Source organism: Kitasatospora sp. NPDC048298 (assembly GCF_043201465.1).
In the GTDB taxonomy this organism is placed as follows: Bacteria; Actinomycetota; Actinomycetes; order Streptomycetales; family Streptomycetaceae; genus Kitasatospora.
Genome location: NZ_JBICYZ010000073.1, coordinates 1 through 49,557, shown reverse-complemented (window position 1 = coordinate 49,557; position 49,557 = coordinate 1). Strand labels below are relative to the sequence as shown.

The 49,557-nt window shown below is 70.0% G+C and carries 43 protein-coding genes and 2 pseudogenes; 18 read left to right on the top strand and 27 right to left on the bottom strand.

The window, feature by feature from the left end; all coding sequences use genetic code 11:
• Positions 1–151 precede the first annotated feature (151 nt).
• Positions 152–1,243 carry an ATP-binding protein gene (locus ACGF0D_RS36350; RefSeq protein ID WP_392923742.1) on the top strand — a complete coding sequence of 364 codons (1,092 nt, stop codon included), beginning with the start codon at positions 152–154 and terminating at the stop codon, positions 1,241–1,243.
• Between the two features lie 354 nt (positions 1,244–1,597).
• Here the strand turns inward: ACGF0D_RS36350 and ACGF0D_RS36345 are convergent, their stop codons facing one another.
• Positions 1,598–2,608, bottom strand: a complete 1,011-nt coding sequence (locus ACGF0D_RS36345; RefSeq protein WP_392923739.1) for a DUF4365 domain-containing protein — start codon at positions 2,606–2,608, stop codon at positions 1,598–1,600.
• 479 nt (positions 2,609–3,087) lie between these two features.
• Here ACGF0D_RS36345 and ACGF0D_RS36340 point away from each other — a divergent pair, with 479 nt between their 5' ends.
• Positions 3,088–4,302: an ankyrin repeat domain-containing protein gene (locus tag ACGF0D_RS36340; protein ID WP_392923736.1), complete on the top strand. Its 1,215-nt coding sequence runs from the start codon at positions 3,088–3,090 to the stop codon at positions 4,300–4,302.
• 138 nt (positions 4,303–4,440) lie between these two features.
• On the opposite strand, the gene ACGF0D_RS36335 is transcribed toward ACGF0D_RS36340, so the two are convergent.
• The 9 genes from ACGF0D_RS36335 to ACGF0D_RS36295 form a co-directional block, all read right to left on the bottom strand.
• Positions 4,441–4,839, bottom strand: a complete 399-nt coding sequence (locus ACGF0D_RS36335) for a hypothetical protein (RefSeq protein WP_392923733.1) — start codon at positions 4,837–4,839, stop codon at positions 4,441–4,443.
• A gap of 115 nt (positions 4,840–4,954) precedes the next feature.
• Entirely contained in the window at positions 4,955–6,682 is a 1,728-nt protein-coding gene (locus ACGF0D_RS36330) for a relaxase/mobilization nuclease domain-containing protein (protein WP_392923730.1), read from the bottom strand.
• A complete protein-coding gene (locus ACGF0D_RS36325; protein WP_392923728.1) occupies positions 6,679–7,113 on the bottom strand; it encodes a MobC family plasmid mobilization relaxosome protein in 435 nt (144 codons plus the stop codon). The genes ACGF0D_RS36330 and ACGF0D_RS36325 overlap by 4 nt, the downstream gene beginning before the upstream one ends.
• Before the next feature lie 179 nt (positions 7,114–7,292).
• Positions 7,293–7,517 carry a hypothetical protein gene (locus tag ACGF0D_RS36320; protein WP_392923725.1) on the bottom strand — a complete coding sequence of 75 codons (225 nt, stop codon included), beginning with the start codon at positions 7,515–7,517 and terminating at the stop codon, positions 7,293–7,295.
• An 84-nt stretch (positions 7,518–7,601) separates the two neighbouring features.
• On the bottom strand, positions 7,602–8,645 hold the full coding sequence (locus ACGF0D_RS36315; protein WP_392923722.1) for a DUF2637 domain-containing protein: 1,044 nt from the start codon (positions 8,643–8,645) through the stop codon (positions 7,602–7,604).
• Positions 8,642–9,214, bottom strand: coding sequence for a WhiB family transcriptional regulator (locus ACGF0D_RS36310; RefSeq protein WP_392923719.1), 573 nt, complete (start codon positions 9,212–9,214; stop codon positions 8,642–8,644). Before ACGF0D_RS36310 ends, ACGF0D_RS36315 begins: the two co-directional genes overlap by 4 nt.
• Before the next feature lie 110 nt (positions 9,215–9,324).
• Positions 9,325–10,032: an ATP-binding protein gene (locus ACGF0D_RS36305; RefSeq protein ID WP_392923716.1), complete on the bottom strand. Its 708-nt coding sequence runs from the start codon at positions 10,030–10,032 to the stop codon at positions 9,325–9,327.
• Positions 10,032–11,081: a hypothetical protein gene (locus ACGF0D_RS36300; RefSeq protein WP_392923713.1), complete on the bottom strand. Its 1,050-nt coding sequence runs from the start codon at positions 11,079–11,081 to the stop codon at positions 10,032–10,034. Before ACGF0D_RS36300 ends, ACGF0D_RS36305 begins: the two co-directional genes overlap by 1 nt.
• 1 nt (position 11,082) lies before the next feature.
• Complete coding sequence (locus ACGF0D_RS36295; RefSeq protein ID WP_392923711.1) at positions 11,083–11,406, bottom strand: transcriptional regulator; 324 nt, start codon at positions 11,404–11,406, stop codon at positions 11,083–11,085.
• Between the two features lie 855 nt (positions 11,407–12,261).
• On the opposite strand from ACGF0D_RS36295, the gene ACGF0D_RS36290 reads away from it, so the two are divergent.
• The 3 genes from ACGF0D_RS36290 (at position 12,262) to ACGF0D_RS36280 (ending at position 15,408) form a co-directional block, all read left to right on the top strand.
• A complete protein-coding gene (locus ACGF0D_RS36290; protein WP_392923709.1) occupies positions 12,262–13,209 on the top strand; it encodes a zinc-binding alcohol dehydrogenase family protein in 948 nt (315 codons plus the stop codon).
• A gap of 106 nt (positions 13,210–13,315) precedes the next feature.
• The gene (locus tag ACGF0D_RS36285) at positions 13,316–14,170 is read left to right on the top strand and encodes an IclR family transcriptional regulator C-terminal domain-containing protein (protein ID WP_392923706.1); all 855 of its coding nucleotides are present in this window, start codon (positions 13,316–13,318) and stop codon (positions 14,168–14,170) included.
• Positions 14,171–14,550: 380 nt separating this feature from the next.
• Positions 14,551–15,408 (top strand): methyltransferase domain-containing protein, encoded by an 858-nt coding sequence (locus ACGF0D_RS36280; RefSeq protein ID WP_392923704.1) that lies wholly within the window; start codon positions 14,551–14,553, stop codon positions 15,406–15,408.
• A 10-nt stretch (positions 15,409–15,418) separates the two neighbouring features.
• Here the strand turns inward: ACGF0D_RS36280 and ACGF0D_RS36275 are convergent, their stop codons facing one another.
• The 8 genes from ACGF0D_RS36275 to ACGF0D_RS36240 are packed head-to-tail and all read right to left on the bottom strand — an operon-like array spanning position 15,419 to position 25,234.
• The gene (locus tag ACGF0D_RS36275; protein WP_392923701.1) at positions 15,419–15,946 is read right to left on the bottom strand and encodes an adenylyl-sulfate kinase; all 528 of its coding nucleotides are present in this window, start codon (positions 15,944–15,946) and stop codon (positions 15,419–15,421) included.
• Complete coding sequence (locus ACGF0D_RS36270; RefSeq protein ID WP_392923698.1) at positions 15,943–16,677, bottom strand: sulfotransferase family protein; 735 nt, start codon at positions 16,675–16,677, stop codon at positions 15,943–15,945. The genes ACGF0D_RS36275 and ACGF0D_RS36270 overlap by 4 nt, the downstream gene beginning before the upstream one ends.
• Positions 16,670–17,467 (bottom strand): hypothetical protein, encoded by a 798-nt coding sequence (locus ACGF0D_RS36265; RefSeq protein WP_392923695.1) that lies wholly within the window; start codon positions 17,465–17,467, stop codon positions 16,670–16,672. Before ACGF0D_RS36265 ends, ACGF0D_RS36270 begins: the two co-directional genes overlap by 8 nt.
• 5 nt (positions 17,468–17,472) lie before the next feature.
• On the bottom strand, positions 17,473–19,125 hold the full coding sequence (locus ACGF0D_RS36260) for a pyridoxal phosphate-dependent decarboxylase family protein (protein ID WP_392923693.1): 1,653 nt from the start codon (positions 19,123–19,125) through the stop codon (positions 17,473–17,475).
• Positions 19,118–20,158 carry a radical SAM/SPASM domain-containing protein gene (locus ACGF0D_RS36255; protein ID WP_392923690.1) on the bottom strand — a complete coding sequence of 347 codons (1,041 nt, stop codon included), beginning with the start codon at positions 20,156–20,158 and terminating at the stop codon, positions 19,118–19,120. Before ACGF0D_RS36255 ends, ACGF0D_RS36260 begins: the two co-directional genes overlap by 8 nt.
• Positions 20,155–21,342, bottom strand: coding sequence for a glycosyltransferase (locus tag ACGF0D_RS36250; protein WP_392923688.1), 1,188 nt, complete (start codon positions 21,340–21,342; stop codon positions 20,155–20,157). The genes ACGF0D_RS36255 and ACGF0D_RS36250 overlap by 4 nt, the downstream gene beginning before the upstream one ends.
• A gap of 23 nt (positions 21,343–21,365) precedes the next feature.
• Positions 21,366–23,375, bottom strand: a complete 2,010-nt coding sequence (locus ACGF0D_RS36245; protein ID WP_392923685.1) for a radical SAM protein — start codon at positions 23,373–23,375, stop codon at positions 21,366–21,368.
• Between the two features lie 47 nt (positions 23,376–23,422).
• Positions 23,423–25,234: a hypothetical protein gene (locus ACGF0D_RS36240; protein WP_392923682.1), complete on the bottom strand. Its 1,812-nt coding sequence runs from the start codon at positions 25,232–25,234 to the stop codon at positions 23,423–23,425.
• Between the two features lie 341 nt (positions 25,235–25,575).
• On the opposite strand from ACGF0D_RS36240, the gene argS reads away from it, so the two are divergent.
• The gene (gene argS, locus ACGF0D_RS36235) at positions 25,576–27,336 is read left to right on the top strand and encodes an arginine--tRNA ligase (protein ID WP_392923680.1); all 1,761 of its coding nucleotides are present in this window, start codon (positions 25,576–25,578) and stop codon (positions 27,334–27,336) included.
• A 181-nt stretch (positions 27,337–27,517) separates the two neighbouring features.
• Here argS and ACGF0D_RS36230 read toward each other — a convergent pair whose 3' ends face one another.
• The gene (locus ACGF0D_RS36230) at positions 27,518–28,240 is read right to left on the bottom strand and encodes a haloacid dehalogenase-like hydrolase (RefSeq protein ID WP_392923678.1); all 723 of its coding nucleotides are present in this window, start codon (positions 28,238–28,240) and stop codon (positions 27,518–27,520) included.
• Between the two features lie 2 nt (positions 28,241–28,242).
• Entirely contained in the window at positions 28,243–29,643 is a 1,401-nt protein-coding gene (locus ACGF0D_RS36225) for a helix-turn-helix domain-containing protein (protein ID WP_392923675.1), read from the bottom strand.
• A 419-nt stretch (positions 29,644–30,062) separates the two neighbouring features.
• Here ACGF0D_RS36225 and ACGF0D_RS36220 point away from each other — a divergent pair, with 419 nt between their 5' ends.
• The 10 genes and pseudogenes from ACGF0D_RS36220 to ACGF0D_RS36175 all read left to right on the top strand — a co-directional run bounded on the left by ACGF0D_RS36220 (position 30,063) and on the right by ACGF0D_RS36175 (position 39,859).
• Complete coding sequence (locus ACGF0D_RS36220; RefSeq protein ID WP_392923672.1) at positions 30,063–31,043, top strand: hypothetical protein; 981 nt, start codon at positions 30,063–30,065, stop codon at positions 31,041–31,043.
• Between the two features lie 51 nt (positions 31,044–31,094).
• A complete protein-coding gene (locus tag ACGF0D_RS36215; protein ID WP_392923669.1) occupies positions 31,095–32,594 on the top strand; it encodes an amino acid permease in 1,500 nt (499 codons plus the stop codon).
• Positions 32,591–34,024 (top strand): glutamine synthetase family protein, encoded by a 1,434-nt coding sequence (locus ACGF0D_RS36210; RefSeq protein WP_392923666.1) that lies wholly within the window; start codon positions 32,591–32,593, stop codon positions 34,022–34,024. Before ACGF0D_RS36215 ends, ACGF0D_RS36210 begins: the two co-directional genes overlap by 4 nt.
• A 90-nt stretch (positions 34,025–34,114) precedes the next feature.
• Positions 34,115–35,653, top strand: a complete 1,539-nt coding sequence (locus tag ACGF0D_RS36205) for a Mur ligase domain-containing protein (protein ID WP_392923663.1) — start codon at positions 34,115–34,117, stop codon at positions 35,651–35,653.
• 29 nt (positions 35,654–35,682) lie between these two features.
• The gene (locus ACGF0D_RS36200) at positions 35,683–36,201 is read left to right on the top strand and encodes a hypothetical protein (RefSeq protein WP_392923661.1); all 519 of its coding nucleotides are present in this window, start codon (positions 35,683–35,685) and stop codon (positions 36,199–36,201) included.
• Entirely contained in the window at positions 36,198–36,449 is a 252-nt protein-coding gene (locus ACGF0D_RS36195; protein ID WP_392923659.1) for a hypothetical protein, read from the top strand. The genes ACGF0D_RS36200 and ACGF0D_RS36195 overlap by 4 nt, the downstream gene beginning before the upstream one ends.
• A 74-nt stretch (positions 36,450–36,523) precedes the next feature.
• Entirely contained in the window at positions 36,524–37,468 is a 945-nt protein-coding gene (locus tag ACGF0D_RS36190; protein WP_392923657.1) for a hypothetical protein, read from the top strand.
• Complete coding sequence (locus ACGF0D_RS36185) at positions 37,465–37,914, top strand: hypothetical protein (RefSeq protein ID WP_392923655.1); 450 nt, start codon at positions 37,465–37,467, stop codon at positions 37,912–37,914. Before ACGF0D_RS36190 ends, ACGF0D_RS36185 begins: the two co-directional genes overlap by 4 nt.
• Positions 37,915–37,941: 27 nt before the next feature.
• A pseudogene (locus ACGF0D_RS36180) lies at positions 37,942–39,021 on the top strand (glycoside hydrolase family 15 protein); the annotation flags it as partial.
• A gap of 32 nt (positions 39,022–39,053) precedes the next feature.
• Positions 39,054–39,859: pseudogene (locus ACGF0D_RS36175) on the top strand (glycoside hydrolase family 15 protein).
• A 117-nt stretch (positions 39,860–39,976) separates the two neighbouring features.
• Here ACGF0D_RS36175 and ACGF0D_RS36170 read toward each other — a convergent pair.
• Complete coding sequence (locus tag ACGF0D_RS36170) at positions 39,977–40,582, bottom strand: hypothetical protein (RefSeq protein ID WP_392923652.1); 606 nt, start codon at positions 40,580–40,582, stop codon at positions 39,977–39,979.
• A 506-nt stretch (positions 40,583–41,088) separates the two neighbouring features.
• On the opposite strand from ACGF0D_RS36170, the gene ACGF0D_RS36165 reads away from it, so the two are divergent.
• Together ACGF0D_RS36165 and ACGF0D_RS36160 are read left to right on the top strand one after the other, a co-directional pair.
• Positions 41,089–41,994, top strand: coding sequence for a helicase associated domain-containing protein (locus tag ACGF0D_RS36165; RefSeq protein WP_392923649.1), 906 nt, complete (start codon positions 41,089–41,091; stop codon positions 41,992–41,994).
• A gap of 187 nt (positions 41,995–42,181) precedes the next feature.
• A complete protein-coding gene (locus tag ACGF0D_RS36160; RefSeq protein WP_392923647.1) occupies positions 42,182–42,778 on the top strand; it encodes a transposase in 597 nt (198 codons plus the stop codon).
• A gap of 25 nt (positions 42,779–42,803) precedes the next feature.
• Here ACGF0D_RS36160 and ACGF0D_RS36155 read toward each other — a convergent pair whose 3' ends face one another.
• From ACGF0D_RS36155 to ACGF0D_RS36130, 6 genes are all read right to left on the bottom strand, one after another.
• On the bottom strand, positions 42,804–44,357 hold the full coding sequence (locus tag ACGF0D_RS36155; protein WP_392923645.1) for a Na+/H+ antiporter: 1,554 nt from the start codon (positions 44,355–44,357) through the stop codon (positions 42,804–42,806).
• A gap of 209 nt (positions 44,358–44,566) precedes the next feature.
• The gene (locus ACGF0D_RS36150) at positions 44,567–44,953 is read right to left on the bottom strand and encodes a hypothetical protein (RefSeq protein ID WP_392923642.1); all 387 of its coding nucleotides are present in this window, start codon (positions 44,951–44,953) and stop codon (positions 44,567–44,569) included.
• Between the two features lie 73 nt (positions 44,954–45,026).
• Positions 45,027–45,932, bottom strand: a complete 906-nt coding sequence (locus ACGF0D_RS36145; protein WP_392923640.1) for a hypothetical protein — start codon at positions 45,930–45,932, stop codon at positions 45,027–45,029.
• A gap of 431 nt (positions 45,933–46,363) precedes the next feature.
• Entirely contained in the window at positions 46,364–47,542 is a 1,179-nt protein-coding gene (locus ACGF0D_RS36140; protein ID WP_392923637.1) for a hypothetical protein, read from the bottom strand.
• Positions 47,543–47,762: 220 nt separating this feature from the next.
• A complete protein-coding gene (locus ACGF0D_RS36135; protein WP_392923635.1) occupies positions 47,763–48,437 on the bottom strand; it encodes a response regulator in 675 nt (224 codons plus the stop codon).
• The coding region (locus ACGF0D_RS36130; RefSeq protein WP_392923632.1) for a sensor histidine kinase at positions 48,434–49,557 on the bottom strand (1,124 nt) is incomplete at its 5' end. The genes ACGF0D_RS36130 and ACGF0D_RS36135, both read right to left, overlap by 4 nt.

Below are 49,557 nucleotides of genomic sequence, written 5' to 3'. Positions count from 1 at the left end.
CACAGCACACGACTACCGGGACCAACCCTCCAACGGCAGGCGAACGCTACCGCTTCACCCATCCGAGCGACATCACGAATTCAACTTCAGTAGTCGGCCGCCGGACCTACCTGCGATACTTCCTCAGTACAAGCAGGGAGGGGATCGCTTAGTGGGCGCACCGAAGTCCGTCGTGTTGGATGGCCATTACCTTGTTCTGGCTGATGGTGGCGAGCGCGACGGCCCCGACCATGACCACTTCCTGCTGCACGTTGACGATCTTCCTGGTTTGCGCCCAGCCGATCTAAAAGCCGCTCTGAAGCAAGCCGTGAAGGGTGCTGACGTCACCGTCAGTATCACGCGAGACGAATACGCCAATTTCGATTGGAAGTACTCTTCAACCGAGCCAGTTTACCTGGGACTTTCGAATGGCGAACTCATAGTGACGATCGACTACGAGAGCGATAAATATGAGCTCGACCAGGAAGACGAGATCTACGAGACATTCTCTTCTATACTCAAGCCGTATCTAGAACGGAATCGCGCGTCCCTAACCGGAGTCAAATGGGATTCGCGCTACGCCTACCCATCGATGTGGCACCTCAAAATCTTGTGCTCTCTTCGAAATAGGGATGCTTCAGAGATACTCCGGGTGGGCGAAGGAGCATTGACACTCATCCGCGCGTTCGAGAGTGGCAGGTTGACGAGGGAAACGACCCTCGACCTGCTTCGCTCTGGCAATGCCAACGTTTTGATTGACCAGGAGGAAGGGCCATGGCTCGACGTCAAGGCCGATCACTACAACCTCCAGTCACAGCCCGGCAAGATCTCAATCGCTCAAGCCGTTTCCCGGTTCGCCAATGCTGAACACGGCGGCATTGTGGTGGTCGGCATGCGCGGCAAGAGGATTCCGGGAGGGGAGGTCATCAGCGGCATCTGCCCCGTACCGGTGGATGGCCGGACGCTGCGCCGGTACCAGGACGCCATCGAGAAGCACCTCTACCCGCCGCCGGACCTTCTCGACATCGAGCTGGTGCCGACTGACGGCGGCAGCCTGGTGGTCCTGCACATCCCGCCACAGCCAGAGGAACTCAAGCCGTTCCTCGTGCACGGCGCCATCGTGGACGGGCGAGTCGAAGGCGCCTTCATCAGCATCGTCAGGCGTCGTGGCGAATCCTCCATCCCCATCACGGCCCCAGCGATCCACGCCACACTGGCTGCCGGCCGGGCGCTGCTGCGGCGCGGCGAGTTACCCAGGGAGTGAGAGCTCATCCTCTCAGCCACCCGTCCCCTGGCAGGTCGACCGCTGATGTGTCCCAATAGAAAAAAGCCCAAGATCACAGATGTGACCTTGGCCTGGGACTGACCTCCTACGCGCCTGCGATGGCACGCTCGGAAGCCTCGACTCAGACGCGCTGCGAGCCGAGGCGCGGCGCATCGATGTCGACGCCGTTGGGCGGCGGCGCGAACCACGATGCGCACCAGGTCTTCGTCGTTCTCCACGTACGTACCGGTCAGCTCCGAGAACCGGATGATCTTCTGGCCCATACCTGCCTCTCGTGACACTACGGTTTGGCGAGGGCCTATGTCCGGGGTGGATCGATATGAGCTGCCCGGTTCATCCTGTGCCCTGATGCCCAGCCAACTCCTGCGCCCGCCTCTTGCGTTCCTTTGCGTAGCCGATGAAGAAGACCAAGAGGGCTTTGTGACCAATAGACGGGGCAAAGACGCCGAGCACGATCCACGTGGTGCCCCACCAGCCGTGGCCATCACCCGGATCGAAGACTGGGACCCATAGAAAGTTGGTGGCGAACAGGGAGAGCCACTGGCCGAGTTGCTTTGGGAAGCGGCCAGCGCGGAACTCGAAGTAGATGGTCAGCGCCGCGTACGCGATAAACATGTAGACATTGACGACCCAGAGTATGGGGCTCATGCCGGAGTTCATCTCGACGAACTTAATCTGGTGCGGCCACTCCCAGATCATGATCGCGGCGAGGACCATCAGCGGAAGTGCTCGCCTGATGTCGCGCATCACGGTGTCGATCTTCTGCTCGTGTCGCAGCGCAAAATCCCCGAGTCCCTCATACATGGGGTTGGGCGCCGTTGCCGGGTTCAGGCCTCGGCGGGCACGAGCCGCACCGGCGAAGCCCTCCTCTTGGGTTGAGCTGCGCACCCGCATCCCGGCGCTGTCGACATACGCCTCGACTTCGGCGATGAAGCCGCGGATCGTGCCGTGGGACAGCTTCGAGCTCAGCGGGATCTGGACCCACGACGGTGGCTCGGTGACGGTCCGTAACTCCTTGGTGAGGTTGACCCAGAAGATTGCGTCCATATCTGGGTCGTAGACGAATCCCATCACCGGAATCCGGCTCTGCCGCCAGTCCTCGAAGTGGTCTTCGACGGGGATGGCGTAGCCATGGGCGCGCTTGTACTTCTTGCCGCTCTTCACCTGCACGGCAAAGTAGTGGCCGGTCCGCCGGCCAGCACGCGTCGTGTTGATCATGAGGTCTTCGCCATGGTCGTTGCCGCCGTCGATCTCCTGGACGATGTGCTCGTGGTCTTCTAGCAACGTACGGACAGCGTTGACGCCCGCCCGTTCGATGCGACGGCTGGGACGAACCTTTGCCACGGCCTTTCTCCTTGCTCTCGGCCAGACGGACGATAGCGGCCGCCACCGACAGTGGCCAGGTGATCACGCGAGCGGGAAGCTCAGGGCCTCGTCCAGATAGCGCCTACACCGGTGAGTGATCAGGGCAGCTCGGCCAGTTCCTCGGAGTTGACCACCGCGGCCCGCCGTCCACACCCCCTCGGCGGCGTTCATGGCGAGACGCTGTGAACGTTGGTCATCGTGATCGTCATCCTGGTGCTGCTGTGACTGAGCGCTTCACATGGCGAGTTGAGCGTTGGCTGGGCAGGGTATGCCGACCAACTCGCCATCGCCATCGACGCGCTCATCCCGCCAACTCGCCAAGAGCAGCGCTCAGGATCGTCGATAGGTCTCCTTGCTCGGCGATGACGACAACCTGACCACATTGCAGGGCGGCTAGGCTTCCTCGGACCTGTCCTGCTCTACGACGGGCCAACCGAGCGGGTACGAAAGGCACGACGGTGGAACCATTCATAGCCGCGGTACAGAGCGGGGACGCGCAGGTGGTGGACGCATTGCTGCAGGCAGGAGCCGACCCCGACACTGCCGATGAACACGGCACCCCTGTCCTGTGCCTGGCAGTGGACGCCTTCGATCTCCCGATGGTGGAAACCCTCCTGTGGGCATCCGCGCGTCCGGACCAGGCCGACGCGCTCGGCCGTACCCCGCTGCTTCGCGCGATCGAGCTCGGCGCCCACGACATCACCAACCTGCTCATCGGCCGCGGCGCCCACATGTGGATCACGAACGCCGAAGGACGCAACGCCCTGACCCTGGCACGACACTGGCATGAGACAGACCTCGTGGCCGAGCTACGCCGCAAAAGCGGCCGACAGGGGCCAGTCGATCGCAGAACCGTCTCATCCGATTCCGGGAACTGCGAGCAACTGTCACTGGGCAACCTGACCATCAGAACCGGACACGCGGCGATACTCACCAACCTGGAGAAGTCGTACGGCATCGCAACGTCCTTCGACGAGCTGCTCTCCCGTGCGCTGGCCGAGCCCGACGTCGACCACGTGGTCTGGTGGGAAACCACCTTTACGCTCGCGGAGCGCCGTAGCCTTGCGGTCTGGGAGGCAGCCGCTGCCTTGCGCGATCGGCCCGACCCGTTGGAGCGCTACTTCGGCGCGGAGGTCCTCCGCCTGATCAACCTCTTCGACGAGAGCGACGACGCGCCGTTCGACGGACCGCTCGTCGACATCTTCCTGCCCTGGGTGGCGAGCGAGCCGGACCCCCGCGTTGCCTGGCCGCTCACCGCCGGCTTGGCCGATGCCCAGGACCCGCGTCGCGAAGAACCGCTCACCGCGCTCACCCATCACATCGACAGCAAAATCCGGCAAGCGGCGCTCGCGGGGCTGCACCGCCCGATCGAACGGGGTGACCGCGAGGCCCTCTCCGCAGTCGTGGAGCGCACGGAGGACGACGACGCGGCAGTACGCAGACAGGCATGCCGAGTGCTCGCCGCCGCACCCATTCACGACCAGGGCGCCACGGACTCACTCGCCACCTGCCTCACTGATCCACACGAGGACGTGCGCGTGGAGGCAGCTGTACGGCTCGCGCTACGGGACGACTCACGAGGCGACGAGATCCTCGACAGCCTCTGTCCCACCGACGAAAAGTCCCCCTACTACTGGCTGCTCCACGACGTGTCCCGACACCGTCACGGCTGAAGCCGAGGAGCAACAGTCGTCGGGCGAGCACCCCACTGCACGAATCGGACTGCTCACCCGCCACCTCAAGTACTCATCCGCCAGCTGAAGCGCTCAGTCACAGCTGCCCGTTGGCACCATCCAATGCAGCATCACCCGTTACTCCAGGTAGAGCCCGGCGAAGAGCCCGTCGAAGCCCAGGACAGCTCGGGCCTCGTCGAGGGTGCGGTAGCGCGTCCAGGTCGGGTCGGCGATCATCGTGTCGAAGTCCCGGCGGGTGATCTCGGGCTCCAGCCACTCTTCCCCACAGCGGCAGCCGATCCAGACGTGACGGCGGTAGTTGATCAGCAGCCAGTCCCGGCGTGCTCCACACTTCGGGCAGATGACGGGCATCCCGCGGAGCGCCAGCCCGGTGGGGCACTTCACGAGGCGCAGCGCGTCGGGGCCGCTCGACGGCTGGCTGTCGTACTCCAGCTGCAGGAGCGGGTCGGAGGCGGCCGAGGCCGGCGTGGTGATCGGGGTCGGGGCGGTGATGGTGTGCTCGGCGGTTCTGGTCACGGGCTCTCCGTTCGCAGTGCTCGGGTACTTGCGTAACACCTGGTGGAACCGGGTGTCGAGGGGTTTCGGCAGCGTCACGTGGCGGGCCCGCCGTAGAGGCCGGCGGTGTGTCGGTTCAGCGGCGTGACGCCGGGCGGCGCGGGTCGGTCGCAAGGTGGGACGGTGCCATTGCGGTGGTGTGAGGCTGTGCCGACCCGGTCCGGGACCGGGTGCCGGCGGCCATGCGGGTTCGAGGGTGTTCGGGATGGGAGGGGAGGTCGGCGAGGCGGCGGAGGCGCCAGACGAGGACGTCGGTGGTGTTGCGGGCGGTTTCCAGCTCCCGGCGCTCGATGGCCTTCTCCAGGAGGGCTTTGGGGTCGTGGCCGGCCTGCTCGGCTTCCGCAAGGACGGCGGCCAGGGCGTCATGCGCGCGGCCCGGGCCCGTCGGGGTGCCGGCGTCGTCGAGGACGGAGCGGATGGTGGTGTCGTGGCGGCGGCGCTCGCTCTCCGGGAGGGCGCGGCCGTGCTCGCGCATGGTGCGCATTGGGGTGGCCGCGGCCTGCCGGTAGGCGGCCCGTAGATGGTCGGCGGCCTGGCGCGAGGCGGCGGCCTGCTGGGCGTGGCCGCGGGCGGAGTGCCAGCGGGCGGCGGCCAGGGCGACGAGGACGAGGGTGGACAGGACCATGGCGGTGGCGCCGCCGTCTTCACCTCGGCCAAGTGCACCGCCGGCCTGAACGATTCCGCGGGCGGCGGAGCGCAGGGCTCGGATGTCGGCGTTCTCGCCACGGATGTGACTGCGGGTGGCGCGTTCGAAGGCGCGGGCGGCTTCTCGGAGTTCGGTGCGGGTGACGGCCGGGGAGGTCTGGGCGAGGGCGTCGAGGAGTTCGCCGGCGCCGACGAGCTGGGCGGCGGCTTCGTCGTCGTCCTGGTCGAGGAGTTCGGCGGCACGCTCGGCGACGTGGGCGGCGTTCCGGCGGTGGCGTGCGGGTGTAGACCGGTTGCCTGGCACCGAGGTGGCGTCGGTGGTGGGACCGTCATCGAGGCGGCGGCGGATCCGCGGGAGGGAGAGGTCGGGGGCGAGGGTGCTGCCGGCGAACCAGACGGACTCGCTGGCGCGGTTGCGGTCGCCGGGCAGGGCGACGTTGTAGCCGAGGACGTCGCCGGAGGGGGCGTGGCGGAGCTTCACGCGAAGGCCTGCTTCGCGCAGGCGGGTGAAGAACTCCTGCTCGGTGGCGGCTCCGGCGACGGCCTGGCGGACGGCTTCGCGCAGGGTCTCGCGTGGAGTGTCGGTGCGGCCGTTGCGTTCGGCCTTGAAGCGTTCCTGGCTGGTGGGTGTCTTGGCGGCGGTTCCGTCGCCGGGGGTGAGCCGGCGCAGGCCGTACTCCTTCTCGATGAGGCGGGCTTCGGCCTGGGCCTTGCGGCGGTCGAAGCTGAGACTGGCGACGCGGCCGTCCTGGCGGACGAGAGTGGCGGCGATGTGGATGTGGTCGGGCGCGTGGCGGACGGCGACCCAGCGGCAGGCGGTGGTGTCGCCGTCGGGGGCGATGCCGGTGGCGTGGACGATGCGGCGGGCGATGTTCGCCCAGTCGTTGTCGTCGAGGTGGCGGTCACCGGGGTCGGCGCGCACCGAGCAGTGCCAGATAGTGGTGGCGGGGGCGCGGTCGCCGATGGCCTCGACGGGCTGGTCGAGTTGGGCGGCGAGCTGGGGGATGGTGTGGTGGGGGTTGCGGCCGGGGTCGGGGGCGAAGTTGTTCCAACTCGCCACGAGGTGCTGGTCGGTGTGTTCGTCGCGCTTGCCGGGTCCGTAGAGATAGCGGATGAGGCCGTAGGTTCCGCCGGTGCCGGTGCGGATCTTGGGGATCACCGGCGGACCATCCAGGCGACGGCTTCGTCGACCGCACCGATGGAGGCTTCGATCCGCTCCAGGAGGTGGCGGAGGTCGGTGGCCGGCTGGCCGCCGACGTTGAGGAAGTGGGCGACCTGGTTGAGGTTGTTGCCGACGGCGCCGAGCTGGCGGTTGGACTCCATAAGTTCCTGGATGCCACGGCGGTAGTCGGCGACGGCGGCGGTCGGGTCGGTGCTGGCGGCAGCGGCGAGGGCTGCGGCAGCGGTGTAGCCGCCGGGGGTCAGGCCGGCCTGCTCGGCGGCGTGTTGGAGGAGGGACCACTCGGGGTCGCTGAAGCGGGGGCAGACGCGGTTGGTGCGCGGGACGGGCTGGCGCAAGCGGCGGCGGCTCGCGGCGCGGGCGGCTTCGGCGGGCGGCCGGTTCTGCTGCTTCTCCCCCTTGGCCGGCACCCCTGGGCCGACTCCGCGGTCGGCGGCAGGCCCCCCTGGGTCTGCCGCCGACCGCGGAGCCTGCGCCCCCTTCGGGGCGGAGGCGGGGTAAGGACTCCTTACCCCACAACTTGCTCCGCCAGGAGCCTGATCACGGTCACGCTCCGATCCCTGCGTGGTGCCGCCCAAGTCGGAGGCGGTCACCGGCTGGCCTCGGTGTCGCGCTGGCGGAGATCGAGGAGGAGCTTCTCGACGAAGTCGAGGGCGAGGACGGGGTGGTGGAGGGTCCAGGGGCGGGAGTGCCGGCCGCGCTGGACGCTGCGGGCTCCGTCCGGGCCGGTTTCGACGCGGTGGAGGTGGCCGCGCTGTGTGAGGACGGCGAGCCAGGAGTCCGCCTCGGCCCAGGTGGCGGGGGTGGTGCGCATGGTGGGGTGCTCCCGTTCGGCGGTGGTGCGGGTCAGGTGGTCGCCGGGGTGGCCTGGTCGGTCGCCCCGGCGGTCGGGGGCGGGTCAGTTCCGGTCGGCGGTGGCCGACTGACCGTGCTGTTCGCGGAGCTGGGCCATCAACCGGGTCAGGGTGTCGCTGGACAGCGGTATCTGCTGACCGCGGATCGCCTGGGCGACCACCTTGCGGGTCAGCTTGTCCTCCTCCCTGACCGCCTGCCGTGCGATGACCAGCAGGTCCTCGGTGTCCAGGTCGGGGCGGCGGTCACCGTCCCGGTCAGTGACCGGCGGGTCGGCGGGCGGGGTGGTGACCAGCTGACCGGTGCCCTCGGTGCGGGCGACCAGCCTGGCGGTGACCGGTGGCTTGTCCGCCGGTCGGTCAGTGACCGGCCGGTCGATGTCCGGGTGACCGCCCAGGTCAGCGGGCTTGGTCAGGCTGACCGTGCTCACCGGGGTCAGCTGCGGCTGCGGCGTCGGTGCGGTGACCGGACGGCTGACCGGCTGATCGGAGGCGGGGTGACCGGCGCTGTCCTGACCGGCGGTCCGCGCCACTGGCCGCTCGGTCAGCCCTGCCTGTTCAGCAGTGACCTGGCCGAGGTCAGGGGTGACTTGGCCCCGGTCCGCCTCGGCCGGTCGATCACTGTGACCGTTCCGGTCACCTGGGTCGACCGGTCCGCGGGCGATGAGGATGTAGAGGTGGACGGCGCCGGCCAGGGCGAGCGGGGCGATGGTGGACAACACTGCGACCACCGTGTCGCCCAGCCGCAGTCCACCGGTTGCGGTGTGCAGATCGTTGAGCCGCACGGCGTGCAGGGCGTTGGCCCACAGGCTCGTCCCGGTGGCCGCGCCGAAGAGCGTCCACACGTAGGCGCGGGCCCTCAGCGGTGCGTCGCGCAGGACCAGCAGGGCGCGTACCCCGTAGGCGATGAAGCCGTCGACGATGATCGGGAAGAGGTAGGTGAGGAGGCCTCGGACGTGGATGGCGATGGCCATCTGCTGGAGCGCGTCGTAGGAGAGCGCGCAGCCGGCGGCGCCGAGGGCGATGACGACCGTGCGGTCCCAGCCGGTGATGTGGGCGCTGGTCGGGGTGGTCGCGGTGGTGGTGCTCATGCGGCCGTCCCGAAGGCGTCGCGGGTCAGCTGGTCGGTGTTGGTGGCGCTGTGGTCGGTCGTGGCCGTGCGGGCGGCCTCTTCGGCGATCTGGCGGTGGCGGATGGCTCGGCGGGTTTCGCGGTAGAGCTTGAGGGCGTGCTCGTCGGTGATCTTGAGGAGCCAGGCGAGGCGTTCGACCGGGACGTCCTGGCGGTATCCGGCGAGGACGACAGCGCGGCGTTCGGCGCGGGTGAGGTGGATGTCGCGTCCGGCGAGGGTGTCGTTGACGCGGCTGTAGTCGAGGCGGTCGTTGATCCTGGCGTGCAGGGGTTCGCGTTCCTCCTCGGTGAGGCCGCCGCGGATGCCGTGGGTGTCGCCGGTTTCGAGGGCGGTGTCCAGGCAGGCGCGGGCGACGGGGCACTGGGCGCACAGAGCCTTGGCGGTGGCGATCCTGTCGGCGTCTTCCGGCCCGGGGAAGAAGGTCTCGGGGTCGACGGGGTTGTACTCGGTCGGGGTGCAGGCGGCCTGGTCCTGCCAGGTGTGGTCGCCGAGGGCGCGGTGGCGGGCAGGGCTGGTAGTGGTGGTCATGCGGGGTTGCTCCGATCGCTCTCCGCGCGCTGGGTCGGCGTCGGCGGAGAGGTGCGCTGGGTCGGTGAAGTCGGGTGGCTCGCTGTGGGGCGGCCGGGCGTAGCGGCGGCTCAGGCGGCGCGCTGGAGGCGTCTGCGGTCGACCGGTTCGAACTCGACCCGGGTGGTCATCTCGGCGAGCCGGGAGGTGACACGGTCGCCGAGGTGCGCCTTGAGGTCGCTGATCCGCAGGTTGGTGGTGATCAGGGTCGGGAGCATGGCGTTGTACCGGCGATTGACGAGCCGGTACGTCTGCTCTTCGACGAACTCGGACGTCTTGGCCGCACCGAGGTCGTCGAGGATCAGCAGCGGCACCCGGCTGTAGGCGCTGAGGACCCGCTCGGTGTCGGTGTCCGAGCTGGGACGGAGTTCGGCATAGAGGTCGGCCGCGGTGGTGGCGCGCCAACGCACGCCGATGCCGGCCTGCACCAGCACTCGGACCGCGCCGTACGCCTGGTGGGTCTTGCCCGCACCGGTCACCCCGGCCATCAGCAGGCTGGGGCCGGTGGTGACCTGGCGGCGTGCTCCGGTGCTGGGGGCGGCGGCCTGGGCGGCGACCTGCCGGGTCCAGGCGAGGACCAGCGGGTGGTCGGCGACGGCGGAGCGGTAGCGCGGTGGCATCCCGGCGGACAACGCGTCCTCCGGCGAGAACGGCTCGGGCTCGTCCGGGAGGGCGTCGACCGTGGCCCGGTCGATGCCCCGGGCGGCGAGGATCCGGGCCATCCGGTCGAGCACCGAGGGGGCGTCGGCGAGGGTCTGCGGGTCGCGGTGGGTACGCATCACAGCTCCTCGGCGTAGGCGGCGACGGCGTCGACCGGGTTGGTCCACGCCTGGTGGGCGGGCACGTTAGGGCGGAATCCCGGCCGGGCCAAACCGGCGCCTCGTGCGTTCATGGCGTCATTGACCAGGCTCGGCAGCCGGGACGGGTGGCCCTGGATCTCGGCGAACCGCCGCAGCCCGGCGCGGACGTGGTCAGCGGCGATGCCTTCGTCCAGCAGGGTCTTGACGACCTTGCCGAGGTGGCCGAGCACGTTGCCCGGCGGGCGCTCGGCGCAGGCGGCGACGTACTCGCCGATCAGCTGACCGGCCGAGACGGTGTCCGCGTCGGGCGCCTGGCGCCCCGTAGGGAAAGAAGATCCAGGATCCAAGATCCTAGATCCAGGCGCCGAGGACTCCGGGAGGGTTCGGCGAGCCTTCGGGGAGGCTTCGCCGAATGCCGCCTGACCTGCGGTTTTCCTGGGGGTCGGGACCGGCACGTGCTCGGCGTCGACCCTCGGGTTCACCGCTTCGGCTGTGTCAGGAGCCGTTTGGGCGGGAGACACCAGGAGGGGCTCCTGCGGCTGCTGGAGGGCTGCCGGAGTGTTCGCCGAGGTTTCGGCGAACCCTCGGGGAGCGTTCGCGACACCCTCGGCAGCTGTTCCCGGGGCATCGGCGAGGGCAGCCCGCTGGATGCAGGGGCCCTTGCAGACGCCGCACCGCTCCGGCTCGCAGTGCGGGCACGCGGGCAGCCGGGACAGGCTGGGCTTGTCGATCTTCTGGTGGTTGCGCCAGGTCGGGTAGTGGAAGTACCGGCGGCCGTCGCAGCCGGTGTACCGGCAGATGGCGTCGGCGTCGGCGAGCTGCCGGAGGTGCTCCTCGACGTCCGCGCGGCTCACCTCGTCGCGCAGCGGCCAGATGAGGCCGTACACCACCGCCGCGTTGTCACGGTGTCTGCCGTGGTCGTCGGCATGGTTGGTCATGCCGAGGAAGGTGAGCACCGCGGAGATGGACACCTCGGCGAGCGTCTCGCTCACCCAGGTCTCCGGCTTGATGGAGCGTATTCGCGCCATGTCAGCGGCCCCGGACCGGCGTGCGGTCGGCGGCGGTGAGCTGCCCGGTGGTGAGGTCCAGGATGTACAGACGCGTCCAGTCGGCGTCCGGGTAGGCGCGGACGACCCAGCGTGCGACGACCCGCCGGGCGACGGGGCTCAGCCGGACCGGGCGGCCTGCGGCGTCGGCGGCGCGGGCGTACGCGTGGGGCCACTGCGTCACCGGGTCCGTGAAGCCGACGGCGACCTTGGCGGCGCCCGGGATCATGTCGGTAAGCTTGGCCGCCAGGCGTGGCCGGGTGTCCGGGGCCGGGCAGGTCGGGGTTCCGCTGGGTATGGCGGGCATGCGATACTCCGTGCTTCGTAGGAACGTGCGCGGCGGTCTCGTGCGAAGAAGTCCCGCGTGCACGTGGTAGTGAATCGGCGCCTCTTGGGGCGTCGGGCCCGGCGTCCAGGAGTTGGTAGCTCCAGGACGCCGGTCTCATTTCAGGGGGCGCTGAGCCGGTTGCTCGCGTCCCGGTCCGCCGGCCTGCTTGCGGCGGGAGCAGCACCATAGGGGCAGCGCGCCCGACAGATCCAGCGTGTTGTCCGTGCGGCCTCGTCGGCGGCGTACACAGTTCTGTGTCACGGCCTGTGGCCACCGGCCGGTGTCGTTCTCGTAGGCCTCCCGGCTCGCGGTCACCATCTGTGGCCGCCAGGCCGCAGGCATTCTCACTCGCGGTGATTCCGCCCGATTCGCGAGATCTCAGGACGATGGGCTGCGCAGGTGGCGACCGAGCCCGGATTCAGCTGAAGCCTCATAACATGATTCCCCATCAATAATGCGCGGCAAGCCCTTGCCGCAGGGAAGACATTAAGTAGCGACCCGGATACGGTCAAGAAATCAAGGGGATCTACGCGAGTAGGACCAGGGTATTTTCGGAGACTGAGAAATGATCTCCACCAGGCGTCCCGGCAACGCTCCGCAAGCGGAGCGGTGAGCGACAGCAAAGCCTCCACCTTGCATTCTCACAGTGAGCAACCACTCGGATTCGGCCACGGAGCGTCACGTGACGAATACCACTCGCCACGTCCTTGTGCGCGCCTCCCCTATATGCGCAGCGGATTCTGCATTTCTACGCCAGGTATATTCGCTGTCCGAGCGCACCACCGATGGGCGCTTCAGCGAGAATCCACCGTGCAATATTTAGGTATGAACAACATGCGCGCAATAGCTGTGCGGGAGTTCGGCGGCCCGGAAGTTCTGGAGCCGACCGAGATGCCCGAGCCGGAGCTCCGCCCCGGCCACCTTCGTCTCCGCACCCGGCTGGCCGGCGTGAACTACGCCGACATCCACCTGCGCGAAGGCTCGTACCCCGCCCCCATGCCCACCCCGTTCATCCCGGGCAACGAGGTCCTCGGCACAGCCGAGGACGGGCGCCGCTACATCGCGCTCAGCCGCGGCGGCGGCTACGCCGAGACCGCCGTCGTCCACCGCAAGCTCGCCTTCGAGGTCCCGGACGGCATCGCCGACCACGACGCCATCGCCCTCACCCTTCAGGGCAACACCGCGTGGCACCTGCTCTTCACTGACCTGCGGGTCACCGCCGACGACACCGTGCTCGTCCCGGCCGCGGCCGGCGGGGTCGGCTCGCTCGCCGTCCAGCTCGCGAAGCACGCGGGTGCGAAGGTCATCGCCATGGCCTCCAGCGAGAAAAAGCGCCGCACCGCCACCGCTCTGGGCGCGGACGCCGTCGTCGACTCCTCCAGCCCCGAGGGCCTCACCGACCGGATCCTGGAGGCCGCCGGCGGTCCCGTGTCGGCCGCCATGGAGATGACCGGCGGCGACGTCTTCCACGCCACCCTCGCCGCCCTCACCCCCCGCGGGCGCCTCGCGGTGTTCGGCGCCGTCACCGGCGCGGAGGGGCTCGTGCCGATCACCAGCCTGCTGGCCGGCTCCAAGGCCGTCAGCGGCTTCTGGCTCCCGAACCTCTACCCCTCCCGCACCCACCTCAACGACTCGATGTCCGCGCTGTTCGCGGCGGTCGCCGACGGCTGGCTCAAGCCGCTCAACGGCCCGGTCTACAAGCTCGGCCAGGCCCGCCAGGCCCACCACGACCTCGCCGCCCGCCTCACCAGCGGCAAGGTCGTTCTAGACCTCGACCGCTGACCGCTCGGCCCGTCGAGCTGCCCGAACTCCCGCACCCGGCGGGCTACCCCGGCACTCCCCCATCGCGCCGTCGCCGGACGACGCGACGACCCTCCGGAAGCCATCCATGTCCCTCACCAGCACCACCCCGTCCGACGCCGTGCCCGCTCAGCGGCAGGACAAGTCTCCGAGCAAGCCGCCGTCCTCGCTCGCAGCCCGCGCCTTCGCCGTCCAGGCCGCGTTTACCCAACTCCCCGGCGAGGTCCACTCCCTGCGCGCCATCGCGGGCGCCGCCGGACTCGACGACGCCACCACCCACCGCATCCTGAAGACCGGCGTCACCGACGGCACCTTCGAACAGGTCGGCCGGGGCCGCTACCGCCTCGGCACCGCCACCGCCCGCGCCGGCGTCCAGGCCATGGCCCACTCCCCCAGCGCCGCCTCGACCCACACGATCCTCGAACACCTCCACGCCACCACCGGCGGCCTCGCCCTGCTCTACGTCCTCTCCCCCTTCGGCGGCGCCAAGCGGCTGTGCACCGACTACGCCATCGGCGACCTGGACCCCGCCGAGGTCGGCATGTCCGCCGAGGACGTCATCTCCGTCTCCCGCTCCCTGCGCACCGGCGCCTCCGGACGCGTCATCCTCGCGTACCTCCCCCAGAGCATCCAGGACCTCGTCCTCGCCGAAGAGGTCCCGCCCACCGCCGGCCCCGGCGTGATCCGCGACAACGACACCCTCGCCGCGTCCCTGGACGAGATCCGCCGGCTCGGCTTCGGCGTCGGCCGCCAGGAGTGCATGCCCGGCTGGGACTCCGTCGCCGCACCGGTCCTGTGGCACGACTCCATCATGGGCGCCGTCCTCCTGCTCCGCAGAACCACCGAAATGCCCGCCGACCTCCGCCCGCTGATCTACCACACCCGCAAGGCGGCCGAGAGCATCAGCGAGCTGACCACGAGCCCGCTCGCGGCCGCGATGTGACCCACGGCAGCCGGACCAGCTGCGTGGGGGCCCCCCCCCCCCCACCCGGGGGGCCCCCCCCCCCCCCCCCCCCAGAACCCCCCGGGGCCCGCCCCCCCCCCCCCCCCCCCCCATCTACAGAGCCCGACCCCCCCCCCCCCCCCCCCCCCACCCCCACACCCCCCCCCCCCCCCCCCCCCCCCCCCCCCCCCGCGGCCCCCCCCCCCCCCCCCCCCCCCCCCCCCCCCCCCCCCCCGCCCCGCCCACCTGATCCGCCGGGGACCGTCCCACGCAGCCCCCGCGCCAATGCGACTGCCGAATTTGTTGCATATTGTGCGCATATGTCTTAGATGGGCTGCCGCCCGGAACGCAGGCGGGCCACGAGAGAATGAGGTCGTGTCGTGTCCGACAGTGCCGAGGCGATCCATTCCCGACTTGCCGAGCTGATCGCACCGACGGCCCACAGCCAGGTCGTCGATCTCGGCTGCGGTTCCGGGCCGACCCTTCTCGCGCTGAGCCGAATCGCTCCCGAAGCTACGCTGATCGGGATCGACAGGTCTGTCACGTTCCTGACGCAGGCGCGGCAGGAGCTCCAATCGCACCGCGGTCCAGTGGTGACACTTGCCGCAGACCTGCGTACCCCACTGCCGTGCCGGGATGAGAGCGCAGACATCGTCGTTTCATACAACACCATCGAGTGCCTGCCTCGCCCGGAGCGGATGCTGGTCGAGGTCGCGCGGATCCTGCGGCCGGGCGGGCGAGCGATCCTCGCGCACGTGGACTTCGATTCCCTGGTGATCGCCGGCGCGGATGCAGACCTTGATCGACGGCTCTGCCACACCTTCGCGGACGATGCGCAGAACTGGATGGATCACGCGGACGGGCGGATCGGCCGGAAGCTCGGGCTGCTGCTCGCACGGAGCCCGTTGAGGCTGGTGAGTATCGAACCGTTGTTGACGTGGTCGACCGAGCTGTCAGGGCATGCGGCGGACCGGATCAGCGAGGTCCGGAAGGCAATGTTGTCCGCCGCCAGGCACGGTCGGGGGTCGGTCAGTACGGCCGAGGTCGAGAAGTGGTACGCGGCGGTGTGCGAGGCAGACCGGCTGGGCGGATTCTTCTTCTCGGAGCTGGCTTTCATCGCGGTCGCCGAGCGTCCTCGGGGTGAGCGGTTGACCAGCGACGTCGATCCGCAGATACGGGACGGCGTTCTGCCCGGCCCTGATAGTGGCTGCGCACCGGGCCGTCCCGCTGGCGCATGACGGTCATCCACTACTCAGTACCGCCCCGTAGGACGCTGTCGGCGAAGGTGCAGAGGGCTTTCACCGAGACATCGACGAAACCGGTGGTGGTTAAGGTGAGCTCCGGGTACTCGGGTTCCGTCCAGGAGAGCTCGGGTGCGTCAGGTGCGGGGTTCGCACGGTAGGCGGGTGAGGGTCGGAGGGCGTCGCGGGCGTACCGGAGTTCTTCGGGTGCGCGAACGTGGATGAGGTGGAGTCGCTGGCCGAGGAGGTCGGCGGCGAGCTGTCGTTCCGCCGGCGTGGAGGTCACGAGCGTGACGATGCCCACGGCGTGTCGACTGGCGGCGTGCGAGAGCGCCTCGATGGTCGCAATGCGGTCTTCTCGGGACCAACCGAGTTCGCGCAGGATTCCGGTGGCTCGTTGCTCATCGGCGTCGTAGAGACCGCAATCGTGGTGCTCGGGTTGGAGGTGGGTGCGGAGTCGGCGGGCGAGGGTGGTCTTGCCGGAGGCCGGCAGGCCCATGAGCCAGAAGACCGCAGCGGAGCGTGACTGGTTCACGCCGAGTAGCCCCACTTCTCGCACCAGTGCTTGAGCAGCGGTGGGGTCGTCGCAACGGACGGAGGCGGCGTGGCGTCCTGAATGCGTCCGGAGATGATCTGGGGGGACCAGTCGCCGATGCCGTAGATGAACGGGCCGTGGTCGTGGCGCCCGTAGTCGAGCATGGTCGGCTCCCAGGAGATGCCGATGTACTTGCACAGCGCCTTGCAAGTCGCTTCCGGCTCCGCGGTCAGCTGTTCATAGGTGACGCTGATGGAGGTGGGGACGTTGGCGGCGGCTTCGTCGAGGGCGGTGGCGAACTTGTCGACGGTGATGGCGGCTTCGGCGAGGTCGGTGGCGTCGCCTGCGCGGCGGATGGAGTCGGCGATGGCCACCGGGTGTCGGCGCAGGATGATGTAGCGGGCGTCGGGCCAGCAGTCGACGAGCCGCTGCCAGATGAAGACGTTGCCGGGGGACTTCTCGGCGAACACGGTCTTGCCGGATGCGGTGAGTTGGCTGTGCAGCAGTCGGTCCCACAGCAGGTGTTCGAGGTCCTGTCGGTCGTGGTTGAGGGTGCGCATGGCGAGGTCGGTGAACTCGTCGTCGACCGTGACGGTGAGGCCGCCGAGGTGGAGCTCGTGCGGGGCGTGGACGTCAGGGTGGGAGCCGAGCAGGCAGCGCAGCAGGGTCGATCCGGAGCGGATCGGGGAGAGGATGAAGACGGGTGCGGGGACGAGACGGTCGTCAGGCACGGAACTCCTCCTTCGCCTGCTGCTCGCGTTCAGCGAAGACGCGCAGGCGGGTCGCGAGGTCTCGGCAGTAGTGGGCTGAGCCGGGAACGGTCTTCTCGTCGCAGTGGAAGACTCGGAGCGAGAGTTGGTGAAGGTAGCCGATGCCGGGCCCGGCCGGGTGGGCGAAGGTGTGGGAGAGCCAGTCCTCGTAGTTCATCCAGCTCTGGCCGTCGTCGTGGAACCGGTCGCCGGGGATGCCGCCGGCCGCGGCCATGACGGGCCGTGCCCGGTGGGTGTCGTAGATCAGGAAGTGGGAGGAGACCCGGTTGACCGACCGCGCGTTGGCGCTGAGGGCGGGACCGGCTTCTTCGAGTCGCCACTGCCAGCAGTCGTGATCGTCGATGCGCTGGGCGAGGGCGAGTTGGGGGCAGCGGTCGAAGGTGTCGGCGATCTCGGCGAGGACGTCCGTGGCACCCGGGTCGCGGAAGGCGACGACGTCGCCCTCGACGGTGATCAGGAAGCGGCTCTTGTCGGTGACGAAGTGGGTGTGGATGTTGTTGGCCTGGTCGCCGGAGGCCCGGTGACGGGTGCGCCAGCGTAGCCGTACTTCGTCGAATCCCCAGGTGGAGTGGGCGAGTTCGGTGATCTCGTCGACCGGCGCGGTTTCGGCGCCGTCCACGACGAGGACCAGGTCGTACGGGTGGTGGGTGCCGCGGGTCAGGGCGTCCAGGGTGGTGGGGATGGTGCGGCGCAGGAGTTCGACGTCGCTGTGGACGAGGTAGGCGATGGTGAAGGCGGGCGGGTAGGTCACGGCACTCACCAGCCCGCCGGTCCGGTCACGTCCGCTGCGGCACCGCCGTCGGAGGGCACCGGGGCGGTGAGGATCGTGCGGGCATCGGTCAGCATGGCGGCGGTGAACTCCTGGGCGAGGTCGAGGATGGTCTGCTCGATTTCGTGCTCGACCTCGTCGGCGATGTGGGGATGGCCGACGCACATGCCCATGACCTGGTACTTGGCGGCGGTGCCGAGTCCGATGCGGTCGGCAAGGTCCTGGAGGGCGAAGAGGTCGAAGACCACGGTGCCGCTGCGGTAGAGGTGGTCGGCGAAGGCCGCGGTGTAGCGGGAGACGAGTTCGCGCGCCGCCGGGTGGAGTTCCGGTCGGCTGTAGGTCTCCTGGAGGACGTGGGCGACCTGGTCGGGCAGGTAGACGAACGCGCACCGGTAGAAGTCGGACGTGCCGAGCATGCGGAAGCTGTTGGTGCGATCCAGCAGGTCGACCATCCTCTGGTAGGTGGCTTGCCGGACTTCGACGAGCCGGCCGATACCGTCGGTGCCCTGGTGCTTCATGAGGGCCCAGAGCTTGAGCGACTCGAAGCCGCGGGAGCCGTAGAAAGGGGTGATCAGCCCGAGGTCGAGGCAGTCGGGGTCGTCGGCGCGGTCCGGGTAGCGGGCGAAGCTGCCGAGCGCGGCCGGGTCGCGGAAGAGCGCGTAGCTGGAGGGGTAGGAGACGAACAGGCCCTTGTGGGGGTCGAGGGCGACGGAGTCAGCGCGTTCGATGCCTGCGAGCTGGATCTTGAGTTTCTCGGAGAAGAGCAGGCTTCCGCCGTGGCAGGCGTCGACGTGGAACCAGACGCCGTGTAGCCGGCAGAGGTCGGCGAGTGCCTGCAGGTCGTCGATGCCCGTGGTGCGGCAGTTCCCGGCGACTCCGACGACCATGAAGATCCGCTTGCCGGGCGGTGGGGCGGCAAGCAGGTGTCCGATGGAGCGGGGGTCGCTGGTGAAGTCGGGGGTGGCATCGGCCCACAGCAGCCCGTCCGTACCGAGGCCGAGGGCTTGGGCGGCGGCGAGGTAGGAGAAGTGCTCGACGCCGCCGGCGAGGAGGATTACCGGCTGTTCGGGAAGGGCGCGCAGGCCGCCTTGGCGGACCTGGGGGTACGTGTGCGCGAGGGCGGCGGCGATGGCGACGTGGTTGCTCATGTTGCCGCCGGAGGTCCACATCCCGCCGAGCGAGGCGAGTCCCTGGTACTCGGCCAACGGCGTGACCTGGTAGCCGATGAGTTCCCGCAACCAGGTGATCAGCTGGGCTTCGATCACGCTGGCGGCGGGCGCGCTGCGGTCGAAGGCGATGAGGTTCTGGTTGAGGAAGGTGGCGACGATGTCGGCCGCGAGAGCGGCGAGGCTGTCGCCCGTGTCCGGGAAGGCGAGGTAGCGCGGGTCGGCCTGGGCGATCGACCAGCGGGCGATCTCACCCAGGGAGCTCATCAGCTGGTCGTCGCTGCTCCCGGTGACGGGGATCGATTCGGAGAGTTGGTCGATGAGTTGCTGGACCGTCGCGTGCCGCAGTACGCGGTGGTCGCGCAGCTTGCCGGTGGCGAAGTCGAGTCCGAGGTCGACCGCGCGGTGCAGCATCTTCCGGCTCTCGCCGACGGGCCGGCTACTCAGCAGGGCGGGCGGTTGGGAGTCAAGCACGTCCGAACTCCATTCGATACACGCAGCCTTCGCACGAGGACCAGGCGGGTCCCTGGAGGAAGGAGTCCCGTAGGGACCGGTACGGCGGCGAGGTCCAGATCTCGGTCATCGGCGTCTGGTGGATGTTGCCGAGCACGTTGCCCTGGGAGGACTCCATGTGGACACAGCACGGCGTGACATCGCCGTCCTTGGTGATGTAGCTGGCGTCCCACGGCCAGGGGCACACGGCATCTGCGGCGGCCGGGGAGGCGAGGCGGGAGTAGTCGAAGATCGACAATTGCAGGCCGAGTTCGTCGGCCCGTGCGAGCCCGACCTCCAGGTGTGGCACGACGTCCCGTGGTGGGAGGGCGAACAGGGACTCGGCGTTGAGGGTCTTGTCCTCGCCCCAGTGGTGCAGGCTCTCCACGCTCACGCGCTTCACACCGTGGTCGGCGACGAAGTTGACGATCGCCGGGAACTGATCCAGGTTCACGGTCGAGAGCGTCACCGCGGCGGAAAGCCCCGTCGCCCGGTCCTCGGTCAGCCTGACCGCTTCTCGCAGGGCCGTGCTCAGTTGGGTGAGGCGCAACCCCGAGCGCATCCGACCGAGCGTGACGTCGTCCGCGCCGTCGACACTGATGGCGAGCAGCCTGAGCCCGGCGTCGAGGACCGGCCGGAGCCGACGGCGTACGAGCAGGCCATTGGTGTTCGTCGAGGTGAAGACGGAGCGGTCGGTGCACAACTGGACGTAGGCGGCGAAGTCACCGACGATCAGTGCCTCTCCCCCGCCGACGAAGGAGACGTGGTCCAGCTCGGGGAGTTGGTCGAGGAGCGCGACGAATACTTCCAGCGACAGGTGGCCACCGCTGCTCTCGTGGACGGCGCGCAGGCAGCCGGCGCAGGCGAGGTTGCACAGGTCGGTGAGTTCCACCTGTAGGTACTGCGGAGTGAGGGTGGGCCGGCCGGGAGTGAGGCCGTAGCGGTCGAAGTCGTCGGTGACGAGGAACTTCTGGAACCGTTCGGGCACCGTGATCGGCGTGTCCTCGGGCATCATCTGGCTACCACCTTCCGGTACACGGAGACGGTCTCGTCGGCGAACAGCTCGAACTTCTGCGCCCGGCGGCCGAACGACGGCGCCCAGGGGGCCGGGCGCTCGGATGCCGTCTCGATCGCCCGCGTCCAGGCGGCCGGGTCCTGGTAGTCCTCGACGAGGTGGATGCCGGGGTCGTCGGCGAGGTGGCGCATGGACGGGACGGCCGAGGACCACACGGGAACGCCCAGGGCCCGTGCCTCGTGCGCCACGAGCGGGTGGTTCTCCCACCACTGCGAGGGCACGAGCAGGGCCCGCGCGTCGGCAAGTAGCGGGCCGACCTCGGTACGCGAGTGCGGGGGAAGCCAGCGCACCCGGGGGTCCGCGGCAGCGTCGGCGCGCATCTGTTCCTCATAGCTGCCGTCGTCCGGCACGGTCGCGATCACCAGCGGGAGTTGGGCACGGCTGCTGCGGTAGGCGTCGAGCAGGAGATGGAGGCCCTTCTCGGGTGAGCATCTGCCCAGGAACAGCAGGTAGCCTCCGGTGGGTCCGCTGACGGTGAGCGGCGCCCAGCCGGCGGGCAGTCCGTAGCGGGCCCGGTCGCGGACGATCTTGCCCATGTCGATGCCCGCTGTTGCCAACTCGACGGCTTGGTGTGGTGTCTGAGTCCACACGGCTTGTACTCGGTCGTTCAACCAGGCGATGTTCCGTACCCGCCATCGCTCCACGTCGTCGAGGGCGTCCGTGGGGGCGTCGAGGCATTCGAGGCAGTTCCGGGATGCCGCGGTCGCGGTGCACTGTGTGCTGGTGGACCGGATGACGAGCTGGTGGTCGGGGCAGACCGCGGTGTAGTCGGTCAGCGTCGCGACGACGGGCACCCCTCGCAGGGACGGAGTGTTCAGGAACTCCAGGCCGAGGCGGCTGAAGTGCAGCACGTGAACGACATCGATGGCCGGGCGCGTCGCGAGCACCTGCGCGATGCGTTGGGCCTGCTTCGTCTCCTGGGCGAGCCAGCCGACGGGGTAGTCGTCGGCAAAGGCCGCGGGCACGCTCAGGTACTCATCGGCCGTCCGGCGATGCGGCGGTGGCGGTTCGCCCGCTGCGAGCCAACTGACGTGCAGGCCGCGGGCTTTCAGCGCCTGGGCCAGGTCGTCGGCCAGGATCTCCGTGCCGCCGGCGGCGTCGTCCGCGAATCGGTGGGTCGTCAAGAGGATGCGCACCGTTCCACCCCTCAGCAGGTGTTGCCCTGGAGACCGGCCCAGCGGCCGATCGGGGTGAGCCCGGCGGGCATCCGCCCGTTCACACTGGCCGCTTCCGGGTGCACGGGTGCTTCCGGTCCCGACAGCCGCAGGACTCCGGCGCGGGAGCGGTCGAGGAGCGCGAACGGCTCGTGCAGGGTCAGGGCGGTCCAGCCGCCGTCCTCGAAGTCGACGAACACGTTCACCCCCAGCTCGGCCACCAGCTCCTGTGCGGGCAGGGGCACCGTGAGCCGCACCTGCTGGGGTGCCCAGGACAGGTCGACGTCGACGGCGTCCTCCCAGACTGGGTCGGGGTGCGGAACGCGGCGGAAGCGGGCGGTCGGGGCCTGGAGCCACCGGGCGCCGTCGCGGCTGCAACTCAGCTGCTGCTCGCCCGGCCACTGTTGGGCGGCGAGGTCGTGCAGGGTGAAGGTGCCCGATCCCAGCGGCTGCAGCCGGACTCGGACGGCACGCACGATGCTGGGCGTGCCCCCGAAGTCCAGACGGACCGCGAGGTGACCGTCGTCGAGCGAGAGCCGAGCGCGCAGGCCTTCCGGGTTCACCAACCCTCCCCGGAGACGACCCGGCCCAACCAGCGGGATCACCGCGTCTTCGTTGCCCGAGGTCGCGTGCAGGCGGGCCGCCGGCACGTAGTCGGCCTCGGGGGGTGCGGTCAGGGCCTCGTCGGTGAGCCCGTACGGGGCCGGGAGGGCGTCCAGCACCTCGGGGTGCTTCTCGCGCAACGTGATGACGAGACGGACCGCCAGGTCGGTGAGGAACCGGATCAGGTCGCACTTGACCTCGTCGGGCTTGGTGATGTCCCCGTTCGCCAACACGGCCTGGTAGTAGCAGCCGCCGCCGCAGACGTACCGCGACGGGCAGGTGGAGCACCCGTCGCGGTCGTCGACGACCAGGTCGAGGTAGCGGCTGCGTTCGCTGTCCTCGACGCCGGTGGAAGCGTGTCCGATGTGCCAGCCGGACTTCCCGATGAAGTGCGCGCAGGGGTAGAGGTTGCCGTTGGTGTCCAGGTACGTGCCGCTCTTGCCTGCTCCGCACCGGTAGACCTGCGCCGCGCGGTCCTTCACCCGGTAGAAGTACCGCATGAAGAAGTCCTCGGAGTTCAGGGCGAGCAGTCGGCCGAGGATGCCCTCCGGCGGCTGGGCGAGGATGTGCTCGACGAGGTCTGCGTAGCCCCGGCGGAAGGCCGGCAGCGTGGCGGCGTTGAGGGCGTAGTCCTTGTCGTGGGTCGCGTTGACCGGCTTCATGTAGATGTTGCGGGCGCCGACGTCCTCGAAGAGGTGGCGGAAGATCGCGACGAAGTCGGTGCAGTACGCGGTCAGCACCGCGGAGACGCCCATCTCGGGGTGGCGGGCCAGCACCCGGTCCAGGACGGGCCGCACCTGGTCGTAGGTGCCGCCCCGGTCGCCCGTGTAGAAGCGGACCCGGTCGTGGACGTCCTTGGGACCGTCGAGGCTGATGTCCTGGGGCGGGCCGAGCCGGTCGGCGAGTTCGGCCGTCATCGACAGCGTCGCGTTGGTGACCATCGGCCCGGCCCACACCACGCTGACCGGCGACGTGGCCAGCCCCTCCTCCACCAGGGCCTGGACCTCCTCGTGCATGTGGCGTACCAGCATCGTCTCGCCGGCGAGCCCGAAGTCGATCCGGCTGTACCGCGCGTTCTCCTCGCCGAGCCGCTTGCGGTGGGTCGCGAGGCCCTGCACCACCGTCTCCAGGGGGATCGTCACGGGCTTGCCGTCGGCGTGGACCCGGTCGCGGAACGAGCAGTACGTGCAGGCCATGTTGCACTGGTCGGTCAGGGACAACTGGGCCTGCGGGTACGCCTCCCGGTAGGCCGTGACCTGGTGGACCGCCTCCAGGCCGGCGCACGGGCACGGCTCGCCCGGGGCGGTGATCTGGCCCCCGCGGACGTGGAAGACGTAGCCGTCCGCGAAGGAGATATGCGCTGCGTCACTGGTGGAGAGTGGGATCGCGTCACTGATCACGGTGGACCTCTCGGTCGGGAATGGTGCGGATCGGGGCGGTACCGGAATCACAGGTCTCTCGGGCCGGGCAGTCCAACGCGCTGGCGGAATCGGTCCAGTCGGTCGGCGAGCCGGGCGATCTCGCCCATGAGCTGGTCCTCGTCCGGGCGCGCCAGGCCAGACCTCTCCCGCAAGGCGAACGTGGCATGGACAAGATCGCGCAGCTCGGTCGCGTCCTCTGCGCCGAGCACCTGCGGGATGACGGCGAGCTGCCCCTCAAGGGTCACAGGCATCCGAGAGACGTCCGAGGCGGTGAAGGCAAGACGCGCCAACGCGGCCCGGGACTCGAACCACAGGTACTTGGCAGTGCTTTCGCGGCCCTGCTGTTCGTACTGGCTCGGGCGAGCGACAGTACCTGCGGACGGCTGGTGCAGCAAGTCCATTGCCCAGCCCGGGTCTTGGAGTGCAGAGCCGGGCCGACGGAGCTCCAACCATTCGTGCAGGTCGCGGCTCGCGCGGTTGTCCGCGCTGACGAGGTCACGCTCGGCCGGGCGCGCGGCGGATCCCTCGGCCGCCAGCCCGAGGCAGGCGAGCGCTTCGATCAGCAAGTCCTCCACCGGCCGGTGGCCGTCCGGGTGTTCGGCCGAGCTCAGCTCGAAGTCGACATCGCTGCCACGGGCCACCACGCCTTGGGCACACGATCCCCGCAACAGCAGGTCCAGCTCCACGTCGAGCCGCAGGACCGCAAGGATGACGGCAGCGAGCCGGCCGGTGATCTCCGCAGCCGCCGCGGCCCTCTCGCATGCCGTCGCCCAACCGCCCGTGAACGCCAACTGGGCCAATCGCGCGGCCAGTTGCTCCAACGGCGACCCCGTCACGGGCATGAGATATGTCTCGACAGCCGAGAACAACGCCAGCACCCAGGCCCGCCTCAGCCCCTCCAACTCCAGTGAAGGAGTGGCCGACTGTTGGCCGGACACCAGGGCGTCCAACCGCCCGAGCAGGAACGCGTAGGCATCCTCGCCGCGTTGCTCGCGCAAGCGTGCGGTCAGCACGCTGTGGAAGACGCCGAGCCCCGCAGGAAGGACATCCTCAGCAAGGTGTCCCAGCGAGGCAGCGCTCGCCGATCCGTCTATCTCCAAGGGGAGTTCACTCGCGAGCGTCACCCTGATCCCGTAACCGCGGACCTCCCGCCGCGTCATGGCCGGAGGCAACCATCCCGCGAGGACGGCCTCGAAGCCGTCCAGCTCCACCTCCCGGTCCGGCGCCGAAACAGGGATGCGCTCCCGTAACTTGAGATCGCGCCCGAGCAGGTCGGACCAGGCGATGTCCCACTTCATCAGGGTCAGCCCGTCCGGAGCGGCACCGGCCGGCACCAGAAGCGCGTCCTCCCAGTCGATCAGCACCGTCTCGCCACCTCGGCGGAACATGTTCCGTGGCACGCACCCCGACGCCTCGACTCCTCGATCGAGCAAGGCCACCAGCAGGCCGGCGATGACGGGTGCGGAGAGGGCGCTCGCCCCGTCGTCTTCGACGGACAAGCGCGTGCCCAGGTACGGGGAGACCAGCGCAGCCCTCCGCCCGGGCAATGGAACCAGCTCAGGGACGCAGACCTTGACGGTTCCGAACCCGTCGACCACCAATCGGCCCAGACGGTGCGCTGCCTCGGCAGCGAGGGCCCGCTCGGAGCGCGCGGCCTCAAGCGGCCGGAGCTTCGCCACAAGATCACGCCCGCGGTGCCGGAAACGACGCACCTGCCCACCGACGTCTACGAGATCGAGGCCGTCGAAGGCGACCCCTTCGCCTCCCCCGTCGAACAGCTGCCGAATAGACGCCGCAAGCTTCCCCGATTCACGCGCACCCCTCACGACCCTGCTCACCGCACTCCCCTCCCGAGCGCCGCACACAGGCTTGCCACCGTAGCCGCTCCGTCACCGTGCGTTCGATCGAATTCCCAGACTGGATCGCCGCCTTCCGCTAGCGCGCGGACCACGCATAGCGGAAGCGCGAGTGTCAGATTGTGATGATCATTCAAGTCCATTGCTTGTTCCTTCTGTTGGCAGCGACCAACGCGGTCGCCGGCTGGACTTAATCGGCCTTCGTCCACGGGGAGCATGGGATAATCAGCGCACGGCGCCGACCGTTCACCTGGTGCGGCTGCTGTGCGACGCCCGCGGCTCGTTCGCGGATCCGCCCTCTCACAGAAGTGGTCCTTCGTTCTATGGCTACGGTCACCTCCATCGCCGACGCGCTGCAGCAGCGCCTTGCTCAGGCGATCTCCACTGCGTTCCCCGACGCCGCGGAAGGCGACCCCCAGCTCCGACGAAGCGACCGCGCCGACTTCCAGGCCAACGGCATCATGAGCCTCGCCAAGCCTCTACGGGCCAACCCCCGCGAGGTGGCCACCCGCGTCCTCGAACACGCGCCCGTTGACAAGATCATCGCGAAGCTGGAGATCTCCGGCCCGGGCTTCATCAACGTCACCGTCACCGACAGCGCGATCCTGGAGCGCTTGGCTGCTCGTGCTGTGGACACCCGGCTGGGTGTCCAGAGTGCCGCCGAGCCCGGTGTCACAGTGATCGACTACAGCCAGCCGAACATCGCCAAGGAAATGCACGTCGGCCACCTCCGATCCACGATCATCGGTGATGCGCTCGTGCGCGCCCTGGAGTTCACCGGCGAGAAGGTCATCCGGCGCAACCATCTCGGCGACTGGGGAACCCAGTTCGGCATGCTCATCCAGTACCTCATCGAGCACCCCGACGAGCTCGGCGACGACACCGAGACTGCCGAGACCGGCCCGTCGATGTCCCGCCTCAACCGCCTCTACAAGGCATCACGAGCCAAGTTCGACAGCGACCCCGACTTCGCCGACCGCTCCCGCCGGCGCGTCGTCGAGTTGCAGGCCGGCGACGCCGACACCATCGCATCCTGGCAAGGCATGGTCGACGAGTCGAAGGTCTACTTCGAAGCCGTCTACGCCCGCCTCGGCGTCCTCCTCGAAGACGCCGACGCGGTCGGCGAAAGCTACTACAACCCCATGCTCGCCGACGTGTGCGCGGACCTCGAAGCCTCCGGCGTCGCCGTCCGCTCCGACGGCGCCCTGTGCGTCTTCTTCGACGACATCAAGGGACCCGACGGCGAACCGACCCCACTGATCGTCCAGAAGAGCGATGGAGGCTACGGCTACGCCACCACCGACCTCGCCGCCATCCGTGACCGCGTCGGCATGCTCGGAGCCAACCAGCTCCTCTACATCGTTGACGCCCGCCAGGCCCTCCACTTCCAGATGGTCTTCGAGACCGCCCGCCGCGCCGGCTGGCTCCCCGACGAGGTTCGCGCTCTGCACCTCGGCTTCGGCACCGTCCTCGGCAAGGACGGCAAGCCGTTCAAGACCCGCTCGGGCGAGACCGTACGCCTCATGGGCCTTCTCGACGAAGCCGTCGACCGAGCCCGTACCGTCGTCTCGGAGAAGAGCCCTCAACTCGCCGCCGAGGAACTCGAAGACCGAGCCAAGCAGGTTGGCATCGGCGCGGTCAAGTACGCCGATCTGTCGACCTCACGCACCCGCGACTACGTCTTCGACACCGACCGCATGGTCTCCCTCAACGGCGACACCGGCACCTACCTCCAGTACGCGTACGCCCGCATCCAGTCCATCCTGCGCAAGGCCCCCGAAGGCGTCACCCCGACCGCCCACCAGGACCTCGCCCTGGAGCCCGCCGAGCGCGCCCTCGGCCTCCTCCTCGACGAGTTCGGCGCCACCATCAACCTGGTCACGGAGACGTTCGAACCCCACCGCCTCTGCGCCTACCTGCATAGCCTGGCGTCGGCCTACACCACCTTCTACGAGCACTGCCCCGTTCTCAAGGCCCCAAGTCGCGAGGTCATGGAGACCCGGCTGCTGCTCTGCCGGCTCACCGGCCAGACGCTCCGCCAAGGCATGGACCTCCTCGGAATCGGAACGCCCGAGCAGCTGTAGAACCGATCTGCGACGCCAGCAGGCTGGCCCGGGACAACTCGTCCCGGGCCAGCCTGCTGGCGTCCGTGCCCAAGTTCTCGGTTCCACGGAGCGAGTCCCCCTGAGCAGTGCCGACAGCGTCGCTCCCTCTCCGCGGCAGCTCTGCGACTGGGTGCGTACGGGCCTCGGACGAGGCAGGCTCCTACAGGCGACGGCTCGTGAGCTCCGCGATAGCTTGCAGCACGGACTGCGGCTCGCACAGACTGTCGAGGACGCGGTCTGCCCCGGCTTCGGCGAGTTGGTCGGCCGTGGTGGTGCCGGAGGCGACGGCGATCACGGCGGCTCCGCCTTCCACTCCGGTCCGCACGTCTTCGAGTGAATCCCCGATGATCACCGTGTTCGAGCGGTCGAAGGCGGTTCCGTGCCGGGCAGCAGCCCGCCGTTGGGCGATGCCTACCAGCGCCGGCCGGTGGGAGTCGTCGGAGGCGAAGCCACCCACGGCCAGATCGACGTACTGGTCCAGGGCGAAGGCGCGGAGCTTGATCTCCGCACTGCGCTGCAAGTTGCCGGTGACCACGGTGGGTACGAGGGCCGGATGGGCATCGACTGCTGCGAGCGCGGCAGTCGCGCCGGGCATGAGCAGGCCGTCGGAACGCAGCTGCCCGATCTTGGCGGCAAGGAGTTGGGGCAGCAACTCGACGATCTGCTCTGCGAAGCGCTCGGCGTCTCCGCAGTCGACGTCATTCGCCGCCAGGAGCTCCCGCACCGCCAGTGGCATCGTGCGGCCGGTTCCCCGTTCAGGAAGCTTCGTCGCCTCACGGCCGACGACCTGGCGGAACGCCTCGCGGTAAACAGCGCGGTCGGTCTCGCCGACGTACACGAGGGTGCGGTCGACATCCCACAGAACGAGCACGGTGCTGGTCACAGTCACGACTCCTTGGCCGCCATCACTTGTCGTGATCGTTCTATCAGCTCGTTCGACCGGTGCCCGGAGATGGTCTGGAGGTGCTCCACGGCCTGCTCCAGGTGTTCGTTCAGCCTGACCGACTGGATGTTCGCCGCGAGGTTGAGAGCGGAGTCGGCGGCCGCGAAGCCGCCGTCCCGATCGCCGGCGAGGAAGTGAGCGGAGGCCGCGCGCGAGGCGAAAAGCGCCCGTGTCCGGAGGTCGGCGGGGTTCAGGGTGGAGGCGGCCTGTTCGAAGTGGTCTGCCGCGGTCTTGTGATCACCGAGTTCGAGGTGGCAGCTGCCCGTCTGGCCCAGGATCTCTCCCCGATTCATCCAGTAGAGCCAGCCCGGGTCCTGTTCGGCCGGGCCGCGCTCGGCCAGCTCTGCGGCCTGACCGAGCGCGCGCAGGCACGCCTGCTGCGCCTGGAGCTTGGCATGCCCGCGTGCTTGGCGGGTCAGGAGCATGGCTTCCAGGTACGAGGAGCCGAGGGGACGGATCTTCGCCCTGGCGGCCTGCATCGCGGTCACGGCGTCGCGGGGGTTGCCGACCGAGTAGCTCTGGATGGCCAGGTAGGACAGGGCACCGGCGCCGTAGCGGGGGTCTCCGGAGGCGTGGGCGGCTCGTAGCGCCGCCAGAAGGGCTCGTTGGGCCGCGACGTGGTGTCCGGCGTCGAAATGGAACCAGCCGAGCTGGGTGGCAGTGTCGGCGGCGATGCCGGCCAGGCGCTGCCCCATCTCCTCGGTGTAGCTGGCTGACTTCAACGTCTCGCGGATGACCTCAAGATGAGCGCGGGCGAGGCCGGCGACCATGCCGCTGCCGGAGCTGGCGTCCATGGTGCGCAGGCTGTCGATCGTCCCCTGGAAGCTGTCGGCGAGTGCAGGGGTGACCTGCGCTCCGCCGAGCGCGCGTTCGAGGGGCTCGGCGTCGGCGATGCCCCATTGATGGATGAAGGCGGAGAGGGCGCTCCCGGCAAGGAGTAGGAAGTGACGGCGACTCGGACGCATGGCGGCGGGCTCCCCTCGCATCGCATCGTGCAGTGCCGCCACCATACGGTCGGCCGTCCACGGCCCGACGATGTCGTCATGAGCAGGAGGTGAACTGACGTGCTCTCGTGGGACGGGTGAGGTCGCGGCAGACCGAAGCGGCAGCTTCACCAAGTCGGCTGGGGCACCCACCGCGTCGAGGAACTCGACGATCCGCTCGATGTGTGTCAGCCGTACCCGGCCGGCCTCCAGCCGCGACAGGTAGCCCTGGGTCAGCCCCGTGATCCCCGCCAACTCCTCTTGACGGAGCGGGATGATCTCCCGCAGGCGTTTACTCAACCCGCCGAAGTCCAGTCCGGCGAGGCTGTTGCGCACCGCCGCGTCTCTCCAGACCCGCATGGGGATGGACTCGGTTGACGACTCCGCGACCGCACGTACGCAAGGTCCGCACACACTGCCGCTGTCGTTGTACTGGCTGAGCGTGCACCCACATCGCTCGCATCGCCTTACCATCCCACCCCTCCCATCAACGGGAGCCCCGGCCTCCCGCAGGCGACCGTCAAGATCATATTTCTTCGCGAATATGACTACTCGAATGGTCGTCGTCGACACACTCAGGCACCTTACTGCGGCGGCCGGTTACCCATAGGGGAAGCGATCACATCGCGTGCCGGGCGCACGAGAGTTCCTATGAGCCGGCCGAGTCGCGTCCGCACTCGACTCCGGACCGGCTCAACTCCCAGTAGTTCCTGGACAGGAGCACTCGATCGGCGACTCCGCCGCGCGCACCTCGCACGCTCACGCTTGGAGGACGTTTCATGATCGCCGCGCCGTTGACTCGGCCTCCGGTCTACCACCCTGCCGGGTTCGACGATGGGCTCCGGACCGCGGTGGACGACCTGAGGGCCGGACGCTGGCTGTCGACACAGCGGCTGCTGGCCAACACGGCGCAGCAGATGGGCCTGCGGACTTCTCGGACGCAGGTGCTGGCGCTGGTCGCGGCGCGGTCGACAGTGCTCAGCGACTGGGCCCACGAGAACCCGGACGATCCGGGGCTGGCCGTCCTGCGGACCCGGGTGTTGGTCGAGCATGCTCTGGCCGCGGCCGAGGCCGGCTCGCCGAAGGCCGCCGGCCTGGAGCGGGAGGCCCGCGAGTCGTGCTGGGCCGCCGCTCAGGCGGTGCCCTTGGACCCGGTGCCGTGGGTGTGCCTTCTCGCCTTGGCCGTCCTGGACCGCGCTAAGCAGCGGCCGGAACACCAGCGTCGCTCTTCGGACCCGATGCTTCCGCCCGGGCCGTGGGGGCTGCTCGACGAGGCGTTGCGGCGCGATCCCGGCAACCGGGAGGCCCACCATCGGATGCTGCGCTACTGGCACCGGGTCTCCCGGCCGGCGGCGGCCGATTTCGTGAACGTGGTGATGTCGATGGCTGCGTTCGGGTCGCCGCTCGCCGCCCTGCCCCTGTACCTGTCCGTCGACTACTACCGCAACGAGCCGAGCCGCAACGCGGTCGTGCTCCGGCAGTGGTTGCGTGAGCCGCACTTCTCCCGTGCGCAGCGTGCGTACGAGAGTTGGGCCGTTTCGGAGCCCGGGTCTTGGCCGGTTGTCGATCTCAGCTACCTCGCCCATGCGTTGTGGGCGTCGGCCCAGATGACCGCCGCTACCGACATCTTCGGGGCGCTGGGCCAGTTCGCGTCCAGGACGCCGTGGAGCCTGGTCGCCGAGTCGCCGGATCGGGCCGAGGCGCTGCTGCTGACCGCACGGCAGCAGGCCCTCGCCGGCCGGGCGACCGCCCTGGCCTGATCGCCCTCCCTGCCCGTTACCCGCCTTCTCCCCATACGGAGGTCTACCTCGATGTCCCCCGCCCACGCCGCGCCGCCGACCGACGAGGAACGGCTTCGCCAACTCGGCTACGAACCGCGTCTGTCCCGAAGGATGGGCGAGTTCGGCAACTTCGCCGTCGCCTTCAGCGTCGTCAGCATCCTGTCCGGCTGCATGACGATGTTCGCCTTCGGCCTGAACACCGGCGGGCCGGCGGTGATGTTCTGGGGCTGGATCGGCGTCGGGGCGATGGTTCTCTTCGTCGGCCTGGCCCTCGCCGAAGTGACCTCGGCCTACCCGACTTCCGGTGGGTTGTACTTCATGGCGCACCAGCTCGGCGGACCGCGGTGGGGCTGGGTGACCGGCTGGCTCAACCTGCTGGGCCTGATCGGCGGCATCTGCGGCATCGACTACGGCGCCGCCAGCTTCATCGGGGCGTTCCTCAACCTCCAGTTCGGCTACGAGCCCACCCCGGGCGGCCTGTTCGCGATCTTCGCGGCCGTCCTGCTGCTCCACGCGCTGCTGAATCTGCCGGAGGTGCGGCGGGTTTCCGTGCTCAACTCGATCTCGGTGTGGTGGCACATCGGGGGCGTCGTCCTGATTGTTGGTGCGCTCGCGATCGTGCCCAGCCAGCACCAGAACGCCGGCTGGGTGGTCGGGCACTTCGTCAACAACACCGGCTGGAGCAACCCAATCTACGTCTCCTGCGTCGGCCTGCTGCTGGCGCAGTACACGTTCTCGGGCTACGACGCGAGCGCGCACATGTCCGAGGAGACCACCAAGGCAGCAGTGTCGGCGCCTCGCGGGATCGTCCGTTCGATCTGGGTGAGCTGGATTGCGGGCGCCGTCCTGCTCGCCGGCATGCTGTTCGCCGTCCGGGACTACGCCGCGGTCCTCGGCACCACCACCGGCGTGCCGCCCGCGCAGATCTTCATCGACGCGCTGGGGACGACCGGGGGGAAGGTGCTCCTGGTCGTGGTGATCGTGGCGCAGTTGTTCTGCGGGAACGCGGAGACGGCGGCGTCGGCGCGGATGGTGTTCGCGTTCTCGCGGGACGGCGCGCTGCCGGGATCGGCGCTGTGGAGTCGGGTTTCGGAGCGCACGGGTACGCCGGTGGCCGGGGTGTGGCTGTCGGTGGGGGCGGCGCTGGTGCTGGCGCTGCCGTCGTTGTACAGCACGACCGCGTACGGGGCGGTGACCGCGGTGAATGTGGTGGGGATGACGCCGGCGTACGCGGTTCCGATCTACCTGCGGCTGCGCCGGGGCCGGAAGTTCCGGCCCGGGCCGTGGAACCTGGGCAGCCGGGGGCCGCTGATCGGGTGGATCGCGGTGGGCTGGGTGGCCGTGGTGAGCGTGCTGGTGTGCCTGCCGCAGAGCTACCCGGTGACCGTCGACACCTTCAACTACGCCCCGATCGCCCTCCTGGCGGTGCTGCTGCTGGCGTGGGCGTGGTGGATCCGCGCGGGGCGCTCGTACGCCCCGCCGGTCCAGCGGTCGGCCGAGCTGGTCGAGCTGACCGAGGAGGTCGTGTGACCAGCCGCCGACGCACCAGCCGAACGGTGAAGCTGCGAGCCGCCCGATACCGCACCGCCGGCGCCCCGGCGACGGCCTCGCCGACGGGGCCGCTGCGCCAACTGGTGAACGACTGCGGCGTCGAGACGGTGCTGCTGGCGGCCGTGGACGTGCAGGGCCGGCTCAAGGGCAAGGAGTTCGACGCGGCCGGGCTGGTGAAGCGGCTTGAGTCCGGGCGGCTGGCCCCGGAGATGTGCGGGTACGTGATCGGCACCGATCTCGGGATGGCCGCACCCACGACCGGGGCGTTCTCCTGGGAGTCCGGGTTCGGTGACATCGGGCTGCTGCCCGACACCCGGCACGCCCGCGTCCTGCCGTGGCTGCCGTCCACCGCCCTGGTGCTCGCCGATCCGATCAGCAAGTCGTGGCCGCACCCGCTCGCCCCGGTCACCGTACTGGCCGAACAGCAGCAGCGCCTCGCCGGCCTCGGTCTGACGGCGAAGGTGGGCGTCGAGACGGAGTTCGTCCTCTACGAGGGCTCGACCCGGGATGCGGCGGCGGCCGGCTGGCGCGGGCTTCGTCCCGTCACCTGGGACAACCGCGACTACGCGCTCGACCTGCCGGCGCCGGTGCGCGAGTTCACCAGGCGACTGCGGCAGGTACTCGCCGAGGCGGGCCTGCCCGTCGAGGCGGTGAAGGCCGAAGGCGCCCACGGCCAGCTGGAGGTCACCTTCCCCTACGGGCCGGTGACGGCGGCGTGCGAGCAGCACCTGCTGTTCAAGCATGCCGCGAGGACGGTGGCCGACGAGCAGGGCCTGACGGCGTCGTTCATGGCGGCGCCGGCCACCGGGGTCGGCAGCGGGATGCACCTGCACGTTTCGCTGCACGACGTCGACAGCCGCCCGGTGCTGACCTCCGCTCCCGAGGACGGGACCGCCCTGTCGGAGCTGGGCGAGCAGGCGGTGGCCGGGCTCCTGGCTGTGCTGCCGGTCCTCGGCCCGTTGTGGGCGCCGTACGTGAACAGCTACAAGCGCTTCGCCGACCACTCCTTCGCCCCCTCCCGCTTCACCTGGGGGCGGGACAACAGGTCGTGCGCGGTGCGGGTGGTCGGTCACGGCCGCAGCCTGCGGCTGGAGGTACGGCTGCCCGGTGCGGACGCCAACCCTTACCTGGCGCTGGCGGCTGTCCTGGCCGGGATCCGGCACGGCATCGAGGCCGGACTCAAGCCCCCGCCCGCCACCAGCGGCGACGCCTACCGGAACCGCGACGCCCCAACCGTTCCGCAGTCCCTGGCCGAGGCCCTGGCTGTCTTCGAAACCAGCGAGCTGGCCGGTGACCTGTTCGACGAGTTGGTCACCGCGCACCTGGCCCGCGTCGCCCGCCTGGACCTGGACCACCACGCCGCCCGCGTCACCGACGCCGAGCTGGAGCGCGGTCTCACCCAGGCATGAGCCCCGGGTCGGCCGCGGCGCCACACCCCCGGAGCCCGTGGCCGACCCGGTTCCACCTCCCACCCTGCCCTCACCTGCTGGAGGACCTTCATGGACACCGTCGTCCAACGCCGCACGCACGAACACGGAGCCGCGACCCCCGCCACCGGTCTGCCCGACGTGCTGACCAGGGCGCACCTGGTCGATGTCGCGAAGCCCGGCATGGAGGGCTTGGCGCTGTGGCTGGCCTCCCGCGGCCTGGAGGTCACCGGCAGCATCGACCCCGCCGACCGTGACAGCGTTGCTGCCGCCCGGCTGCGCGAGGCCGGAGTCGACGTCGCGGTTGGCTTCGACGCCGGGCACGTCCGGGAGGACCGGACCTGCGTGGTGTGGTCGGGGGTGCTGGCCGCTCCGCACCCCGAACTCAACCGCGGCCAGGAACTGCACCTGCCGGTTCTCGCCCGCGCACACGCGCTCGCCTCGCTGACCGCGGACTTCGGCCGGCAGCTGGTGGCCGTCGGCGGTAGCCACGGCACCGCGACGGCGGCGGCGGTGCTCGCCGCCGTACTGGACGACGGACACACCGGCTGGATCCTCAACGCCCCCACCCTCAACCGCCCGCCGGGGCACAGCGGCGACCGCCGCCTGGTGGTGGACCTCTGCCCGGACACCGCCACCCACGAGCCCGCACCCAAGGGGTCCTGGAGCTACCGCCCCAACACCGCGCCCTCGTACCGGCGGCCTCGACCGGAGGTGACGCTGATCACCGCCGCCGCGGGGAACGTGCCGCACTTCGAGGACACGGTCGAGGCCCTGAACTCTCTCACCGGCCTCGCCCACCGCTCCGGCACCGTGGTCCTGCCGCTGTGGGACAAGAGCACCAGGATCCTTCGCGAGAGACTCACCGACCGGCCCGGCCCGAACGGCCCCACCGCGGTGGTGACCGTCGGCCTCGACGAGAGCGCCGACGTGTGGGTTCTCCCGCCCCGGTGGCTTGGCGGTGAGCACCTCCTCGCCCTCCACTACCAGGGCGTGCAGTACCAGTTCATCGTCCCGGTCGCAGGCCGTCACCAGGCCCTGGCAGCATGCGCCGCCATCGCCACCGCCCTCGTTGCCGGCGCGAGCCCGGGGGCGGTGGCGGAGCGCCTTGCCGCTTTCCGGGGCGTCGAACGCTCGCTCACCGTGCTCGGCACGCAGTGCGGCATCACCGTGGCGGACTCCCGCGCCCGGCACCCCCGCGAGGTCGCCCAGGACGTGACGGCCGCACGGCTGCTCACCGAGGGGAACGTGATCGTCGCCCTGGAGCCGGACGGCATCGCCCGCACCAGCGCCCATGCCGGCGGCCTCGGCTCCGCCCTCGGCGACGCCAACCACGCGCTGCTCCTGCCGGTCAGCACCCCGCTGGCCACACACGACGGGCCCGACCCGCTGGACGCCGTCGAGCGGGCCGCCGTTCGGGTCCTCGGCCCGGACGCGGTTCACCGCGTCCGCTGCGGCCCGCGCGAATCCGGCCCCGAGCAGCGGCTCTTCGAGATGACGGCCGAGGGCGACCTCGTCCTGGTCGTCGGAACCGGCCAGGCCGAGCGGCTCGGAGCCCGGCTGCTGGACCGCCTCGCCCAGACCGGTGCCCCGGGCGCCGTCTGCCCGTGAACCGCCCGTCGACCACCGGAGACACCATCATGGCCATCGCTCTTCCCGCCCACACCCTGACCGGGCAGCAGGTCCGTCTTCTGAGCCACATCGCCGCCGAGTCCACCGTTCGCACGATCGCGGCCGACCCCGAACTCCCCTGGGAGCCCGCCGAAGTCGACGCCGCCGTCAAGGGCCTGCTGATGGCCACCGGCACCCGCACCGCGTGCCAGCTCGTCGCCTGGGGCACCGCTCACCGCGTCATCACCGACACCGCGCAGCCCTGCACCGCGCTCACCACCCCGATCTGCCTCCCCCCGCACCTGTACCGGATCCTCGTGGGCTGGGTCAGCGGGCGCACCACCCCGGAACTCACGATCGACCTCGACGTCACGACCGCCACCGCGCGCGGCTACGGCCGGGACCTGCGCGTCCGCCTGGGCGTGCACACCCAGGTGCAGGCGAGCATCGCTGCCGTCCTGGCCGGCCTGGTCTACCTCAGCGACATCGACCCCACGTGGCCCGCCGGGCCGCTGTACCGCGCCGCGCCCCGCAGGCAGGCCGCATGAACCCCCGGCGCACCGGGAGCAGGGCCGCGATCGGCCTCGTCTGCTTTCTCGTCGGACTCCAGGTCGGGGCCGCCGTCGTCTACCTCGTCCAGCACCGCGTTCAGCTCACCCAACCGCTCTACCTGGCGATCTTCGCGCTCGTCGTCTTCAGCACGCTGGCCGTCGCCGACCGCCTGATCGCGTCGCATTCTGCGCCGCAGCGCGGGGTTGGCTCCTCCCAGGAAGGCCCGCCCCGGCCGCGCGACTGAACACCTACCCCACCGCACCACCCCATGGCGGCCGTTTCGGGCCAGGGCCGCACCCCGACAACCCAAGAGAGAAGATGAGCACCTTACGACCTGCCGACGGTATCTCGGCCCGCGATCTGGACCGCCACCTCATCAACCGCTCGGGCGTCCTCGTTGACGCCAGCGCGCTCGCCCAGCTGCCTGCCACCCGTCTGTCCGGGGCCGATCCCAGGCTCCTGGCCATGGGTGCCCCGGCGCCGGCCACCAAACCCGCCCCGCTGCTGCGGCTGCTGATGCGCGCCGGCTCCCTGACCATCCCCTGTGCCCTGGTCGTCCAGCGGCTCGGCTGCCAGGTGACCGACATGCTCATCGCGCAGCGCGTCCCCAACGTATGGTCGGCGTCCGTGAGCGCGGTGGAGCACCGGGAGCTGGGGACCAACCCTTATCGGGCCGCAGCCCTCGCCCTCGGTCAGCCGGTCGAGACCTGCCTCGTCATCGCGACCGGCCAGACGATGCACGAGGCCCGGGCCAGCAGCGCACGCCGGGTACTGCTCAGCCACTCCGGGGCCCTGAAGGTAGCCGCGAAGAACAGCAACGGACTCAGCCGGCACGAGCACGACGTGGCTGTGCAGCTCGCCCTCGGGCACAGCTACGACGGCGTCGCCGAGCAGCTCGGCTGTTCCGCCGGCAATGCCTCCAACACCATGTCACAGGTGATGCGTCGCCGAGGCTTCGGCGACCGAACCCGTGCCATCGCCGACCTCATCCTCTCGAAGCTGCTCGACACCGCCGAGCTTCGCGCGGCACTGCCCGAGGAGCTCCCGGAACTCGCCCCGAGCGACCGCCAGGTGCTCACCCTGCTCGCCACCCACGATGTGCACACCGTCGCACGGATGACCGGCATCAACCAGAACAACATCGGCGGCGTCATCACCCGGGCCACCAACGCCATCGGGGCGAAGACCCGTACCCACGCCGTTGCCATGGTCCTTCTTCTCGGCCGACCCGTCTCGGGCACCGCCTCCGGCCGTGCCCGATGAGGCTGGTCGAGTACCCGGAGCACTACGCCTCCGACGGCAACCCGTCGCTGTACCTGGCATGCTCTGGCACCGGCCGCCCGGGCTGGCAGAACAACGTCATCACCCTCCTGGACTCGGCCGGCTTCACCGGCACCGTCCTCAATCCCCAGCCCGGCACCGGAACGGGAACACCGTTCGGCTGGCAGGAGCACAACCTGCGGCGCTTCAGCGCCGTCCTCCTGTGGCGCCCGCAGGGCGCACAGCAGGTCCGCGACTTCCAGCAGCGATTCCTCCACCGTTCGCGCACCGCGCTGGTCGTCGGCTGCGACCTGGACGACCGCGCCCAGCGGTTCATTCGCGCCGAACTGCTCGGCACCATACCCCGGTTGGCCGTTGCCTCCGGCCTCGCCGCCACCGTGCGCGCCGCCCTCGACCACCTTAACGCCCAGAGCACTACCCGGCCCTGAGTACCACCACCCACCCGTAGGAACAGCATGCGCACCCCCGCCCTCCGCCCTCACCCCCTCATCGAAGACCTCGCCCTGATCGGCAACACCGCCACCGGCGCCCTCGTGCGCCGCGACGGGACTGTCAACTGGCTGTGTCTGCCCCGCTTCGACTCCCCTGCCGTCTTCGCCGAGTTGCTCGGCACCGAAGAACACGGCTTCTGGCGCATCGCCCCGGCCACGGACGGCATCCCGCGACCGTCCGACCGGCGCCGCTACCGCGGCGACACCATGATCCTGGAGCAGGAATGGGTCACCCCGAACGGCATCGTCCGGGTGACCGACTTCATGTCCTGCGGCCCCCAGGTCCCCCAAGTCGTGCGGATCGTCGAGGGACTCAAGGGCACGGTGGCGATGACCTCGCTGTTCCGCCCCCGTCCCGGCTACGGCGCCAACAGCCCGCTCATCACCCGCACCGCGCGTACCGGAGCCCCTCGGCTGTGCGCCACCACCTACCCCGACACCTACTGGCTCGACGGCCAGCACCACACCGTCACCGAAGACGGTGCCCGCGCCGACTTCACCATCACGTACGGCGTGTACACCACCTTCACCCTCACCTGGCAGCCCTCCCACCTGCCCGCCACCCCGACCATCCGCAGCGCCCGCTCGGCACTGGCACGTACCGAGGAATTCTGGCGCGAGTGGGCGTCCCGCGGCACCTACCGGGGGCCCGACCGCGACGCCGTGGTGCGCTCGACGCTCGTCCTCAAGTCGCTGTGCAACCCGGGCGGCGGGATCGTCGCCGCGCCGACCACCTCACTGCCCGAGCAGATCGGAGGCGAGCGCAACTGGGACTACCGCTACACCTGGCTGCGCGACGCCTGCCTCACCGCCACCGAACTCGCCCGCCTCGGCCACACCGAGGAGCCAGAGGCCCTTCGCGACTGGCTGCTCTGCGTCCTGGGCCGCGACGTCGAGAACATGCAGATCATGTACGGCCTCAGCGGTGAAACCGACCTCACCGAACGAACACTGGACCATCTCCCCGGCTATGAGGGATCCCGGCCGGTCCGGGTCGGCAACGGCGCCGCCGGACAGCTCCAGCTTGACGTCCCCGGCGAAATCGCCGACTTCCTGCTCGCCGCTGAGGATGCCGGATTGCCGCCCTCGCGCGACGCCGACGCGATGCTGCGGCCCTCGCCCGCTTCACCGAGGACCACTGGCGCGAGCCCGACGAGGGCATCTGGGAGGTCCGCGGCCCACGCCGGCACTTCGTCCACTCCAAGGTCCTCGCCTGGGTCGCCATCGACCGCACCATCACCCTGCTGCGCCGCCGGCCGGACACCACGCCGAAGGAACTCGCCCACTGGGAGCGACTGCGCCAGGAGATCCACACCGAGGTCTGCGAGCGCGGCTACGACCCGGAGCGCAACACCTTCACCCAGTACTACGGCGGCCAGGAGCTGGACGCCTCGCTGCTGCTGATCCCCAGGTCGGCTTCCTCCCGCCGGACGACAAGCGCGTCATCGGCACCATCGAGGCGATCCAGCGCGAACTGTCCACCGAGGACGGCTTCGTGCTGCGCTACCCGACCCACGACGAGTCGGGCAACAACGTCGACGGCCTCTCCGGCCACGAGGGCGCCTTCCTCGCCTGCTCCTTCTGGCTCGCCGACGACCTCGCCATGATCGGCCGGGTGCAGGAGGCCCGCGAGCTGTTCGACCGGCTGCTGGCGCTGCGCAACGACCTCGGCCTGCTCGCCGAGGAGTGGGACCCGCGGCTCAAGCGCCAGGTCGGCAACTTCCCGCAAGCCTTCAGCCACCTCGCCCTGGTCGGCACCGCCCTGCGACTGACCGACGCCGTACACCTGCCCGCTCAACGCGCCCTGCCCGCCGGGGCACTCCCCGAGCGGGAGCTGGGGATGTCCACGGTCGCGGGTGTCCGGCAGAGGGCTGGCCTATGAACACTCACATGCCGCCAGTGTCCAACGTCATCGGCAGCGCCCGGACCTGCCCCGTGGTCCGGGCCGGTCCGAGCAGCCTGGCCTCCGTTACCGCGACGGAAACGAGGGGCCGGGGTCTCAGTGGTACCGGCGTGAGCGGCTGAAGCGGGCCAGCACGCGCTCCGCATCTGCTTCGTTGAGACCGAGGGCGGCAGCGGCTTGCTCGGGACTGCTGTCGCTCCGAGCGTTGCGGGCGGGCCAGAAGGCGAGCTCCGCGGCAGTCACCTCCAGCCGGAGGGCTGCCCGCACGGCGGCCAGTGGGTGTGTGTTCCCCAATTTCTCGATCTCCTCCGTCAGCTGGCTGAGCAGGTCGGTGACCGTCTCGGGCAGGGGCACCGTCGTCGCCTCCACCTCGACGAGGTGTATGTCCCACCAGTCGCTCTCGCACTGGATCGCCACGCCGACGCCTGCCCTGGCGAGTTCCTGGTCGCCGATCTCGTCCCAGTCCAGCACGTGCTTGGGGCCTGTCCACCCACAGGAACACTCCCCGCGCAACGCGTGCGCCTGCGGGGCATCGTAACGGCCGTTGTAGGCACTCCAATGCGAAACGGACCGCCCGCCCCCGCTACTGCTCGTCTGGTAACGGACCGGGCGGGGGACGGTGCCGTCGGCCAGAAGCACGCCGACCGCGCCCTTGTGCGAGTCACCGAACTCCCCCGTCGACCACGTCTCCCGCTCACCCATCGCGCTCCTCCAACCGGCCATCTGTCTGATCCGTTGCCCTCTTCCGGGGCGTCGGGGACGACGATCCCGCAGTCCTCGGTTGCGTGCCACCGAAACGGTGAAACACCAGCCTCCCGGGAGGGCCCCGGTGCGCGTCGTCCCGGAACAGGTCCCCTATCCCGGTCCGGGGGCGACGGGGCCGATACCGAGAAGGGTCCAGCCGGACACGGTCGATGCCAAGGCCGTGACCGACCGCTGCGGAGCGCCAAGGCCTGGCGAGCCCCCAGCTGCGAAGTCCTCCCGGTCCAATTCGCCGGGGTCAGTCAGGCGGGCGATGGCCAGCCGGTCAGCGGGACCGTGTGCGGTGGACCGCCCACCAGGCTCTCAGGTGTGTCTCAGCGTCCTCGGCGCTCATAGGGCCATGTTCTTCACGGAGTCCACGTCGCTCGAAGATCGGGATCGCCCAGATCGCCGGACGGGCGCTGCGTCGAGGCGACCGAAGCCGCCGTAAGACCGCGGCCATCATCGTGCCGGTCATCGCCGCCGAGGAGGCGGACCAGGACACGGACAGCGGCTTCGATGTCGTCGTCTCCTCCATCCAGGCCATGGCGGCACTGGACGACCGGCTCGCCCACCACCTGACACGGCTGCGCCGCACCCGTCCGATCAGCGCCCGCCCCGCGCAACCGCTGCTCTTGCCGAAGTGGATCTCCTTCAGCGGAACCGAAATCCCCAACGGTTTCATCGATGCCGTCACCACCAGGACCATCTTTTCCACCGGCTCCCGCAGGGAACGCCACCTGGAGGACCTGAGGTCCTTCCACGCCACGAACGGCCACCTACGGGTCGGCAAGGATTGGATCGGCCCCAGCGGGGAGCGGACTGGGCAGTGGCTTCACAACGCGAGACACCGCTACCGAAACGGATCCCTGCCTTCCGCGGTCGCACGCCAGTTGGAGGAACTGGGCGTGATCTGGCACTCCAGGGATACCGAGTGGGAGCAGCTCATCCAGGACCTGACCGACTACAAGGCCCAGCACGGCGACCTCTTCGTTCCCGCCACGTACGTCACCCCCGCCGGCAGACGCCCCCTCGGCGCCCAGGTCCGCGGCAAGCGCGCCCGGTTCTCCTCCCTCAGCAGGGAACGGCGCCAGGAGCTGATCAGCCTCGGGTTCGTGACCAGTGTGGCGGCTGCCCGGTTCATGGACAACATCGAGTTGTTGAAGGCGTTCAGGGCGGAGAACGGGCATGTGCGCGTCCCGGTGGGGAAGGGCGGTGATTTCGACCGGCTGGGGAACTGGTTGAAGAACTGCCTGGCGAAGGCAAGGAAGGGCATGCTCACTCCACAGGAGCACGCCGAACTCACAGCGTGCGGTGTCGTCCTCCCACCACTGGCCGACACGGTGGTACAGACCCGCTTACCGTCCCCATAGATCAAGCGGGCTTCCCTGGAGGGGCCACGCTATTCAAGTCAGTAAAGCGTGTCGTCGCCGCGCGGCATCCCGTGCGCAGGAGCGAGGGCTCACGTGGGGTGACGGTCCGAACGAAGGCCTCGCAGTCCAGGCGCCGATCATTCGCGCCTCGCTGCGGCTGTCCTCCGACAGGGACCGCTCCAAGCTGGTGCCGGCCCTGCGGGCGATCTACACCGCACCGACCGAGCAGGCCCTTGACGAGTTCGCCGCCTCCGAGCTGGGCGAACGCTACCCGGCCGTGGTCCGCACCTGGCGGGCGGCCTGGAGCGAGTTCACGCCCTACCTCGCGTTCCCGCCCGCGATAAGGACGGTCGTCTACTCCACGAACATGGTCGAGTCGATCAACTCCCGACTGCGGAAGGCCACCCGCAACCGCGGCCACTTCCCCTCTGAGCAAGCGGCGTTGAAGGTGCTCTACCTCGCCCGTCCAGGGGCAGATCTCCCCCAGGGCAAGCGACATCAACCACGTCGCCGCACACTGGAAGGAGGCGCTGAACCAGTTCTCACTCTTCTTCGAGGACCGGCTCAGTATCCGATAACCGCAAGGCACTTACACAAGATCGCTTACACGCCCGCGGTCCGCGCTGCCTTCGTTCTCTTCCTCGTGTGCGGTGGGACCACCCTCTTCGTCTTCGGGACGGTGGCACACCGTCCTGGTGGTAGGGCGCCATGGGGCGGGCTCCTGTTCGGGGCGGCTGTGTGTGCGACGCTCACCGTGGTGCTCCCGCCGCGACGACGCCGTTGAACCTCCTCCGCGAGAGCCCGACGGATCACGGGCTGCCGAGGGCGGCTTCCTCGCGGTCGAGGTCGTGCTGGACGCGGCGGCGGGTGGTGTCGCTGATGCGGTGTTCGTCGTAGAGACGGTGCAGCTCGGTGCTCTGGACGGCGATGACCTCGCGGCGCAGCTGGCGGTAGACGGCGTCGGCGGTGGTGCCGTCGGGGGTCTCGGGGGTGCGGTCGAGGCGGGCGGTGAGGGCACGGCGGACCCGGTCGAGAGCGGTATCCGGGACGGCCTCCAGCTCGGCGAGGTGTCCCACGTGGTCGAGGGCGGCCCGATTGAGCGCGTCGCGGGCGTCGTCCTCCTCGCGGGCGGTGTGCTCGGGTTCGAGGGCGAGACCGGAGCGGTTGACGACGGCGGCGAGGGTGAGGCCCTGGACGACGAGGGTGAAGACGACGACGGCGGTGGTGAGGACCAGGATCAGCGGCCGTCCGGTGAGCGTCGTGCCGTCGTCGGCGAGCAGCGGGATGGACAGGGCGGCGGCGAGCGGCATGACGCCCCGGGTGCCTGCCCAGGTGACCACCCCGGCGACCCGCCAGGAGAGCCGGCCGCGGCCCTGGCTGGGCTTGACGGCGCGGGTCAGCGGCAGGGTCGAGAGGACCCGCACTGCGGTCAGTACGGCGGCCAGCGCGAGCGCCTGCAGCGGCCACCAGCCGGTGCCCGGGGGCAGGTCCCGCACCAGGGTGGGCAGTTCCAGGCCGACGATGCTGAAGACGACGCTCTCCAGCAGGAACACCACCACCGCGTACACGGCGTGCACCTGGAGGCGGATGTGGGCGTCGGTAAGCCGGTGGCCGGAGCGGCCGAGCAGCACGCCGGCGACCACGACCGAGGTGACGCCCGAGGTGTGCGCGGACTCCGCGAGCACGTACGCCGCGTACGGGGTGACCAACGCGATCACCGTCTCCAGCACCGGGTCGGTGGTGCGGCGGCGCACCAGCCACACCAGTCCGGCGACGACGGCGCCGACCACGCTGCCGCCCCCGCCGAGCAGCAGGAACTCGCCGCCCGCCACCGGCAGGCTCACCGAGGCGCCGACGGCCACCGCGATGCCGATGGCGACCTTGAACAGCACCAGCGAGGTGGCGTCGTTGAACAGGCTCTCCGCCTGCACCAGGACCTGGAGCCGCCCGGGCAGGGCGAGGCGTCGGCCGAGCGCGGTGACCGCCACCGGGTCCGTGCTGGAGAGGACGGCGCCGAGCACGAAGGCCATCGCGGGCGGCAGCCCGGCCACGGCGACGGCCGTGAAGCCGACGGCGGCGGCGGAGGCGAAGACGAGGCCGAAGGAGAGGATCGTCACCGGGCGCCACACGGTGCGCAGGTCCCGCAGCGACAGTTCCTCGGCGGAGGCGTACAGCAGCGGCGGCAGGACCACCATGCCGATGATCTGCGGGGGGATGTGCAGCGCCGGGACGCCGGGTATCAGCGCCACTCCGATGCCCGCCAGGACCAGCAGCGACGGCGCGGGAACGCGCAGGCGTTGGGCGAAGGTGGCGACGGCCGTGGCCAGTACCACCAGGACGAGAACGATCGCCACGACATGCATCGGCGGAAAGACCCCATCGCAAGAACCGGGGTCACCGCCGCCGATCGCCACAGTCGTCCCCCGCGCCGACCAGGCTTCCCGGCACACCTGCGGTCATCTTATCGGAGCACTAGCAGAGATCGGCGGTGTGGAATCACCGGACAACGGAGTGCCGGCAGCACGCACGACGAGCCGGGCGACCGCGCCCCTGGCCGCCTCGACACTCCGGTTCAGGCGAACTCGCGCAGGCGCGGCCGCACGCCCAGTGCGGTCAGGGCGAACGCCGCCGCCAGCACCGCGGCGCCGAGGCCTGCGGTGGTGGCGTCGAGGTCGTCGTCGGTGGCGGCGACGACGCCGTCGAAGGCGCGCTGGTTGATGGCCTGGTTGTCGTCCAGGGCGGCGCTCAGCGTTCCGAAGTCGGCGTTGGACTGGCCCGGGGTGAGGCCGGTGTTGTAGGTGACAGCTTCCTTGAGCTTGCCCTGGGCGTTCAGCTCGCGGATCTTCCGGTCGTCGCGCTGGTACTGCTGGAAGGCGGCCAACACCCGCTCCGCCGCGTCCTGTTCACCAGGGAACGTGATGTTGCGCAGTTCGTCGCCGAGGTACCCGCCGAACCCCACCTGGCCGTGGTCGGCTCGGTGCTTGTCGGCGAGCGCGGCGAGCCGGTCGTTGTACGCGGCGAGGACGGCGCCGTCAACCCGGGCGAAGGACTGGGTCTTGTCGAGGAAGCTCTGCTCGTAGGCGGCCGCTCGGGTGAGGTCGGTCAGGTAGCGGCTCTCGTCGGCGTTGAGGTCGTACGCGACCGCGCGCCCGGCTGAGGGCGATCACCGAGTCGAAGGAGTTGCTCTTGGCGACCACCAGGTGGTGGTCCGCCCGGGAGGTCAGCGTCAGCGCGGTGATCAGCCCCGGGAGAACAAGCAGGCTCGTGACCGCCAATGGCACGTTCACCAGCCGCCTGAAGCGCACGGCGAGCACCCGCTGCAGCAGCCCGAGCCCGGCCAGGGCCAGCAGACCGGTGAGCAGGATCCACCACCAGCCGCCGACCAGGGCGTCACGCTGGTCCGCGTAGTTGCGCTCGACCACGGCCGCATTGGCCTTGGTGACGTCGTCGACGCCCGGAAGCAGGCGCTGGCGCAGCAGGTCGGTAGCCTGCCGGTAGGCGGCGAGGGCGTCCGCCGAGGGTCGGCCGGCCGGGGCGTGGGCCTGGTCCTCCAGCAGCTGGGCGCGGGCCACCAGGGCCTCGTAGCGGCCGAGTTCACCGATGACGGTCTGCACGGCCCGCTGCCCGGCCTGGTCGCCCGCCACCGCCTCCGTGACGCGCTGCAGGTCGGTGTCGGCCTGGGTGCGCCGCTGTTCGTAGGTGTCCAGGGTCTCCTTGCGCAGCGCCGTGTAGTCCGGGTCGGCGCCGAACAGCAGCAGGTTCGCGGCCTGGGCGTCCATGTCGTTGAGCGCGAAGTAGAGGTCGGCCGAGCGCACCACCTGCGGGGCGGCCTGGTGGCCGATGACGTCCGTGCCGTCCCGGGCTCCGCCCAGGACGATGGCGGTCGCCGTGCCGGCGGCGAGCAGCGCCGCGAGGCAGATGCCGGTGAGGGCGCGCACCAGGCGGGGGGTGTTCCACCAGGCCCGGCTGCGCCAGGAGGTTCCGAGCCGGTGTCGGGGGGCGCGCGGCCCGGGTGGTGGTGCGGCGGTCTCCTGTCGCGCCGTTTCCGACGCGACTGCTTCCCCCATGACCGCCGTACCGCCCGACGTTCCCGTTGGCATCGCCGCGCGCCCCCTCCCCCTGTTTTTCACTGGCCGCCGAACCTTCCCCGGAGGAACCCGCCGGGGGTCGGGGTTCGGCAAACGGTTCGCCGCCAGGCCCCACGCCCGGGCAGCGAACCGTTTCCTCGCAGCTCACACTAGGTCCGACCGAACACTCGTCCGCCCGCCCTGACGAGTCCTTGATGCCGCCGCGGATCATCTTGACGAGGCATTGGCGCAAGATCTGTCCGGGTGGGCGGCCGGGACGCGTCCCGGCCGGGGCTCACCCCTCAGCGGGTGATCGTCCACTGCTGCTCGGCGGACCCGTCGCAGGTCCACACGCCGAGCGTCTTCTGGTCCTCGTGGTAGGTCAGGCAGTCCTGATCGCTGATCCTGACCTGGAAGCGGTCACCCCCGACGTTGAGGACCTCCCACTTCTGCTCCGCACCGCCCTTCCAGCCGTTGACGTCGGCGAAGTAGGTGCCGGTGTTCTCGGTGAGCTCCGGGCCGAGGGCGCTGGTGATCCGGTAGCGGCCGCCACCGGCGTCCTTGAAGGTCCAGCGGGAATCGGCACCGCCGAGCTTGCCGGCGATCACCGTCGAACCCGGGGCGTCGCCGGTGGCGACGGCACCCAGACCGTTGACCGTCCGCAGGTACACCGGGGTGTCCAGCGGCGGGTGGCCCGAGCCGGACGGCTTGCCGGGCTTGGCGGGCTCGCCGGGCTTTCCGGGGTGGGCGGGCTTGCCGGGCTGGACCGGCACACCCGGCGTGGCCGGCTCGCCGCCCTTGGGAACGGCGGGTACGGCAGGTACGGACGGCGAGGCGACCCGGCCGGGCTGGACCGGGGTCCCGCCGGACGGGACGGCGCTGGTCAGCGTCCGCCGGAAGTTCACCACGGCGTCGGTGTGGTTGTACCGCTGGCCGGGACGGCTGGTGCCCGGCGGGTAGGCCCAGTTGTGCTCGCGGGAGGACCGGTCGAACAGGCCGTAGAACGCCCAGTTCCCCCAGCCGCCGTCGAAGCCGTTGGCGAACATGCCGCCGCCGTGGAAGATCCAGATCCGGTAGGTCTGGTCCTCTCGCGAGGTCTGGTCGTGGTAGGTGACGTCGTACGTGAAGTCGACGTCCTCCAGGTGCTCCTCGTAGTTGTGGACGTACCACGGATCCCCGAAGGCGTTGTTGCCCTTGATATCGAAGATCATGACGTTGTAGTAGCCGCCGGTCTTGTTCACCAGCAGGTCGAGCAGGCCCTTGACGAAGCCCTCGCGGGCCAGCCGCTTGGCCTCCCCGCTCTGCTGGGCCGCCTGGATGCACCACACGAAGGCGGTGGAGCCCGGCGTCACCACGTTCGCGGCGTTGCAGTTCTCCTTGACCGGGTCGTAGCTCCCGTCGGCCGCCGCCGGCCCGGCCAGGCCCGCGACGGCCAGGGCGCTGAGGCCCGCGGCAACGGCCGCCAGCTTGATCCTCGACAACACGTGCTCTCCTTCGAATTCGGACCCGAACGGATCCGGTCGGAAAGCACGATGGCAGGGCGGAACGTCGATTCCGGGATTCGGCCGGTGATCCTTACGGGATCCATGCGAGACGGATCAAGAATGCGCGAATTCCGTTGAACTCCCCCGCCTGGAACGGCCGTTGATACGTGTAGGAGTCACATCGAAGGGAACGGGACACCGACCCGGATGCAGCCCGTCAGGGCTGGAACCGGTAGCCGATCCCGGGCTCCGTGATCAGGTGGCGCGGCCGGGCCGGATCGGGTTCGAGCTTGCGCCGCATGCTGGCGAAGTAGACCCGAAGGTAGTTGCCGCGCCCCTCCTGGGCCGGGCCCCAGACCTCGGTCAGGATCTGTCGGCCGGGTACGAGCCGACCGGGGTTGGCGAGCAGCAGGGTGAGGATCTTCCACTCGGTCGGAGTGAGCCGGACGGGGCCGCCCGGGCCGGTGATCGTGCCCGCGTCTAGGTCGACCTCGTACGGCCCGATCCGCACCGACGGATCGGGCGCGGGCGGGGCGGGCCGGCGCAGAACGGCTCGGAGCCGGGCCAGGAGTTCGTCCACGACGAAGGGCTTGGTCACGTAGTCGTCCGCCCCCGCGTCGAACGCCCGGAGCTTGTCATCGATGTCGGCCCGCCCGGTCAGCACGATGATCGGCACGGTCAGCGTGGAGCGGATGCCATGGATCACGTCCACGCCGTCGAAGTCCGGCAGGCCGAGGTCCAGGACGATGGCATCGGGTGGCGCCTGGCCCACCGAATCCAGGGCTTCCTGGCCGGTGGCCGCGGTGAGCACCGAGTACTGCCGGGCCTGGAGATTGATCCGCAGGGTGCGCAGCAGCGCCGGTTCGTCGTCGACGACGAGGATGTGGCTCACCGGTCCGCGCTCCTCTCCAACAGGGCGACGCTGGGTTCGTCGATCCGCGTCTCCGGTGCTGCGGGCAGGGTGAGCAGCATGGTGGTGCCGCCGCCCGGGGTGTCCTCGACCTCCAGGCTGCCGCCCATCGCCTCGGCGAGGCCGCGGGAGAGGGCGAGTCCGAGGCCGACGCCGGTGGTGTTGTCGGTGTCGCCGAGGCGCTGGAAGGGCAGGAAGACCCGGTCGCGGTCCTCGGGGGCGATGCCGGGGCCGCGGTCGATCACCCGGATCTCGACCTGGTCGGCGTGGTGGCTGGCGGTGACCAGGACGGGCGCGCCGGGGGCGTTGTACCGCAGCGCGTTGGTGATCACGTTGGCGAGCACGCGTTCCAGCAGGGGCGGGTCGGCGAGCACCGCGGGGGCGGCGTCGAGGTCGAGCGGCTGGATCGGCGCGTACGGATCGGGCAGTGAGTCCACGGCACGCATCAGCACCTCTTCCAGCGGGACGGACGCCAGGTGGAGCGTGAGGGCGCCGGCCTGGAGGCGGCTCATGTCGAGCAGGTTGTCGACCAGCCGGGTGAGCTTGACCAGCGACTCGTCGGCGGTGGCGAGGAGTTCGGACTGGTCCTCGGGTGAGAACTCGACGTCGGGGCTGCGCAGTGAGCCGACCGAGGCGAGGGCGGCGGCGAGCGGGGTGCGCAGGTCGTGGCTGACGGCGGCGAGCAGGGCGGTGCGCATCCGGTCGGCGGCCTTGATCGGTTCGACCTCTGCGGCGGCGACGGCCAGCCGGTCGCGTTCCAGGGCGGCGGCGACGTGGGCGGCGAAGGCGGTGAGCACCCGCTGGTCGGCGGCGGGCAGCCGGCGGCCGGTGAGCACCAGGAGGGCCCGTTCTCCGACGGCCACTTCGGTGGCCTCATGGTTTCCGGTCTCGACGCCTCCGTCCGTCTCGGCATCACTGCGGGCGATGGTCTCTCCTGTGAGGCTGTCGAGCAGGGTCACGGAGTCCATGCCGAAAGCCGTCCGGGACTTCTCCAGCAGGGCGGGTACCGCGTCGGCGCCGCGCAGCACGCTGCCGGCCAGGGTGGAGAGGGTCTCGGCCTCGGCGGTGGCGCGGGCGGCCCGGCTGGTGAGCCGGCCGGCGT

Bases quoted from the DNA above. Each gene is read 5' to 3' on its own strand.
- ACGF0D_RS36320 (WP_392923725.1), bottom strand. From the start codon at position 7,517: ATGCGCACCACCCCCGCCACCTGGGCCGAGGCGGACTCCTGGCTCGCC.
- ACGF0D_RS36315 (WP_392923722.1), bottom strand. From the start codon at position 8,645: ATGAGCACCACCACCGCGACCACCCCGACCAGCGCCCACATCACCGGC.
- ACGF0D_RS36310 (WP_392923719.1), bottom strand. From the start codon at position 9,214: ATGACCACCACTACCAGCCCTGCCCGCCACCGCGCCCTCGGCGACCAC.
- ACGF0D_RS36305 (WP_392923716.1), bottom strand. From the start codon at position 10,032: ATGCGTACCCACCGCGACCCGCAGACCCTCGCCGACGCCCCCTCGGTG.
- ACGF0D_RS36300 (WP_392923713.1), bottom strand. From the start codon at position 11,081: ATGGCGCGAATACGCTCCATCAAGCCGGAGACCTGGGTGAGCGAGACG.
- ACGF0D_RS36295 (WP_392923711.1), bottom strand. From the start codon at position 11,406: ATGCCCGCCATACCCAGCGGAACCCCGACCTGCCCGGCCCCGGACACC.
- ACGF0D_RS36290 (WP_392923709.1), top strand. From the start codon at position 12,262: ATGCGCGCAATAGCTGTGCGGGAGTTCGGCGGCCCGGAAGTTCTGGAG.
- ACGF0D_RS36285 (WP_392923706.1), top strand. From the start codon at position 13,316: ATGTCCCTCACCAGCACCACCCCGTCCGACGCCGTGCCCGCTCAGCGG.
- ACGF0D_RS36255 (WP_392923690.1), bottom strand. From the start codon at position 20,158: ATGATGCCCGAGGACACGCCGATCACGGTGCCCGAACGGTTCCAGAAG.
- argS (WP_392923680.1), top strand. From the start codon at position 25,576: ATGGCTACGGTCACCTCCATCGCCGACGCGCTGCAGCAGCGCCTTGCT.
- ACGF0D_RS36225 (WP_392923675.1), bottom strand. From the start codon at position 29,643: ATGCGGGTCTGGAGAGACGCGGCGGTGCGCAACAGCCTCGCCGGACTG.
- ACGF0D_RS36220 (WP_392923672.1), top strand. From the start codon at position 30,063: ATGATCGCCGCGCCGTTGACTCGGCCTCCGGTCTACCACCCTGCCGGG.
- ACGF0D_RS36215 (WP_392923669.1), top strand. From the start codon at position 31,095: ATGTCCCCCGCCCACGCCGCGCCGCCGACCGACGAGGAACGGCTTCGC.
- ACGF0D_RS36205 (WP_392923663.1), top strand. From the start codon at position 34,115: ATGGACACCGTCGTCCAACGCCGCACGCACGAACACGGAGCCGCGACC.
- ACGF0D_RS36200 (WP_392923661.1), top strand. From the start codon at position 35,683: ATGGCCATCGCTCTTCCCGCCCACACCCTGACCGGGCAGCAGGTCCGT.
- ACGF0D_RS36195 (WP_392923659.1), top strand. From the start codon at position 36,198: ATGAACCCCCGGCGCACCGGGAGCAGGGCCGCGATCGGCCTCGTCTGC.
- ACGF0D_RS36190 (WP_392923657.1), top strand. From the start codon at position 36,524: ATGAGCACCTTACGACCTGCCGACGGTATCTCGGCCCGCGATCTGGAC.
- ACGF0D_RS36185 (WP_392923655.1), top strand. From the start codon at position 37,465: ATGAGGCTGGTCGAGTACCCGGAGCACTACGCCTCCGACGGCAACCCG.
- ACGF0D_RS36170 (WP_392923652.1), bottom strand. From the start codon at position 40,582: ATGGGTGAGCGGGAGACGTGGTCGACGGGGGAGTTCGGTGACTCGCAC.
- ACGF0D_RS36155 (WP_392923645.1), bottom strand. From the start codon at position 44,357: ATGCATGTCGTGGCGATCGTTCTCGTCCTGGTGGTACTGGCCACGGCC.